Below are 55534 nucleotides of genomic sequence, written 5' to 3'. Positions count from 1 at the left end.
TCCGGCCCAATCACGCCCGGCACCTTCACCGGCACCTACGGCACCCTGGTGCTCAACGCCGACGGTTCCTACACCTACACCCTCAACACCGCCGATGCCGATTTCAAAGGCTTGAATGGCGGCGGCAACGGCAGTGAAACCTTTACCTACACGCTCACCGACGCCGATGGCGACACCAGCACCGCGAACCTGGTGCTGCAAGTGCACAACAATGACGACCCGGTGGTGTTGGTGGGCCTGGATGCTGAAGGTGGCGAACTATCGTTGCAGGAAAAAAACCTCAGCGACGGCAGCAGCCCGGACGCATCGGCCCTGACTCAAAGCGGCACGTTCACCGTGACCGCGCTGGACGGTGTGCAGACCCTGAGCGTGGGCGGTATCAATGTCGTTACTGGCGGCGTGGCAGCCGGTTTCCCGCAATCGATTACCACTGCGCTGGGCAACACGCTGACCATCACTGGCTACAACGCCAGCACCGGTGTGGTGAGCTACAGCTACACCTTGCTGGACAATGAAGCCCATCCAAACGCCAACGGCGCCAACAGCGTTAGCGAGCAATTCGCCGTAGTCGCCACCGACGATAACGGCACTACCGCCAACGGCACCCTGGACGTAAACATCGTCGATGATTTGCCGACCGCTCATGCTGATTCCGCCTCGGTGGATGAGGGCGGGACGGTCAGCGGCAACGTCCTGGACAACGACGAAGGCGGCGCCGACGGGCCGGCCGCGAGTGGTGCCGTGATTGGCGTGCGCGCTGGCAACGACACCTCGACCCCGGTGATCGGCGGCTTGAACACCCAGATCAATGGCACCTACGGCTACCTGACCCTGGACGCCAACGGCAACGCCGTCTACCACAGCAACCCGAACACCGTCAGCGCCCCAGGCGCGACCGATGTGTTCACCTACACCGTGCGTGACGCCGACGGTGATGAGAGCACTACCACCATCACCATCGATGTCCACGATATCTGCCTTGTCGCCACACCCGACCACGAAGTCAGCGTCTACGAAAAAGCCCTCGACCTGAATCAGGACGGCCAGGACCTGGCCCCCGGGACCGTCACCGGCAGCGCCCCGAATGCCACCAGCGAGACTGCCAGCGGCAGCCTTGTCGGCTCGATCAGCGGTGCCGTGGGCGCAGTGACCTTCGCGCTGGTGGGCAACGCCACCGGTGCCTACGGTCAACTGTCGCTCCAGCCCGACGGCTCCTACACCTACACTCTGACTTCGCCAGCCACCACCACGCCCCACGCCAACGATGGCCCGAACGTGTTGAGCGAAAGCTTCACCTACCAGGCCACGGATTCCCTGGGCAACACGGTCACCAGCACCATCGTCATCGATATTGTCGACGACGTGCCCAAGGCCCATGCCGATTTCGCCTCGGTGATGGAGGGCGGGACGGTCAACGGCAATGTGCTGGACAACGACGTGCTGGGCGCGGACGGTGGCATGGTGGTTGGCGTACGCGCCGGCAGCGATACCTCGAACCCTGCCGTCGGCGGCTTGAACACCCAGATCAATGGCACCTACGGCTACCTGACCCTGGACGCCAACGGCAACGCCGTCTACCACAGCAACCCGAACACTGTCGGCGCGCCGGGGGCGACCGATGTATTCACCTACACCGTACGCGATGCCGACGGCGATGAAAGCACGACAACCATCACCATCGACGTGCACAACAGCTGCCTGGTCGCCGCACCGGACCACGAAATCAGCGTCTACGAAAAAGCCCTCGACCTGAATCAGGACGGCCAGGACCTGGCCCCCGGCACCGTCACCGGCAGCGCCCCGAATGCCACCAGCGAAACCGCCAGCGGCAGCCTTGTCGGCTCGATCAGCGGTGCCGTGGGCGCAGTGACCTTCGTGCTGGTGAGCAACGCCACCGGTGCCTACGGTCAACTGTCGCTCCAGCCCGACGGCTCCTACACCTACACTCTGACCTCGCCGGCCACGACGACGCCCGCCGCCAACGATGGCCCGAACGTGCTGAGCGAAAGCTTCACCTACCAGGCCACGGATTCCCTGGGCAACACGGTCACCAGCACCATCGTCATCGATATTGTCGACGACGTGCCCAAGGCTCACGGCGATTTCGCCTCGGTGGTGGAGGGTGGGACGGTCAATGGCAATGTGCTGGATAACGACGTGCTCGGTGCGGACGGCGGCGCAATCATCGGCGTGCGTGCCGGCAACGACACCACCAACCCGGCCATCGGTGGCTTGAATACCCAGATCAACGGCGCCTACGGCTACCTGACCCTGGACGCCAACGGCAACGCCGTCTACCACAGTAACCCGAACACCGTCGGCGCCCCAGGCGCGACCGATGTGTTCACCTACACCGTGCGCGATGCCGATGGCGATGAAAGCACGACGACCATCACCATCGACGTACACAACAGCTGCCTGGTCGCAGCAACCGACCATGACGTGACCGTCTACGAAAAAGCCCTCGACCTGAACCAGGACGGCCAGGACCTGGCCCCCGGGACCGTCACCGGCAGTGACCCGAGCGCCACCGGTGAAACCGCCACGGGCACCTTGGTGGGGTCTGTCACCGGGGCAACGGGCGCCGTGTCTTTCGCCTTGGTGGGTAATGGCGTCGGTGCCCATGGCCAACTGTTGCTCAATCCGGATGGTTCCTACACCTACACCTTGACCTCGCCGGCCACGACGACGCCCGCCGCCAACGACGGCCCGAACGTGCTGAGTGAAAGTTTCACCTACCAGGCCAAAGACTCCCTGGGCAACACCGTCACGGGCAATCTGGTGGTGAGCATCGTCGATGACGTGCCTACCGCCATCGCGTCCGAGCGTTCGGTGACGGCGGTGGAGATCGATTCGAACTTGCTGATCGTGCTTGATGTGTCCGGCAGCATGAAAGACGATTCCGGCGTGCCGGGGCTCTCGCGTATGGATCTGGCCAAACAGGCGATCAGCGCCTTGCTCGACAAATACGACGACATGGGCGACGTCAAAGTCCAACTGGTGACCTTCAGCGGCAGTGCCACCGACCAGAGTGCCGTGTGGGTGGACGTGGCCACCGCCAAGACGCTGATCGCCGCGCTGAACGCGCACGGTGACACCAATTACGATGCGGCCGTGGCGATGGCCAAGACGGCGTTCGCCACCCCCGGACAACTGACCGGCGCCCAGAACATTGGTTATTTTTTCTCCGATGGCAAGCCGACCTTGGGCGAAATCGGCTCGGCGGACGAGGTCGCGTGGAAAGCCTTTCTCGATGCCAACGGCATCAAGAATTACGCCGTCGGCCTGGGCAGCGGCGCCAGAAACATCAATCTCGACCCGCTGGCCTATGACGGCAGCACCCACACCGACACCAATGCGGTGGTGGTCACCGACTTGAACCAGCTCAACTCGGTGCTTTCCGGTACCGTGCAAGGCGCGCCGGTCACTGGCAACCTGCTGGGCGAAGGGGGCTCGTTCGGCGCCGATGGCGGCTTCATCAAGAGCCTGGTGGTCGATGGCACCACGTACAGTTATGACCCGGCGGCCAACGGTGGCCAAGGTGCGCTGACCGCCAGTGGCGGGGCCAACCACGGCACGTTCAACACTGTTGGCAACACGCTGAGCATCGCCACCGCCCACGACGGTACCCTGGTGGTCAACCTCGACACGGGTGCATTCAGCTATACGTCGCAGACGGCCACCAGCACCCTGATCACCGAGCACATCGGCTACACCGTCAGCGACCATGACGGTGACCTGGCGAGCTCCAACCTGGTGATCAACGTCGTGCCCAACAGTCCACCGATCGCTGTTGACGACAACGTCATCACCAACGTGCTGTCGGGCAACATCGTGATCCCGGGCGAGTTGCTGCTGGGTAACGACAGCGACGCCAACGGCGATCCGCTCACCGCGTCACCCACCAGTTTCAATACCGGTTGGGTCGCCAAAGGCGCGGACTTCACCGGCAGCACCGGCACGGCCAGCTTCACCGGCAACAACGTGCAGTCGATCAACCTCAGCCGCAGCGCTTTCGTCGCCAATACCGCGAGCATGACGGCGATATTGGTGGTCAGCGGTGCATTGGGGATGGTGTCCAATAACAACACCAACGATGAAGACCGGCTCAACATCAGCCTCAAACAGGGCGAAACCCTCACCCTGGACCACAACCTGTCGGCCGGTCACATTGCGCTGGAGTATTCACTCAACGGCGGGCCATTCATTGCCATCAACGACGGGGCTTCTTTCACCGCGGCAGCGGATGGCAATTACCAGATCCACGTCACCAACATCGCCAATCCCGGCGGCGGTAATTCCAACGCTGCGGAGAACTATCAACTGACCCTCACCGTCGACTATGCCGGGGCGCAAGACAAAACGCCGGATTATCACGGCAGCTACACCGCCAGCGACAACCACGGCGGCAGTGACAGCGCTGCGGTAGGCATCAGCTATCAGGCGGGCCATACCCTGACGGGCACCAGTGGCGACGATGTGCTGTTGGCTGGCAACGGCGACAACATCCTCAACGGGGGCGACGGCAACGATGTACTCAGCGCCGGTTCGGGCAACAACACCCTGAACGGTGGGGCAGGCAATGATCTGCTCTACAGCGGCACGGGCAACGACCTGCTCGATGGCGGTACGGGCAACGACACCGTCAGCTACGCCCACGCCACGTCGGCAGTCACGGTGAACCTGGGTCTGTTGGCGGCGCAGAACACCCTGGGTGCGGGCACCGATACATTGAGCCACATCGAAAACCTCGTGGGCTCGAACTTCAACGACACCCTCACCGGCGACGGGGCCAGCAACCGCCTCGACGGTGGTCTGGGCCATGACGTGCTCAATGGCGGTGGCGGCGACGACCTGCTGATCGGTGGCCTGGGCAACAACACCCTCACCGGCGGCAGCGGTGCCGACACCTTCCAATGGCTGGCGGGCAACAATGGCCACGACGTGATCACCGACTTCACGCCCGGCATCGACAAGCTCGACCTGTCCCAGCTGTTGCAAGGGGAGAATGGCAGCGCGGCGTCACTGGATGATTACCTGCATTTCAGCGTGAGCGGCAGCGGGGCGTCGGTCATCACCAGCATCGACGTCAGCGCCATCGCTGGCGCCACGCCGAACCAGACCATCGACCTGGCCGGCGTCAACCTCGCCAGTCACTACGGCGTCGCGCCAGGCGCGGGGGGAATCATCGGCGGGGCGGATACCGCGACCATCATCAACGGCATGTTGAATGATCATTCGTTGAAGGTGGACACGGTGTGAGGTGAGCTGAAATAACAAAACCCGCGATTTCCGGTCTGGAAATGGCGGGTTTTGTTATTCTTGGCTTGAAGAAAGGTCTGCTGGACACACAACCCCTGTGGCGAGGGGATTTATCCCCGCTCGACTGCGCAGCAGTCGCAAACCGGCGGGCGAGGTGTACCTGGTGTACCGCATGGGCTGGTTTTGGAAGCTGCTTCGCACCCCAACGGGGATAAATCTCCTCGCCACAGGGCGGCTGGCATCCCGGGCAGGTTCGGTTTCAAGGCTTGCGCAGGGTTTTTTGCTTGAGAATGTAGACCGTCACCAGCACTGCGCTGGTGAGCATGAATCCTCGCGCCCACGGCAGGGGCACCAGGTAGCAGGAGAAGAGAATGCTCGCCCACATCAATCCGATGGCATAGACCTTGCCCTTGAGCGGGATGCCGTTGCCGCTGAGGTAGTCGCTGATCCACGGGCCGAGGCGGGGATGCTCGACCAGCCATCGGTAGAAGCGCGGCGAGCTGCGGGCGAAGCAGGCTGCGGCCAGCAGCAGGAAGGGAGTGGTGGGCAGTACGGGGACGAAAATGCCGATGACCCCCAGCACCACGCTCAGCCAGCCGATGGCCAGTAGAGCGTAACGCAGGATCAGCGGGCGGTTGCCGACTGGCGAGGGCACCCGGTCACTCAGTGGTGGCGAGGCTTGAGGATCGCCGGTTTCTCGTCCGGGGCGTTGCACAGCAGGTACAGGGCGGTGAGGGCTTCGGGGATCTGGACGATCATGTCGTCCATCAGGTTCGCGTCGGCGGCGATGTCGGAAAATTCCGGTTGCTCGTCGAACAGGCCGGAACCCACCATGATCGGCAGCAGCATTTCGCTGACTTCCTCTTCGGCGGTTTCGAACCAGGCGGCTTCGCGCAGGAACACGCCTTCCATGAAGCCGATGCACCAGCCACGCAGCTCCGAATCGTCCGGGTCATCGCCCAGGTCCAGTTCGCACGGCAGTTCGAATTCTTCGTCGGAAGCCAGTTGACGGGCGATGTGGGCCTTGAGGCCGACCAGGGTGGCTTCGATTTCGGCGCGCTGGGCTTCGTCGCTGTAATGCGGCTCCTCGGCGAACAGGGCGTCGATCCACTCACGATCCGGCACCGTTTCGGCGCAGATCGACAGGGCGGTCAGATAGCCGTGAGCGGCCACGTAGTCCAGCGCTTCCTCGTGCAGCTCATCGGCGTCGAGGAAGACTTGCAGGCGGGTCAGTTGCTCAGCGAAGGACATTACGGGCTACCTTGGGGAATAAACAATGCGGGAATTCTAGGCCTTCTTGAGCGTACAGGCCAGCCGCGTGGCGTATTTGCCTCTTGGCGGCCTGGGGGGAGGATACAAATGCGGGGGGCACCGCAAAGCAAATGTGGGAGCGAGCTTGCTCGCGATGAGGGCGTTACATTCCACATCTTCTCAAAATGACCCACCGCTATCGCGGGCAAGCTCGCTCCCACAGGGGCTTGTGATAACAGGAGCCATGTGTTGGCCATCCCAGCCGCACGCACCTCTTGTCAGCAGCGCCCTTCGCAGCGAAGGCCTCGGGTATACTGCCGCGTTTTGTGATGCCCTGCGGCGTCCCGCCGGTTCGAAACGCGCACTTACGATTTGCCGGTGCGGCGTTTGCGATTCTGAACCAGCCTTGCAGGGATGTTTCGGTGATTTTTGGAGTTTCTATGCTCGAACAGGCTCAACGCGTCCTCAAGGACATCTTCGGCTACGACAGTTTCCGTGGCCGCCAGGGTGCCATTATTGAGCGCGTGGCCAGCGGTGGCGACGCCTTGGTGCTCATGCCCACCGGCGGCGGCAAGTCCTTGTGCTTCCAGGTGCCGGCGCTGCTGCGCAACGGCCTGGCGGTGGTGGTTTCGCCGCTGATCGCGCTGATGGACGACCAGGTCGCGACCCTCGAGGAACTGGGGGTTGCCGCCGCTTCGCTGAACTCCACCCTCAGTGCCGAGCAGCAGCGGGACCTGGCGACGCGGATCAAGCGCGGCGAAGTGAAAATGTTGTACCTGGCCCCGGAACGCCTGGTGCAGCCGCGCATGCTGGCGTTCCTGCAGAGCCTGGAAATCGCCCTGTTCGCCATCGACGAAGCCCACTGCGTATCTCAATGGGGCCACGATTTCCGACGTGAATACCTGCAGCTGGGGCAATTGGCGGAACTGTTCCCCGACGTGCCGCGCATCGCCCTGACCGCCACCGCCGACAAACGCACCCGCGAGGAAATCGTCGAGCGCCTGCACTTGCAGAATGCCGAGCGGTTCCTGTCCAGTTTCGACCGTCCCAACATTTTCTACCGCATCGTGCCCAAGGAGCAGCCACGCAAGCAACTGTTGGCGTTCCTCGCCGAGCGCCGCAGCGATGCCGGTATCGTCTATTGCCTGTCGCGCAAAAAAGTCGATGAAGTGGCGGCGTTCCTGTGTGAACAGGGGTTCCCGGCGTTGCCGTATCACGCCGGCCTGCCTAACGACCTGCGGGCCTACCACCAGAAGCGCTTCCTCAACGAGGAAGGCCTGATCATGGTGGCCACCGTGGCGTTCGGCATGGGCATCGACAAGCCCAACGTGCGGTTTGTCGCACACCTGGACTTGCCCAAGTCCCTCGAGGCGTACTACCAGGAGACCGGGCGTGCCGGCCGTGATGGCTTGCCGGCCGACGCCTGGATGGCCTACGGCCTGCAAGACGTGGTGATGCTCAAGCAGATGCTGCAGAACTCCGAAGGCGATGAGCGCCACAAGCGCCTGGAGCAGCACAAGCTCGACGCCATGCTCTCGCTGTGCGAAGAAACTCGCTGCCGTCGCCAGACCCTGCTGGCCTATTTCGACGAAGACATGCCCCAGCCTTGCGGTCACTGTGACAACTGCGTCGACGGCGTGGAAACCTGGGACGCCACCGAACCGGCCCGCCAGGCTTTGTCGGCGATTTTCCGCACCGGCCAGCGTTATGGCGTCGGGCACCTGGTGGACGTGTTGCTGGGCAAGGACAACGAGAAGGTCCGCAATTTCGGCCACCAGCACCTCTCGGTGTTCGGCGTGGGCAAGGCGCGCACCGAGAGTGAGTGGCGCTCATTGTTCCGACAACTGGTGGCCCGCGGCCTGGCAGACATCGACCTGGAAGGCTACGGTGGCCTGCGCTTGTCCGAAACCTGCCGCCCCTTGCTCAAGGGCGAGGTGAGCCTCGAACTGCGCCGCGACCTCAAGCCGGCCACGGCGATCAAGAGCAGCAAGAGCCAGGCCAGCCAATTGGTCCGTGGCGAAGAGCGCGATCAATGGGAAGCCTTGCGCGCTTTGCGTCGCAAGCTCGCCGAGGAACACGGCGTTCCGCCGTACGTCATTTTCCCCGATTCGACGCTGCTGGAAATGCTCCGCAGCCAGCCTACCTCCCTGGCGGAAATGGCCCGGGTCAGCGGCGTGGGGGCGCGCAAGCTGGAGCGTTATGGCGAAGCCTTCCTCCAGGTCCTGGGGGGCGAGGTCGAAGCGCCGAAAGCGGTGGCCGATGTGCGCCACGAGCTCATCACGCTGGCCCGGGCCGGCATGACCCCGTTGCAGATCGCCGGGCAATTGCAGTGCTCGGAGAAAAACGTCTACACGATGCTGGCCGAGGCCATCGGCAAACAGCAGTTGTCCCTGGAACAGGCACTGGATTTGCCCGAGGAACTGATGGGCGAGGTACAGGACGCATTCCTGGACGGCGAAGGCGAGTTACCGCCGGTGTCCGAAGTCGCCGCGCTGTTTGTCGGACGGGTGCCCGAAGGTGTGCTGTATTGCGTCAGGGCTGCGTTGCAGTCGGAATTTGAAGTCTGATCAGTGAGTTGCGCTCCTTTAACGATTCAGTACAAGGCGAACCTTGCTTGAATCCAAAGCTCATGCTTAGCTGACTAATAATTAGTTTTTCTCTATTTCAGATCTGATGAGTTTTTTATGCCGTTAACCGATCAACACCGTTTTGGCATGCAGTTGGCGCAAATGTCTCGAGGCTGGCGCGCCGAACTGGACCGCCGCCTGGCCGGGCTGGGCCTGTCCCAGGCGCGCTGGCTGGTGCTGCTGCACCTGGCCCGTTTCGAACAGGCGCCGACCCAGCGTGAACTGGCCCAGAGTGTCGCCGTCGAAGGCCCGACCCTGGCCCGGTTGCTCGACAGCCTGGAAACCCAGGGGCTGGTGCAGCGCCAGGCGGTGGCCGAAGACCGTCGGGCCAAGAAAATCGTGCTCTGCGCACCGGCCCTACCGTTGATCGAACAGATCGAAACCATTGCCACGCAATTGCGGCGGGAGCTGTTCGAAGGTGTCGACGAGGCGGACATGCGTGTGTGCATGCGGGTTCACGGCACGATCCTGGCTAACCTGGAAAAATCCTGAGGCAGATCCCTGGCGTCGGACTTTTGAGATTCGCCGGTTAGCGAACTATAACCAGTAGTAAGCGTTCCTAAGGGAAGCGTTTACGCTGCGGTTGGTTCTGGTAATCGAAAGGGATGCCCATGCTTGAAAGTTTGCAGTCCACGTTGCGCAGTTGGGTCAACGTGTCGATCGTCGTGGGTACCCTGGGGGTTCCGGCCTTGGCGTCAGCGCTGGGCCTTGGCGAGATCACGCTCCATTCCGCCCTGAACCAGCCGTTGCGTGCCGATATCGCCCTGGTCGATGTGGCCGGGATCAGTGAAGGGGATCTGTCGGCCAGCCTGGCGAGCCCGGACGACTTCAGTCGTGCGGGTGTGGAGCGGGTGTTCTTTCTCAGCAACCTGCGCTTTACGCCAGTATGGCGTGGTGAGCGCAGCTTCATTCGGGTGACGTCCAGCAAGCCGGTCGAAGAGCCCTTTCTCAATTTCCTGGTGCAACTCAATCAGCCCAATGGGCGCGTGCTGCGCGAATACACTGTGCTGATCGACCCACCGGGCTCACCGGGTATCGTGCCGGCCCGTGACGAACCGGCCTCGGAGCCTGCGACCCCGAGCCAGGCCACCCCGGCCATCAAGCCGCCCCCGGCGGCGCAGGGCAAGCGTTACACGGTCGTGCAGGGAGACAACCCCTGGGTGATTGCCCAGCGCCTGCATGACGCCGGCAGCAACGCCTCGGTCAACGAGTTGATGCAAGGGATCCAGGCCCTGAATCCCGGCAGCGACCGGCTCTCCATCGGCCAGCGCCTGTTGTTGCCCGACTCGGCCGTGCTGCCGACAGCGGCTGCATCCACCGCGGGTCAGGCCTCCGCCGTGGCCGATGAGCAGTTGGCCGCCAGCGTGCTGCAGAACCAGGAGCTACAGAAGACCATCGAGGCTCTGCAGGCGCGGCTCCAGGCCCAGGACGAGGAAATCGCCGGCCAGCGCAAGCAGATCAGCGAATTGCAGACCCGGCTGGCCGAGACCCCAGCCCCCGTTGCGTCGGCGCAACCGCAACCGGCGCAGCCTTCGTCGGAGCCGGCTCCGGACATCTCCCCCGTGACCGAACCGGTTGCAGAGCCCGAGGGTATCGATTGGACATGGGTGGCGGGGCTGGTGGCCTTGTTGGCATTGCTCGCATTGTTACTGTTCATTCGGCGACGCCAGCAGCATGACGAGTTGGAGCCGATGACCGAGCGCCCCGAGCCGATGCTGGAGGAGGGTGACGAAACCTTTGCGTCAATCCCCGACACGGAGCCATCCGAGGCTGCGAACTCGTTCAACAACGGTGATGCGCCCCAGGGGGATGTGCTGGAGGGCGTCGGGATCTACCTGACCTACGGCCGTTTCACCGAGGCCGCCGGGCTGTTGCGCGCGGCATTGCTGGCCGAGCCGGAACGTACCGACCTGGGCCTCAAGTTATTGGAGGTATTGGGCAAGCAGGGCGATGTCATCGGTTTCCAGGCCCAGGAACATCATCTGCTGGCACAAGGTGTCGATGCCGGGACACTGGCGGATATCCGTGGGCGCTATCCCAAGGTCGCCTTGATCACCGCACCGGTAGTGGAACAGGCGCAACCCCAGGTACCGGTTCTTGCGCCTGAACGTGAACAGGCACCCAGTGACGAGTTCGAGCTGGACCTGGACGCACTGTCCATGGACACCAGTTGGGACCTGGCGGATGACCAGGCCACCCTCGCCGGAGAAAAACGTGCAACGCCCCTGGCCGACAACAGTGTCGAGGGTTTGTCGCTTTCAGGTTTCGACGAATCGGAGTTGCAATGGGAAGCGCCCCTGGAAACCGAGTCGCTGGACGATGATTTCCTCGATGGCTTTGCCGATGAAGAACAGGCACTGGAATTTGAGCCGCTGGCCCTTGAACCTGTTTCCCTGGACACCCTGTCCCTCGAACCCCAGGTCCCGGAACATTCGGTCAAGCTGGAACAGGCACAGAACTGCATCGACGATGGCGACCTGAAGACCGCCGTCACCCTGCTTGAAGAATTGCTCGAAGAAGGTGACGAACCCCTCAAGCAGACCGCCCGGGTGCTGCTGGCGGGGATTCGCTAAGCGCCATCGAGGTTGTAGCGACTGGCCTCATCGTGAGCAAGCTCGCTCCCACAGGAATCTTCGCCCCCATGTGGGAGCGAGCTTGCTCGCGATGACGGCCTGTCAGGTTATCAAGCCAGCCTGGGCAAACACCCAGCCCCTCAAAACGTCTGTCCCAGGTTCAGGTACACCGCCTGTTCATCGTCGTCGTTGAAGCCATAGCTGAAGTTCAATGGCCCCAGCGGTGTATCGAAACCGAGGAAAATGCTGGCGGCGTTGATGTAGCCACTGTCGAATTCGTTATCGTTGTTCCAGGCCCGGCCGCGTTCCAACGAGCCGCCGATGTACAACGGGAAATCCAATGGCAGGTAGGCCCGCGGGGTGAGGCGGCGGTAATACACGGCACGCATCAGGCTCATGTTCTGTCCGGACACCCCATCTTCGCGAAAGCCCGACAATTGCCGCGCGCCACCGAGCACAAAGCTGGAGGTCACGATCTGCGCGGTGTCCAGGGTGCGACCGTAGCGTGCGCCCAGGATGAAAGTGTCCGGGCCGCTGCTCAGCGCCTTGTCCAGTTTGAATTCCCACTGGCGGTAGCGCTGGTCGGAGCCCAGCCCCGGTTCGTATTGGCGCCAGCTCAGGCCGATGTCTTCCCCTTCATGGGGGAAATACACGCTGTCGAGGGAGTCGAACGAATACTTGAGCTCGTAGAAACCTTCGTTGAAATTCTCGCTGGGCTGGTCGTGGTCGCCGATGCGCACATCGGCCTTGCCCCAGGCCTGGCCGACACCGAAGCGGATTTCGCCGCTGTTGCCGATCTGGCGGCCCACGTTGAGCCCGAAGCCATAACGTTCGACGCGATACTGGGCCACCGGATCGTTGTCCAGGATGGACTCCACATTGCGCGATTCGAATTGCCCATAGGGAGCAATGAAGTAGCGCGAACCGACGTCCAATGGCTGGTAGAACTCGCTGTACAACTCCTGCCTGTCGCCGATCTGCGCCCGGGTCAGCCACTCGGCGCCCAGGCGATTGATGCCGTTGACCCGATAGCTGGCTCCCAGGTTGAAAGCGCTGTCGCCGCGCATGTCGTCCGACAGGCTCAGCCCCAGCCGCAGGTAGTCGGTGCCGGTGCGTCGGCCCCGGGCGCTGATCACCAAGGTGTGGTCCGGGCCCTTGTGGACCACGCGGTATTGCACCTGTTCGAAGTAGTCCAGGCCGTACAGCGTGCCCATGTCGGTCTGCAGGCGGCCCAGGTCCAGCGGCTCGCCGACCTGCTGGCGAATGTAGTAGCGAATCACGTCATCGCCGACTTTCGAGTCGTTCTCTACGCGAATGGCGGTGATGACCGGCGTGCGTTCGCTGGGCGCGCGCGCGGCCATGAGTTCGGCGTCGGGCGCTTCGGAAGGGCGTAGCGGGGCCAGGCGTGCCTCGAGTATCCGGGTGGCGCGATAGCCGGCGTCGATCACGTCCCGGGCCCGGCCGAAGTCGGTGGAGCCGAAGCTTGCCAGGGCCGGTTGGATCAATACGTCGCTTTTTTTCAGGGTAGCCAGTTGTTCTTCAGAGTTGCGCCGGGTCATCAGGGTGGTCGACTGGTTCAGCACGTCGACCACCGTGACCAGTTGCTTGCGGGTGCGCAGCGGCGTGCCGATGTCGACCACGATGGCCACGTCCACGCCCATGTCCCGGGCCACATCCAGCGGGATATTGTCGGCCATGCCGCCGTCCACCAGCAGCCGGCCGTCCAGCTCCACCGGGGCGAACACCGCTGGGATCGACATGCTGGCGCGAATGACCTTGGGCAGGTGGCCTTTGCGGAACACGACTTTTTCGCCTGTGGCGATGTCGGTGGCGACGGCGCGAAACGGGATCGGCAGTTTGTCGAAGTCCCGCGTGTCGCTGGCGTGGGCCAGCAGGCTTTCGAGCAGCAGGGCCAGGTTCTGGCCCTGGATGACCCCCAAGGGCAGGCCGAGGCTGCCGTCGTCACGAAAGCTCAGTTTCTGTTTCACCAGGAAGTCGCGGTCATCCTGCTTGCGCCGGAACGGCACGTCCTTGCGTGGCGGCGCATCGGACAAGGCCTGTTGCCAATCGATGCCCAGGGCGAGCTTTTCCAGTTCGTCGATCTTGTAGCCCGAGGCATACAGCCCGCCGATCACCGCGCCCATGCTGGTGCCGGCGATGGCATCGATCTTGATGCCTTGCTCCTCCAGGGCCTTGAGCACGCCGATGTGGGCCAGGCCCCGCGCCGCGCCGCCGGACAGCACCAGGCCGATTTTCGGGCGTGGCGTTTCGACGGCGGGCTGGTTGGCATGGCCGGACAGGGGCAACAGCAGCAGAAGCAGGAGGGGGAGCAGGCGGCGCATCGTCTATCTCGGGGCGGGCGATCAAAGGCAGGTATTATAACGACGCCTTCGAACCCAGGAGTTCACCCGCAATGACCGAACACAAGCCCGAAGTTGTCATCACCTATTGCACCCAGTGCCAATGGCTGCTGCGCGCCGCCTGGCTGGCCCAGGAACTGCTCAGTACCTTCGGCGACGACTTGGGCAAAGTGTCCCTGGTGCCGGGTACCGGCGGTGTGTTCCACATCAGTTGCGACGGTGCGCAAATCTGGGAGCGCAAGGCCGATGGCGGTTTTCCCGAGGCCAAGGTCCTCAAGCAGCGGGTCCGCGACCGGATCGACCCGGAGCGGGACCTGGGCCACAACGACCGGGTTCAGTGAGACGCGGCTTGGGCACCGACACCCGGTTTCTTCGAGCCGCCCAGCTGGCTCGAGATCACGATGGCCGCGATGATCACCACGCCGCCCAGCAGCATGCGCAGCGTCGGGCGTTCGTCGAACAGCCACCAGGCCATGGCGATGCCGTAGACCGGTTCCATGGCGAAGACCACCGCCGCCGTGCGGGCCTTGATCACCGCCAGGCTGGCGACGAACAGGCTGTGGGCCAGGCCGGTGCAGAACACGCCGAGCAAGCCGATCCACAACCAGTCGAGGGGGCGAACGTCGCTCAGTTGTGGCGCGGCCATCGGCAACAGGCACAGCCCGACCACGACGTTCTGGCACAGCGCGGCCTGCACGGGCGGTACATGCGCGGAGCCGGCACGGTTGGTCAATGACAACAGGGCAAACAACAGCCCCGAAGCCACGGCCCAGAGCAGGCCGGTGGTGGCACCGCTGGCCAGGTCGAAGTTCGGCGTGACCAACACCAGGCCGACGCTCACCAGCACCACCAGCCAGATTTCATTGGCGCGAATCCGCTCGCGGAAGATCAGCCCCTCGAGCAATACCGTGAAGGCCGGGAAACTGGCGAACCCCAACGTGGCGATCGCCACGCCGGCCACCTTCACGGCGATGAAGAAACTCACCCAGTGCCCGGCCAGCAACAGGCCGCCCAGCAGCAATCGCCGGCCATCCTGTGCCCGCAGTTTCTGCCAGCGACTGCTGCTGGCGAACCGGGCGAACGCTGCCAGGGCCAGCACGGCGAAGACAGCGCGCCCGAACACGATGACCGCAGGCGAAGCCGCGGCGAGTTTGCCGAAGACACCGGTCAGGCCAAACATGAGTGCACCAATGTGCAGGGCGCCGAGGGCGGTACGGGGTGTCATTTCAATCCTTTCAACAGATAAGACAAAACCGACGGATAAACACCAATCCTGTAGGAGCTGCCGAGTGCAGCGAGGCTGCGATCTTTCCCCAGACAATTGAATCTCAAGCGAAAGGTCAAAAGATCGCAGCCTCGTTGCACTCGTCAGCTCCTACGGGACATTTAAGCGTTTGGTAGGAGGCTGTGTCTGTCGCGATCCTAGCGATTTTTAGCGCGCATCTAGCGCTGACGCCGCAGCTTGCCCGGCGAGGCGCCGAACTCCCGCAGCACCGCGGCGGCGAAAGCACTCTGGGAGTTGTAGCCGACCCGGTGGGCGATCTCGCCGATGGGCAGGTCCGACTCGCGCAACAACGCCACGGCTTGGTGCAAGCGGCGGCTGCGGATGTACTCCATCGGGGTTTGCCCGCACTCGGCGATGAAGCGCGCATGCAGGCGGGCGCTGGAAAGGCCGGCGACCCGTGCCAGGTCCGCCACTTGCAGCGGGTAGGCGGCGTTCTGGTCGATGTGGGCGTTGAGCGCGGCGTAGGGCAGGCGCCGGCCACCGAGGGGGCGCTGGCGAACGCCATTGAGACTCGCCAGTAGCAGCACCGCGCCTTGCTGGGCGATCACCGGGTCGTCCACCGGGCTGCCCGCCAGCCAACTGACCAACTGGCTTTGTCCCGCGTCCAGGGGCAGGCGAGCGGTGTCGTCGAGCAAGCGTCGGCTGGCGTCGGCGTGATCGCCCAGGCATTGCCCGACCCAATCGTCACTGGGCACGTCCAGCACCAGGCAGCGACTGCCCTGGGGGCTGCCGCAGGCGTGATGGGCACCAGCGGGTACTACCACGAAACTCTGTTGCACCACTTGGCTGCCGCGCCCTTCGACCTCGAAATCCAGCGCGCCGGACAATCCGAACACCAGTTGCGCGTGGTCGTGGCTGTGGACAATCAAGTCGTGGCTGTAGTGGCGTAGCGTGAGGATCGGTCTCATCGCGGTCTCCCGTGTCAGGCCGCCAGCATACACCGAGGGCACACCGCCCCGCGCTGTCATGTAATGGACTTGTGTTTGTCACGGGCCATTAACCGCTGGCGTGCACAGTGGCGAAAACGATCAGAGGGTTGCCCAATGACCAGCGCCGAGCTCGCCAAACCCAGCCGCAAGCAGCGTGTTCGCACCCTGTGGATTTCCGATGTGCACTTGGGCACCCGGGATTGCCAGGCCGAGCACTTGTCGCAGTTTCTCAAGGGCTACCACGCCGACAAGATCTACCTGGTGGGTGACATCATCGATGGTTGGAAACTGCGCGGTGGCATGTATTGGCCCCAGGCCCACACCAACGTCATTCGTCGCTTGCTGACCATGAGCAAGCGCGGCACCGAAGTGATCTACGTCACCGGCAACCATGACGAATTCCTGCGGCGCTATTCGAAGCTGATCCTGGGCAATATCCAGTTGGTGGACGAAGCGGTCCACGTCACCGCCGATGGTCGGCACTTGTTGGTGATCCATGGCGACCAGTTCGATGTCATCACCCGTTACCACCGTTGGCTGGCATTCCTTGGGGATTCGGCCTACGAGTTCACCCTCACGCTGAACCGCTGGCTCAACCATTGGCGGGCCCGTTATGGCTACGGCTACTGGTCGTTGTCGGCGTACCTCAAGCACAAGGTCAAGACTGCCGTCAGCTTCATCAGCGATTTCGAAGAAGCCATCGCCCACGAGTGTGTGAAGCGCGAACTGCATGGCGTGGTCTGTGGGCATATCCACCACGCCGAGATGCGCATGGTGGGCGAGGTGGAATACCTCAATTGCGGTGATTGGGTCGAATCCTGCACGGCACTGATCGAGCATTGGGACGGGTCGATCGAGCTGTATCGACTGGCGGAAGCCCAGGCGCGCGAAGCGCAGTTAAAGGCACTGAAAGTCGCCGAACCTGCCTGAATCCGTAGGAGCTGACGAGTGCAACGAGGCTGCGATCTTTCCCCTGGCGCTTGAGTCTCAAGCGAAAGATCAAGATCAGAAGATCGCAGCCTTCGGCAGCTCCTACGGGGGACATTTTGTGTTCGTCAGGCCGGTGTCTCAGCCATCGCCGCCTTGTAGATCGATTGCTTCGGCGTGGCAAAGACCCTTTCCAGCATCGGCTCGAAGAAACTCAACGGCAGGGTGTCGTATTCGGCATCGAATGCCGCCGCGTCGTACTTCGCACAGAACTCAATGGTCGCCTGGTACTGCGGATGGCCACTGAATTGCTCGCGCAGGTGCCGATCCATGCCCAGGTGATGGAAGAAGTAATAGCCCTGGAAAATCCCGTGCTTCTCCACTATCCACAGGTTTTCGGCGCTGACGAAGGGCTTGAGAATCGCCGCGGCGATGTCCGGGTGGTTGTATGAACCCAAGGTGTCGCCGATATCGTGGAGCAGGGCGCAGACCACGTATTCCTCGTCCCGCCCGTCACGGTAGGCGCGGGTGGCGGTTTGCAGGGAATGAGTCAGGCGATCCACCGGGAACCCGCCGAAATCGCCGTCCAGCAGTTTCAAGTGGGCCAGGATCCGGCCCGGCAATTGTCGCGCGTAGGCGCTGAAGTCGGCCGCGATGATCGCCCAGTCTTGTTGGGTGCCTTCTTTCATGTGGGTAAAGCGCGCGTGGTTGCTCATCGGCAGTCCTCATTAGAACGCGACCTTGCCCAGCAGCATGTCGCGGTACATGACGAAATCGCCGAGCAGGCTGTAGAGCGGATGCTGGAAGGTGGCGGGACGGTTCTTTTCGAAGAAGAAGTGCCCGACCCAGGCGAAGCCGTAACCGGCCACGGGCAGGGCGAGCCACAGCCACCCGTTACCCATGACCAGAGCGAGGGCGAGCACCAGGATGACCAGGGAGGTGCCGATGAAATGCAGTCGCCGGCAGGTGCTGTTGCTGTGTTCGCTGAGGTAATGCGGGTAGAACTCGGCGAAACTATTGAATCGTTTAGCGTTTTCCACGACGGCTGGCTCTGTGGTTATTGTTCTGATACTTGAAGTCTAGAGCCATCAATCGCTACGGCCAGTGACAATCAGCGCCACTTTAGTATCCTTCGCAAATCCAGCCGTACCCTGCGGCTCGTCATGCAAGTAAAACGTCATGAGCGAACGAACCACTTCTTCAAGCTGGGCGATGGGGATTGTCAAGGCGTTGGAAATGGACGGCCTGAATTGTCGGGTGCTGTTCAAGCAACTGGGGTTGGACTTCGATGCGCTGGACGATCCGGATGCGCGTTTCCCCCAGGACTCGATGACCCGGCTCTGGCAACGGGCCGTGGAGTTGTCGGGTAACCCAGCCATTGGCTTGAACATGGGCAAGGTGGTGCGCCCGGCCTCGTTCCATGTGGTTGGCTACGCCTTGATGTCCAGTCGCACCCTGGTGGAGGGTTTCCAGCGGCTGGTGCGTTACCAGCGGATCATTGCCGAAAGCGCCGATTTGAGTTTTCGCCAGTTGGAGGAAGGCTACGGGCTGATCCTCACGGTGCATGGCGACCATCTGCCCCCGACCCGTCAAAGTGCCGAAGCGTCCCTGGCGTGTGCGCTGGCCCTGTGCAGTTGGTTGACCGGGCGCACCCTGCACCCGGTGAAGGTGTTGCTCCAGGGCGCGGAACCGTTGGACCTGGCGCCTTATCACCGAGCCTTCCCCGCGCCACTGGTGTTTGGCGCGCCTTATGACGCGCTGATCTTTGAGCGGGCCGACATGGAGGCGCCGCTGCCGACGGCCAACGAAGCCATGGCACAGCTTCACGACCGGTTTGCCGGGGAGTACCTCGCGCGTTTTTCGGAAAGCCGCGTGACCCACAAGGCGCGACAAGTATTGTGTCGGCTGTTGCCCCAGGGAGAACCCAAGCGAGACGTGGTGGCGCAGGCGTTGCACCTGTCGCAGCGCACCTTGCAGCGCCGCTTGCAGGAAGAGGGCACCAGTTTCCAGAGCCTGCTCGAAGACACCCGTCGTGAACTGGCCGAGCAGTACCTGGCGCAGCCAGGCATGACGCTGCTGGAAATCGCCTATCTGCTGGGGTTCGCCGACCCGAGCAATTTTTTCCGGGCCTTTCGCCGCTGGTTCGACACCACGCCCGGCGAATACCGGGCGCGCTTGACGAGCCAGCCTGAACCGGTCAGTGGCGCCAGAACGCCGGGATACACAGCACGAATACCGTGATGATCTCCAACCGGCCCAGCAGCATGCCGCCGGACAGAATCCACTTGGCCGCGTCCGGCAGCGGTGCGAAGTTGCCGGCCGGCCCGATGGTTTCCCCCAGCCCCGGGCCGACACCGGACACGGTACTGGCCGCGCCGGTCAGGGCCGTCATCCACTCCACGCCCAGCAGCGACAGCAGCAGGGCGATCACGCAAATGGTGATGGCGAAGAAGAACGAGAACGTGAGGATCGAGCGGACGATTTCTTCATCGAGGCGATGACCGTTGTACTTCTGCTTGATCACCGCACGGGGGTGGATCAGTTGGTTGAGGTTGGCCCGAAGCAGGATGTAGGCGACCTGGAAGCGGAAAATCTTGATCCCGCCAGCCGTCGAGCCCGAACAGCCGCCGACGAACCCCAGGTAGAAGAACAGCATCAATGAGAAGTTGCCCCACAGGCTGTAGTCGCCCAGGGCGAAGCCGGTGGTCGTGACGATGGACGTCACGTTCAGCGCCACGTGCCGCAGCGCGTCCAGCCAATGCAGGTCGGTGGTCGCCCAATACCAGGTGCCGAGTACCAGCCAGGTCACCAGCAGCACGCCGATGAGCCCTTGGACCTGCTGGTCCTTGATCAGCGCCCGGCGATTGCCTCGCAGCGTCGAGACATACAGGGCAAACGGCAGGCTGCCGAGGATCATGATGACGATGGCGACCCAGTGCACCGCCGGCTGGGTCCATTTGGCCAGGGACAGGTCCGAGGTGGAGAAACCGCCGGTGGAGATCGCCGACATCGAATGGTTGATGGCATCGAACAGGCTCATCCCGGCCCACCAGAGCGCCAGGGTGCCGAGGATGGTGATGCCCACGTAGGACGCCACGATCAGCCGCGCCACCATGTGGGAGCGGGGCATGACTTTTTCCGAGCGGTCCGACGACTCGGTCTGGAACAGCCGCATGCCCCCGATGCGCAGCAGCGGCAGGATCGCCACCGCCATGCCGATGAAGCCGATACCGCCGAGCCAGTGCAGCAGCGAGCGCCACATCAGGATGCCCGGGGACATGGTGTCCAGGCCGCTCAGGACGGTGGCGCCGGTGGCGGTGATGCCCGACATGCTTTCGAAGAACGAATCCGTATAGCTGATGTGCTGGGTCAGCAGGAAGGGCAGGGCGGCGAAGATACACACCACCAGCCAGCTGCTGACGGTCAGCAGGTACATGTCCCGCGGACGCAGGTGGATGTGTTCCGGGCGCCCGGGAAGCACCAGTGCCAGGCCGGCGACGAAGGTAATCATGCTCGACCAGAGGAACGACGGCAGGTCGCGGGTGCGCTCGAAGACCAACAGGGTGGCCATGGGCACGACCATGAAGATCGCCAGGGTGATCAGGAAGATGCCGATGATGAAACCAATGATCCGCAGGGTCGGCAACGCCATGAAGTCCGCTCAGGCTGTAAAGGGAAGGGCGCCATTCTACCCGCGACAAGCGGCATGTAAACCGGCAGCCGGCGGCGCTTCCCGCTAGAATAGCCAAACATTTTTTCAGGAGGTGGCCGATGCAGGCTCTCGACGCTTTGCTCAACCGTGTTTCCGTCCCGCGCCTGGTGGAGCCGGCACCCACGCCGGAACAGCGCGAGGTCATGTTCGCCGCAGCCATGCGGGCGCCGGATCACGGCCAGTTGCGGCCATGGCGCTTTCTGACGGTCGAGGGGCAGGCGCGGTATCGCATGGGCGAACTGCTGGCCGAGGCGGCGAAGTTCAATGACCCGCTCGTCCCCGAAGCCGTCGTGGAAAAAGCCCTCAACGGCCCATTGCGCGCACCGCTGGTCGTGGTGGTGATTGCCCGTCTGCAGGACCATTTCAAAGTCCCGAAATCCGAGCAGCTGCTGGCGGCCGGCTGCGCGGCCCATGGCATCTTGCTGGCTGCATATGCCCAAGGGGTGGGTGGGGTGTGGCGTACCGGTGAGCTGGCGTATTCGCCGCATGTGGCCAGGGGGCTTGGCCTTGAAGAGGGAGAAGAGGTGATCGGTTTCCTCTACCTGGGCACACCGCAGAAAGAAGCGCGCACCGCGCCGCAGGAAGATCTCGGGCAGTTTGTCCGGGAGTGGACGGGCTCGTAGGAGCTGCCGAGCGAAGCGAGGCTGCGATCCTTTTTCGGACACTTGAGTCTCAAGCGGAAGGTCAAAAGATCGCAGGCTTCGCCAGCTCCTACAGGGACCGGGAGCAAGCTCCCTCGCCACAGGTGTTATCTGCACGCATCGGCAATCGCTTCAGCCAGCAGGTCCAGGCGCGTGGCGTCGATGCCGGCCACGTTGGCCCGGCCGGTGCCGACCATGTAGACACTGTGGCGCTCGCGCAGGTGCTTGACCTGTACCGGCGTCAGGCCAGTGTAGGAAAACATCCCGCGTTGCACGCCGATATGGGCGAAGCGCTCGCGCAAGCCATGGGGTTCGAGGGCTTCCAGCAAACCGCTGCGCAATTGCGCGATGCGCAGGCGCATGGCCTGGACTTCATCGGCCCACAGGCTTTTGAGTTCCGGGTCGCCGAGGATGGTCGCCACGACGGCCGCGCCGTGGTCCGGCGGTGTCGACCAGAGGTTGCGGGCGATGTTTGCCAGTTGGCTGCGGACGTCCACCAGCTTCTCGCCATCCCGGGCGCAGACGATCAACGCCCCGGTACGGTCGCGGTACAGGCCGAAGTTCTTCGAACAGGAACTGGTGACCAGCACTTCCGGCAGGGCCTGGGCAAACAACCGGACCGCCCAGGCGTCCTGCTCCAAGCCATCGCCAAAGCCCTGGTAGGCGAAGTCGATCAGCGGCAGCAGGTCGCGGCTGCGCACCACCTCCAGCACCTGGCGCCATTGCTCATGGGACAGGTCGAACCCGGTGGGGTTGTGGCAGCAGGCATGCAGCAGCACCACATCGCCTTTGGGCGCCTGGTTCAAGGTCGCCAGCATCGCCTCGAAATCCAGGCGATTATCGGCGCCCACGTACGGGTAATGACTGGCCTTGACCCCGGCCGCGGCGAAAATGGTTTCGTGGATCGGCCAGGTCGGGTTGCTCAGCCATACGCCACGGCCCGGCAGGCACTGGGCGATGAAGTCGGCGCTCAGGCGCAGGGCACCGGTGCCGCCCGGGGTCTGGGTGGCGCCAGCACGTTTTTCGCTGATCAGCGGCGAATCGGCCCCCAGCACCAGCTCATTGATCAGTTGGCCGAACGCGGCGTCGCCATGACCGCCGATGTAGGTCTTGGTGGTCTGGCGTTCCACCAGTCGCTGCTCGGCCCGCTTCACCGACTCAAGAATCGGTGTCAGGCCCTGGGCGTCCTTGTAGACACCCACGCCCAAGTCGAACTTGCTCGGGTTGCTGTCCGCCCCGTAGGCCTCCATCAGGCCGAGGATCGGGTCGCCGGGGACCCGGCCGATGGCATCGAAATGCATTACTTGCGGCCCTCGGCGGTCTTGGCCACGTCATCGGTGCGGGCGGCCATGATGAAATCGTTGCGGTGCAGGCCCTTGATGGAGTGGCTCCACCAGGTCACGGTGACTTTGCCCCATTCGGTGAGCAGGCCTGGGTGGTGGCCTTCAGCCTCGGAGATCTCGCCGACGGCGTTGGTGAACGCCACGGCGTGCTTGAAGTTCTTGAACAGGAAAACTTTTTCCAGCTGCATGACGCCGTCGCGCACTTCGATGTTCCAGTCGGGGATCTGCTTGATCAGCACTGGCAGTTCTTCGTCGCTCACTTGCGGGGCATCGGCGCGGCAGGCTTCGCAATGGGCTTGGTTCAGAGTATTCATGGTGTGTTCCTGGATCGAATATTTGGAAAACGTCGATGCACCCACGCTAAAGCAAAGCGGCGTCGTGCAACAGACTCAATTGGGATTAAAAGAGGCGGTTCACGCCGCTTTTGGTGGGAATTTCGGGGCATGCAAGCCCAGCTCCCGGCCGCGCTTGACCATGCCCATGATGTCTTCGTGAGCCAGGTCGAACAGGCGCTTGAGTTCGGGCAGCACGAAATACACCGGTTGCAGGATGTCGATGCGATACGGGGTGCGCATGGCTTCCAGCGGATCGAAGGCCTGGTGTTCCGGCTCGTCCGACAGGCAGTACACGGTCTCCTTGGGCGAAGACAGGATGCCGCCGCCGTAGATGCGCCGGCCTTGCGGGGTCTGCACCAAGCCGAACTCGATGGTCATCCAATACAGGCGCGCCAGGTAAACCCGTTCTTCCTTGGACGCCTGTAGGCCGAGTTTGCCGTAGGTGTGGGTAAATTCCGCAAACCAAGGGTTGGTCAGCAGCGGGCAGTGGCCGAAGATCTCGTGGAAAATGTCCGGCTCCTGCAGGTAATCCAACTCTTCCCGGGTGCGAATAAAGGTCGCTACAGGAAACTGTTTGCTGGCGAGCAATTCGAAGAAGGTCTGGAAGGGAATCAGCGCAGGCACCCGGGCGACTTGCCAGCCCGTGGTCTGGCCCAGCACCTTGTTGATTTCGTCCAGTTGCGGGATACGGTCGTGGGGCAGGCCCAGCTTGTCGATGCCATCCAGGTATTCCTGGCACGCGCGGCCTTCGATGACTTTCAGCTGGCGGGTGATCAGCGTGTTCCACACCGCGTGTTCTTCAGCGCTGTAGTGGATAAAACCTTGCGCATCGGGCTCGCGAGCCACGTACTGCGTCTGCTTCATGCTGCTCTCCTGCTGATTTCCCTCAGGGGGATGATGTGTTTGTTGTTATGTCCAGCGATGCAATAGAGATAGCGCGAAGCGGCGGTGTGCGCATCGGCTTGGCGAGGATGGATTGGGCGAACGACGGGTTGATTCGTAAAATTTTCGTTACGAGTTGGCTGGCGATACGATCTTTCCGGCATTTTCAGGTGGGAAACTGCCTACATCTGTCACATAATCTTGACGATTATTTACCTTGCCACGCCGAAAACCTCTGTGGCGAGGGGGCTTGCTCCCGCTGGGGCGCGTTGTAGGAGCTGCCGAAGGCTGCGATCTTTTAATCTTTCACTTGAGATTCAAGCGGCAGGTGAAAGATCGCAGCCTCGCTTCGCTCGGCAGCTCCTACATGGCGCGCTTTTTCTATCTCATACGCACCCGGGCCTTTCCATGCGCATCAAAGTCCATTGCCAGAACCGCATCGGCATCTTGCGAGACATCCTCAACTTGTTGGTGGAATACGGCATCAACGTCGCCCGAGGGGAGGTCGGTGGTGAGCATGGCAACGCGATCTACCTGCACTGCCCAAACCTGATCAACATCCAGTTCCAAGCGCTGCGTCCGAAATTCGAGGGCATCGCCGGGGTGTTTGGTGTCAAGCGCGTAGGACTGATGCCCAGCGAGCGTCGGCACATGGAACTCAACGCCTTGCTCGGCGCCTTGGAATTTCCGGTGCTGTCCATCGATATGGGGGGCTCCATCGTCGCGGCCAACCGGGCGGCGGCGCAGTTGCTCGGGGTGCGTGTCGACGAGGTGCCGGGCATTCCGCTGTCCCGCTACGCCGAGGATTTCGACTTGCCGGAACTGGTACGCGCCAACCAGTCGCGCATCAATGGCCTGCGGGTCAAGGTCAAGGGCGATGTGTTTCTGGCGGACATTGCGCCACTGCAATCGGAACACGACGACAGCGAGGCCATGGCCGGTGCGGTGCTGACGCTGCACCGGGCCGACCGGGTGGGCGAGCGGATCTATAACGTGCGCAAGCAGGAGTTGCGCGGCTTCGACAGTATTTTCCAGAGTTCGAAAGTGATGGCGGCGGTGGTCCGCGAGGCCCGGCGCATGGCCCCGCTGGACGCGCCGCTATTGATAGAAGGCGAAACCGGCACTGGCAAGGAACTGCTGGCTCGCGCCTGTCACCTGGCGAGCCCGCGCGGGCAATCGCCATTGATGGCCCTCAACTGCGCCGGGCTGCCCGAGTCCATGGCCGAGACCGAACTGTTCGGCTACGGGCCGGGCGCTTTCGAAGGTGCCCGGGCCGAAGGCAAGCTCGGCCTGCTGGAGCTGACTGCGGGGGGAACGCTGTTCCTCGACGGGGTCGGGGAGATGAGCCCGCGCCTGCAAGTGAAATTGCTGCGCTTCCTGCAGGACGGTTGCTTCCGCCGTGTCGGCAGCGACGAAGAGGTGTACCTGGACGTGAGGGTGATCTGCGCGACACAGGTGGATTTGTCCGAACTCTGTGCCCGGGGCGAATTCCGTCAGGATTTGTACCACCGCTTGAACGTGCTTTCCTTGCACATCCCCCCCCTGCGCGAATGCCTCGATGGCCTGGCGCCGTTGGTGGAGCATTTCCTCGACCAGGCCAGCCGCCAGATCGGTTGTGCACTGCCCAAACTGGCCTCGGCGGCGATGGACCGACTGAGTCACTACCACTGGCCGGGCAATGTCCGACAGTTGGAAAACGTGCTGTTCCAGGCCGTTTCCCTGTGCGACGGCGGAACGGTGAAGGCCGAGCATATCCGTCTGCCGGACTACGGCGTGCGTCAGCCCCTTGGCGATTTTTCCCTTGAAGGTGGGTTGGACGACATCGTCGGACGCTTCGAGAAGGCCGTGCTGGAGCGGTTGTACTCCGAGCACCCGAGCAGCCGGCAATTGGGCAAGCGGCTGGGGGTTTCCCATACCACCATCGCCAATAAATTGCGGGAGTACGAGGTAGGCAAGACCGAGCCGTAGCGGGCTTTGTTTCGCTGGTATGGGATTTGCTACATCCAGACCTGTCCACGCATATTCATATTTGGTGGCGATTTTTTGACAGGGCAGAGCCCCGATTCCCGCTGCGTATGTGAGGTTCAGGATGCAAAAGAAGATAGCGGTGGTGCAGTCGAATTACATTCCCTGGAAGGGCTATTTCGATCTGATCCGCAGCGTCGACGCGTTCATCCTGTATGACGATGTCCAGTACACCCGGAGTGACTGGCGCAACCGCAACAAGATCAAGACTGCCCAGGGTGAGCATTGGCTGAGTATTGCGGTCAAGAAGAAGGGGCGTCTTGGCCAGTTGATCAATGAAGTCCAGGTCAGCAGTCCGGATTGGGCCGCCGCGCACTGGAAGACGATTGAGCAGAGCTACCGGCGCGCACCCTGTTTCGCCCAGATGGAAACGCCGATTCGCACGCTCTACGAGCAAGCCGCCGACCTCACCCACCTAAGCGCGATCAACCACCTGTTCATTGCCGGCTTGTGCCCGCTGCTGGATATCCACACGCCGCTTTACCGTTCCGAGGACCTGGGAGGAGTAGAGGGCAAGAATGAACGCTTGATCCATCTATGCCAGGCCCTCGGGGCCAACGAATACCTCTCTGGACCCGCGGCCAGTCACTACCTCGATGAAGCGGCATTCGCCGCCAACGGGATCGCGGTGTCGTACATGAGTTATGCCGGCTATCCCGAGTATCGGCAGGTGTACGGCGACTTCCAGCATGCGGTCAGTGTGATCGACCTGCTGTTCAATACCGGCGCGGATGCATCGGCTTTTCTGAAGAAAAGGGCTGCCTGAGCGGGCCTTGCCAGTGACACCCTTTTGATTTGATTTGGAGATTGCACCCGATGTCGAACCTTGCGCAGTTGGACGCTTACTCGCTCGAACAAGCGTTGGCGCGTCTGCGGTTGATGTATGCCAAACCCGAACACCCCTACTATTTCCTGGCGCCCGCATACCGTGAGTCGTCGTCGGGCGTCGTCTCGCTGCACTATCTCTGCCATATGCTCAATCTCAGTGGTCGTGAGGCCTACATCTGCGGCACCGAAGTGGTCAATCCGGAACTCAAGACGCCGCTGCTCAATTCGACGATCAGGCAGCGCCATGCTGCAGCGGGCAAGGTGCCGATCGCGGTTTATCCCGAGGTGTTCCCTGGTAATCCACTCAACTGTTCGGTCGTGGCGCGTTTCCTACTGAATTTCGAGGGGTTTCTCACGGGAAATGGCATGGACGCCGCGCCCACCGACTTGCTTTTCTATTACGCAGCCAGGCTCGCCGAGCACCGTGGTGACCCTGACGGTGACCTGTTGTGCCTGCCGGCCATCGATGTCGAAATGTTCTCGACGGTGGGCGCTGGAGCCGTGCGCAAGGGGAGCTATCTCTACCAGAACCGCCACCCCTTGGATCAGATCGACTACTCGCTGCTACCCGCGGATATCCGCCTGCTAAGCATGGCTAATCCGCTGGCCCTGCCTGAGCTGGCCGAGCTGCTGCGCAATGCAGAGGTGATGTACAGCTATGAGTGGTCGATGACCTGCGTCATGGCAGTGCTGTGTGGATGCCCGGTGATTTTCATTCCGGGACATGGCGTCGACCAGCCGCTGCTCGACACCAGTTTCTTCGGCAGTGTCGGCTTTGCCATGCTCGATCAGCCGGACCCGTTGGAACATGCGCGGGCAAGCCTTGGCGATGCCCTGCCGCGTTACGTTGAGCGTACTGCGTCTTTCTGGCAGCAGTTGGACGTATTTATTGCCAAAACCCAGGCGACTGCCGTGCGCGAGGCGGTCGGCAACCGTCTGGGTGTGCTCGACTGGTTGCGCCAGCGCTACCCCTTGGCGCAACAACTGCGTCTGATCGATGAGCGGTTGGCGAACTCGGCGGCGCCTGCCTTCACTGTCCTGGTCCGTGATGCCGGCAATCCCTTGGCGCTGGCCCACACCCTCGACAGCCTGGATCGACAGTTGTACCAGCGCATTCATGTGTGCGTGATGGGGGACACTGACCCGGGACGTGCCAACGTTCAGTGGCTGGCATGTGATTCGAAGCAACCGGTCGCAGCGATCAATGGTTTGCTCGAGGGCGTGCGGAGCGATTGGTTCATGTTGGTGGAGGCTGGGGAGGAATTCACTGCCGCAGGGCTGCTGGTGACGGCACTGAATCTGCTCGAAGCGCCTGACAGTTGCCTGGCGGTGTACGCCGACGAGGCGCTGCGCATTGGGGGGGTGATCGACCTCTCCTTGCGGCCCGACCTGAATCTGGATTTGCTGTTGGCGTTTCCGGCCAGCCTTTCCTGCCACTGGATGTACCGTCGCGAGGCGCTGGTGCGCCTGTGCGGGTTTGACGATGCCTGTGGTGGGGCCTTCGAATTGGCCTACCAACTGCGCCTGATCAGCGAGCTGGGCGTGGCGAGTGTGGGTCATGTCAGCGAACCCCTGTTGATCGCCAACGAGGTGCGGCAGTCGGAATGCGCCGATGAGCGTGCGGTCATTGATGCGCACCTGCAAGCGCGTGGCTACGGTCAGGCGCGAGCGATTGCAGTGGAGCCGGGCCGCTATCGTATCGACTATGGCCATGAGCGGCAGGCCTCGGTCAGTATTCTGATTTACCTGGAAGGACAGCTGGCGAATTTCCAGCGTTGCCTGGAAAGCCTGCTGACGCAAACTGACGCGGTGGACTTCGAGGTCTTGCTGATAGAACCGGGCAACGACGAGCCCGCATTGCTGGAGTGGCTGGGGCTGGTGGAGGAAATGGGCGAGGGCCGTTTCCAGGTGTTGCGTTTCATGCCGGGACAGTCTCGTGCGGCCATGTGCAATGCGGCAGCGCAGGAGGCGCGGGGCGAGTATCTGCTCTGGCTCGATGCGCAAAGCGCTGTGCTTGAGCCGGGGTGGATACACGCGTTGCTCAATCACGCCCAGCGCCCGGAAGTCGGCGCGGTGGGAGGCAAGTTGCAGGATAGCCAGGGTCGCATACGCCAGGCGGGCCTTGTGTTGGGATTGGGCGCCACCGTCGGTCGGGCTTTTGAGGGTTTGCCATCTCAGGCAGCGGGTTACATGGGGCGACTGGGGCTCGAGCAGAACTGCTCCGCAGTGGGCGCTGAATGCCTGATGCTGCGGCGAGGGCTTTTCCTTGAGGCCGATGGCTTCGACACCGATCCGCTGCTGGCGCCCTGGACCCATGTCGACCTGTGTCTGAAGCTGCAGCAGGCCGGTTACCTGAACGTCTGGACGCCTTACGCTCGACTATTGATGAACCCGGTGGCAGACACCCGTGCGAGTCGCGAGCAGGAGGATGCCTTGCTCGCGCGCTGGTTGCCACAGTTGGCCCGTGACCCTGCCTACAATGCCAACTTTTCGCTGCGCGCCGGCGAGGGTTTTGCCCGGGAAAACACCGACCTGTGCTGGTATCCGCTGCAAGGCAGCGTGCCAAGGGTGCTGGTTTGTGTCACCGACCAGCAGGCGGGGGCTTATTCGCGGCTGGTTCAGCCGTTCAGCACATTGCTTGAGGCGGGGCAAATCGAAGGCGCGGCTGTTTCGAGTTTGCTGTCGCCGGTGGAGTTCGAGCGCCTGGCGCCGACCACCGTGGTGTTGCAGCGCCCGCTGGACGACGCCGGGCTACTGGCTCTGAACCGCCTGAGGACGTTTTCCAAGGCGTTCACCGTCTACGAGCTGGACGGTTATTTGCCGCAGATGGAGCTGAAGGGGGATTACGCTGCCGATGAGCTGCTGGAGCGCCTGCGGTTCGGGATGATGCAGGCTGATCGGGTACTGGTCCCCACGCCGGCGCTGGCCGAACTGTTGCAGGGCCAGCACCCCGACATCCGTGTGCTGGAAACCTTGCTGCCGGCCGCCTGGGGGCGTGTGCAGAGCAAGCGACGCATGGGGACCAAACCGCGCCTGGGCTGGCTGGGCGGCAAGGATACTCAACTGCTGGCCGACGTGCTGCCCGCATTCGCGGGCGAAGTAGACTGGGTGGTGCTGGGCGACTGCCCCGCGTCACTGCAGCCTTTTCTGAAGGAGCTGCACCCAGGTATCGCGCAGCAGCAGTTGGCAGCGGCCCTGGCCGCATTGAATCTGGATCTTGCGCTGGTACCCATGGCGGAAAACCTGGGTAATGCCTGTTCTGGCGACCTGCGCGTCCTGCAGCATGCCGCTTGCGGCCATCCGGTCATCTGCAGCCGGGTGCCGGGTTTTGTCGGCGGCGAGGCATTGCCGCTGTCACGGGTGAGCAATGAGGCGCAAGACTGGATCCGGGCGATTCGCTTGCACCTGGAAGACCGTGAGGCCTCCGCGGCGCTGGGGGACGCCTTGCAGTCGACCGTGCGGGCGCAATGGCTGCTCGAGGGTGAGCGCCTGGACGCCTGGCGACGGGCCTGGTTGGCCGATTGATGCGTATTAATTATTACTTTGGCCGCCCAGCGGAGTGCATGTGACATGAGTAGCGATCTGGATACTTTCATCGCAGCCTACAGCGACAGCTTTGGCTATGCGTATGACAACAACATCATTCTCAATTGGTATCCCCAGCGCATCATGGCGCTATGCACCCAAGCGCAAAGCCTGCTGGAGCTGGGTGTGGGCCATGGTTTCAGCACCCACCGCTTCTCGCAGTTCTTCAGTGAGCACACGGTCATCGATGGCTCTGCCTCGGTGATCGCCCAGTTCAAGGCCCAGTACCCGGACAACACGGCCGAGATCGTCGAAAGTTACTTCGAGACATTCGACACCGACAAGCGCTTCGATCTCATCGTGATGGGGTTTGTCCTGGAGCATGTCGAAGATCCACAGACCGTACTGCAAAGGTTCAAGCGCTTTCTAGCGCCGGGTGGACGTTGCTTCGTGCTGGTTCCCAATGGCGAGTCTCTGCATCGGCGGTTCGGTCATGCTGCCGGACTGCTTGACGACATGATGGCGCTGGGGCGTGGTGATCTGGAACTGGGTCACGTGCGCAGCTACTCGGTCCAGACCCTGAGCGCCGAGCTGGAAGCCGCCGGACTCGAGGTGGTGCGTAAGGAAGGCGTGTTCCTCAAGCCATTCACCACCGGACAATTGAAGGCATTGAACTTGGGTGCAGACATCGTCCAGGCCATGTGCACCGTAGGTATCGATTACCCAGAGCTCAGTTGCGCGCTGATGCTTGAAGCGACAGTCCCCCAGTCATGAAAAGCCTGGTAATCGGCAGTACTTCGGTCATTGGCAAAGCTGTCGCCCAGGCGTTGTCGCGCTATGGCCAGGTCAAGTTGGCGGGGCGCAGGGAGGCCAATATTACCTTTGACTTGAGCGGCCCGGAGCCCGTTGCTCTCGATGAGCGCTTCGACATCGTGGTGCTGGCCGCTGCCGATTTTGGCGGGCGTGAGCCGGATGACCTGGTCCGCGCCGAACGGGTCAACAGTGTCGGTACGTTGGTTGCCTGCCGCCTGGCCGAACAATGCGGGGCGCGTCATTTCATTTTGTTGTCGTCGCGTTCGGCCTGCGACCAGGCGACAGATCCCTACTTCGGCATCTACTCGCTGTCCAAGCGCCATGCAGAGGAAGTGGCGAGCCTGTATTGCCAAGAGCGCGGCATGGCACTGAGCGTGCTGCGCATCAGTCAGGTCTACGACGACGGCGAGCAGTGCAGGCCTCACCAACCGCTGTTGTACGCCATCGCCGACAAGGCGCAGGCGGGGCGAACCGTCGAGCTGTATGGCAGCAACGACGCCAGGCGCAACTACTTGCATCTGAGTGACCTTGCCGAGGTCTGCGCACGGCTGGCAGAGCAGGGGGTTACTGGTCTGTACAACTGCGGTCATCCCGAAAGCCCTCGTCTTTCCGAGATTGCCCAGGCTGCGTTCGAGGCATTTGGCAAGCCGCTGGATGTCCGCTTCCTGCCAGAAAAAAACGATATTCCCGATCTGCCCCCCTTCGACTGCGGCCATGAGTTGTACGAGCGAATAGGTTTCGTCCCGCGAATAGACGTCCGCCGGGGCTTTGGGCTGATGAGAGCGCACCGGGAGCGTCTGTCATGAAGACTGTCATGGTGACGGGTGTAGGGGCCATCATGGGCTACGGCCTGCTCAAGTCGCTGCGTGCGGCGGACCCTTCTGTTCGGCTCGTCGGCACCGATATCTACGACGATGCTGTCGGTCGCGGCTGGAGCGATGTATTCGTGCAGGCCCCTTTGACCGCTGACCCGGGGTACGGCCAGTGGCTGGGCGACACGCTGTCCAGGCACGAGGTCGATCTGTTGATTCCCGGGATCGAACAGGACGTCCATTGGCTGTCGGACAACCGAGCGTTGTTGGCGACATTCGATTGTCAGGTCGTGCTCAACAACCAGCACTTGATCGACCTTTCCAAGGACAAATGGGCAATGGACCAGGCGCTGGTGGCGCTGGGGGATGCCAGCCGTATTCCCAGCCTGCTGTCGGGGGACTTTCACTCGCTCAAGGCGGCCTTGGGCCTGCCTTTTCTGCTCAAGCCGCGCCGAAGCTACGCTTCCAAAGGGCTGGTCTGGGTTCGCGAGGAGCGCGACTTTACGCCGCACGCGGCCCTGCTCGGTGATCACCTCATGGCGCAGCCCATCATTGGCAGCGCGGCCGACGAATTCACTGTGGCGGCGTTCGGCGATAGCGGTGGCGACACCGGTCCGATCATCGCCTTCCAGCGCAAGTTGGCCTCGGACGGGTCTACCGCCAAGGCCTGGGTGTATCAGGATGATTCGCTGGACGAGACGGTCACCAGGTTGTGCCGCGCTTTCAAACCGGTCGGGCCGACCAACTTGCAGTTCCGGCGGGGCTCCGATGGCGAATGGAGCCTGCTTGAGATCAATCCGCGAATCTCCTCGACCAGTTCGATACGTCGCGCATTTGGCTACAACGAGGCGGCGATGTGCCTGGCCTATTATCTCGACGGCAAGACACCGGCCCCGCCGACCCTTCGCAGTGGTTTCGCTGTTCGTTTTATAGAGGATTTCATTGTCTATGATCGGGATCATTTCTGACGTCCATGGCAATTACAGCGCCCTTCGAACAGTGCTTGCCAAACTCGATGGGCTGGGTGTGTCGCGGATTATCTGCCTGGGTGACACGGCCGGTTACTACAGCCAAGTCAACGAGTGTTGCGAGGCCCTGCGCGAGCGAAACATCTTCTCCGTGATGGGCAACCATGATTGGTACCTGGCCAGGAATGAACGCTGCCCTCGTTCCAATAGCGCCAATGCCTGCCTGGACTATCAACAGGGCGTCATCACTTCGCAGAACCTGGCCTGGCTGGGATCGCTCCCGGAGCGCTCGACCCAGGATGAATTGAGCATTGTCCATGGGGGCTGGAACGATCCGTTGGATGAATACGTACGACCCTCGCAGGCGTATTTCGCCCCGTTGCCTGGCCGGTATTTCGCGTCAGGCCATACCCATGTCCAGTACCTGTGGAGCGGTGAAGGCAAGACCTATTGCAACCCCGGTTCAGTCGGCCAGCCACGTGATGGTGATCCCCGGGCGGGTTTCGCGACCTGGGACGGCGAGGTCTTCAACCTGCATCGGGTTGAATACGATAGAAGTGAGACCCAACAGGCAATGAAGGAGGCCGGGTTCACCCCGTACTTCTATGAAAATCTTGATATCGGCAGTCAGATAGGCGGGCGGATCAGTGCGGTTTGAAGTGTTGTGCTGTGCGTCGCCCATGACCATGCCCACCCTGGGAAGTTTGCAATGAGCCAAGAAACGATACTCTTCAACCGCCCGTACATGACTGGCAAGGAACTGGATTACATTGCCCAGGCCAAGTTCGGCAACATGCTCGCCGGTGATGGTCCGTTCACCAAGCAGTGTCACCGCTGGCTGGAATCCCACACGGGTTGCAATAAGGCATTGCTCACCCACTCCTGTACCGCCGCGCTGGAAATGGCGGCCTTGCTGCTGGATATCCAGCCCGGCGACGAAGTCATCCTGCCTTCCTATACCTTCGTGTCCACGGCCAACGCCTTTGTGCTGCGTGGCGCGGTGCCGGTTTTCGTCGATATACGTCCCGACACCTTGAACCTGGACGAGCGCCTGATCGAGGCGGCGATCACGTCACGGACCAAGGCCATCGTGCCCGTCCATTACGCCGGTGTGGCCTGCGAGATGGACACTATCGTGGCCATTGCACGTCAGCATGGGCTGGCGGTGGTCGAAGACGCCGCGCAAGGGGTGATGTCTACCTATAAGGGCCGGGCCTTGGGCAGCATCGGAGACCTTGGAGCCTTCAGTTTTCACGAAACCAAGAACGTGATTTCGGGGGAGGGCGGCGCTTTGCTGGCCAATGACCCGGCAATGGCGCTGCGAGCCGAGATCATTCGGGAAAAAGGTACCGATCGCAGTCGATTCTTCAGGGGCGAGGTGGACAAATACACCTGGCAAGAAGTGGGCTCCTCGTTTTTGCCCGGGGAAATGACTGCGGCCTTTCTTTGGGCCCAGTTGGAAGAGGCGCAAGCCATCACCCAGCGCCGCCTGGCGATCTGGGAGCATTACCATGCCGCTTTGGCGGGGCTTGAGCGGCAAGGGTTGCTGCGTCGTCCGATCGTTCCTGAAAATTGCCAGCACAATGCGCACATGTACTACGTGCTCCTGGCCCCTGGTATGGAGCGCCAGGTTGTTCTCGAGGCGCTCAAGAGCCATGCCATCTATGCGGTCTTCCATTACGTGCCGCTGCATTCATCCCCCGGTGGCGCGCGTTATGGGCGTGTGCATGGCTCAATGGAAATCACCGATGGTTATTCCGAGCGGCTGTTGCGTTTACCGATGTGGCTCGGTCTCTCCAAGGATCAACAAGACCGGGTGGTCGATGTGCTCGGCGGCGCTTTGGCAGCCCTTGCCACTTAGCGGCATAACACCGCCGGTTTTTCGACTTCGACTCAGCTGAACGATGTCATCTGAACCCCCAGAGCCCTTTGTTTCCAGGGCCTGGGCCCGCCAGAAAAAAGTTGGTCTGCAAATTGCTTCAGGCTGTGCAACACAGCAGTGGACGGCAAACGTCCGGCATGCAGAGGAACGACAGTGGACAAGTACCTTTATGTGGCAATGACCGGCGCCAGCCAGAACGCACTGGCGCAACGGGCCCATGCCAACAACCTGGCGAACATCTCCACCAATGGTTTTCAGAAAGACCTGGAGCAGGCGCGCTCGATGCCTGTATTCGGTGACAGCTTTCCGGCGCGGGCCTTTGCCCTGTCCGAGCGTCCCGCTACTGACTTCACCCCGGGCGCGCTGGTGGAAACCGGTCGTGACCTCGACGTCGCGGTGAGCGGGCCGGGCTGGATGGCTGTGCAGAACCCCGACGGCGGTGAAAGCTACGTGCGCACCGGTAGCCTCAATGTCGATGCCCTGGGCGTACTGCGGGCCGGCAACGGCATGCCGGTGATGGGCAATGGCGGTCCGATCGCCGTGCCGCCGGAACAGAAAATCGAAATCGGCCAGGACGGCACCATCAGCATTCGCGCCATGGGTGAAGGCCCGCGGGTGATGGCTGAAGTGGACCGCATCAAGCTGGTCAACCCGGACCTCAAGAACATGACCAAGGGCCTGGACGGCTCGATCCGGACCAAGGACGGCCAGCCGGCGCCCATCGATGCCAACGTGCAGTTGGTGTCGGGTTTCCAGGAGGCGAGCAACGTCAACGCCGTGGATGAAATGACTTCGGTGCTGGCCCTGGCCAAGCAGTTCGAGCTCCACGTCAAGATGATGAACACCGCCAAAGAAGGCGATGAAGCCATGGCTCGGGTCTTGCAGATCTAATCATTAATTACAGCGCTGCGCCGAAAAACAGGCGTACGAGGAGAATCGAATGCTTCCGGCTCTATGGGTTGCCAAAACAGGTCTGTCCGCCCAGGACACCAACCTGACGACCATTTCCAACAACCTGGCGAACGTTTCGACCACGGGTTTCAAACGTGATCGCGCCGAGTTCCAGGACCTGCTGTATCAGGTAAAACGCCAGCCTGGCGCCCAGTCGACCCAAGACAGCGAATTGCCGTCGGGCCTGCAAGTGGGTACGGGTGTACGCATTGTCGGCACCCAGAAAAACTTCAACGCCGGCAGCCTGCAGACCACCGAGCAGCCGCTGGACATGGCCATCGACGGTCGCGGTTTCTTCCAGATCCTGCAGCCGGACGGCACCACGTCCTACACCCGTGACGGTACGTTCCACCTCGACTCCAACGGTCAGATTGTCAACGCCAGCGGCTTCGCCCTGGAGCCGGCGGTCATCATTCCGAACGATGCCCAGACCTTTACCGTGGGCCGTGACGGCACTGTGTCCATCACCGTGGCGGGCAACCCGGCCGCCCAGGTGATCGGCAACCTGCAGACCGCCGACTTCATCAACCCGGCCGGCCTGCAAGCGGTGGGCAACAACCTGTTCCTGGAAACCGCCGCCAGTGGCGCGCCACAAATCGGCACCCCGGGCCTGAACGGTTTCGGCACCACGCTGCAGAACACCCTGGAAACGTCCAACGTGAGCACCGTCGAGGAAATGGTCAACATGATCACCACCCAGCGTGCCTACGAGATGAACTCCAAGGTGATCTCCACCGCCGACCAGATGCTCTCCTTCGTGACGCAGAACCTGTAATCACGTCGCACATCGGTAATTACGCAGACAGGGCGGCCTGAGGTCGCCTGCAACACCAAGAGGTAGGGTCATGAAACGCTTCGTATCTGTTCTGGCACTGAGTGGGGTCACCGCGCTGGCGGGCTGTGTCGCGCCGACGCCCAGGCCCAATGACCCGTACTACGCTCCGGTGTTGCCGCGCACGCCGTTGCCTGCCGCCGCCAACAATGGCTCGATCTACCAGGCCGGCTTCGAGCAGAACCTGTACGGCGACCGCAAGGCCTTCCGGGTCGGTGACATCATCACCATTACCCTGAACGAGCGGACGCAGGCCAGCAAGAACGCCAACTCGCAAATGGACAAGACCAGTAATACCAGCGTCGGCCTGACGTCGTTGTTCGGCTCCAGCCTGACCACCAACAACCCGATTGGCAGCAACGACCTGAGCCTCAACGCCGGTTACAACGCCGACCGGGCCACCAAGGGCGACAGCAAGTCCGGCCAGAGCAACAGCCTGACCGGCTCGATTACCGTGACCGTCGCCGATGTGCTGCCCAACGGCATCATTGTCGTACGCGGCGAGAAGTGGCTGACCCTCAACACCGGTGACGAACTGGTGCGCATCGCCGGCATGGTTCGCGCCGACGACATCGCCACCGACAACACCGTTTCGTCCACCCGTGTGGCCGATGCGCGCATCACCTATTCGGGCACCGGTGCCTTTGCCGATGCGAGCCAGCCAGGCTGGTTCGACCGTTTCTTCCTCAGCCCGAAGTTCCCTTTCTAGGTGGCCCAGTTGAATCTTAAGCAGCTGTTGATCGGTGCCCTGGTGATGTCCGCAGCCTTTAGCGCTCAGGCCGAGCGTTTGAAGGACATCGCCAGCATTTCCGGCGTGCGTTCCAACCAGTTGATCGGCTACGGCCTGGTCGTGGGCCTGAACGGCACCGGTGACCAGACCACCCAGACCCCGTTCACCCTGCAGACCTTCAACAACATGTTGTCGCAGTTCGGCATCAAGGTGCCGGCCGGTTCCGGCAACGTACAGTTGAAAAACGTCGCGGCGGTGTCGGTCAGTGCCGACTTGCCGGCGTTCGCCAAGCCCGGCCAGCAAGTGGATATCACCGTTTCGTCCATCGGTAACTCCAAGAGCCTGCGTGGCGGTACGTTGTTGCTGACGCCGCTCAAGGGTATCGACGGCAACGTCTACGCCATCGCCCAGGGCAACCTGGTGGTGGGCGGTTTCGATGCCGAGGGGCGCGACGGTTCGAAGATCACCGTCAACGTTCCGTCGGCCGGTCGCATCCCCGGCGGTGCGTCGGTGGAACGTGCGGTGCCGAGCGGTTTCAACCAGGGCAACAGCCTGACGCTGAACCTCAACCGCTCCGACTTCACCACCGCCAAGCGCATCGTCGACAAGATCAACGACATGCTTGGCCCAGGCGTGGCCCAGGCCATCGACGGCGGCTCGATCCGTGTCACCGCGCCGCTGGATCCGAGCCAGCGTGTCGACTATCTGTCGATCCTGGAGAACCTCGAGGTCGATCCGGGCCAGGCGGTGGCGAAAGTCATCATCAATTCGCGCACCGGCACGATCGTCATCGGCCAGAACGTCAAGGTTTCCCCGGCCGCCGTGACCCACGGCAGCCTGACCGTGACCATCACCGAAGATCCGATTGTCAGCCAGCCAGGGCCATTGTCCAACGGCCAGACCGCTGTGGTCCCGCGTTCGCGGGTCAATGCCGAGCAGGAAGCCAAGCCGATGTTCAAGTTCGGCCCGGGCACGACCCTGGATGAAATCGTCCGGGCGGTGAACCAGGTCGGCGCGGCGCCGGGCGACTTGATGGCCATTCTCGAAGCCTTGAAGCAGGCCGGCGCGTTGCAAGCCGACCTGATCGTGATTTGAGGGGCGAGTCATGGATATGCGCAAGGGCGCTTTGATCAGCGGGGATTCGGGTTCCTACTCGGACTTGAATCGCCTGAACCAGCTCAAGGTCGGCGACAAGAACAGCGACGGCAACCTGCGTAAAGTGGCGCAGGAATTCGAATCGCTGTTCCTCGGCGAAATGCTCAAGTCCATGCGTTCGGCCACCGAGGCCTTGGGCAAGGACAACCCGTTGAACACGCCGGAAGCCAAGCAATACCAGGAAATGTACGACCAGCAATTGGCCGTTTCCATGTCCCGCGAAGGCGGCGGGATCGGCCTGGCCGATGTGCTGCTGCGCCAGATGTCGAAGAACAAGCCACTGGCGCCCGGTGAGGCGGCGACCTTGTCGGCGGCCAAGCAGCAAGAGGCCTTGGACAAGGTCGCCAAGGCGCCGGTCCCGACGCCGGTGGCGGCCGGGACCTTGCCCGCCGACGGTCCGTTGTCGCGCACCAATGGCCAGCGTCCGTTATGGGCTTCGCGGGCCGTGAGTGCGCCGCAAGGCGCCGAGGGCGTCCACCGCAACGACATGGAACTGCTCAACCAGCGTCGCCTGGCCCTGCCGCCGAAACTGGCTGACCGCCTGCTCGCCGGGCTGGTGCCGTCGGCCTCGGCCAATGCCGATGTCCCTGCGCAGAACCTGCTGCCGGATCGCGCCGTCGCCGCCGTCAAGCCGACCACCGGCGAACTGGCCAATGGCGACTGGCTGGCCGCGCTCAAGGCTGCCGAGCCGAAAGGGGACATGCAGGTCTATGGTCGCGCCGTGGCCCAGCCACCGCTGGCACCGGCGCGCAAGGCCTTCCGCGATGCCGATGAATTCGTCAACGCCATGCTGCCAATGGCCAAGGAAGCCGCCGACCGCATCGGTGTCGATCCACGCTACCTGGTGGCCCAGGCCGCCCTGGAAACCGGTTGGGGCAAATCGGTGATGCGCCAGCCCGATGGCAGCAGTAGCCACAACCTGTTCGGCATCAAGGCCAGCGCCAACTGGAAGGGCGATTCGGCACGGGCGATCACCAGCGAATTCCGCAATGGCGCGATGGTCAAGGAGACGGCCGAGTTCCGTTCCTACGCCTCGTATCGCGACAGTTTCCATGACTTGGTCAACCTGCTGCAAAGCAACAGTCGCTATCAAGATGTGCTGAAGTCGGCCGATAACCCCGAACAGTTTGTACGCGAGTTGCAGAAGGCCGGTTACGCCACCGACCCGCACTACGCCAGCAAGATTTCGAACATAGCCCGGCAGATGACGAGTTACCAAAACTACGCTTCTGCAGGCGCCACCACGACTTTATAAGGTCTGAACCATGAGTTTGCTCAATATAGGGATGTCGGGTCTGTCAGCAAGCCAGACTGCCTTGGTGACCACGGGTAACAACATTGCCAACGTCGATACCGCAGGGTATTCGCGTCAGCAGACCGTGCAGACCACCAAGGCCTCGAACCAGTACGGCAACGTGTTCATTGGTTCCGGCACGACCCTGGCCGATGTGCGCCGGGTGTACAACGCCTTCCTTGAAGCACAACTGAAAACCACCACGTCGCTCAACAGCGACGCGGCGGCCTACCAAGGGCAGATCACTCCGCTCGACTCCCTGCTGTCGGACAGCGGCACCGGCCTCAACGGCGCCCTGACCAAGTTTTTCGCCTCGGTGCAGAACGTCAACGCCAAGCCGGGTGACGATGCATCCCGGCAGTTGCTGCTCAGCGATGCCCAGGCCTTGAGCAACCGTTTCAATTCGATTTCCAACCAGTTGACGGAGCAGAGCCAGAACATCAACGGCAACCTGTCGAACATGGTCGACCAGGTCAATAACCTGGCGGCCACCGTTGCGCAGTTGAACAAGAAAATCGCCGAAGTCTCCAATGCCGGCGGCGCCCCCAACGACCTGCTCGATGCACGCAGCGAAACCATTCGCCAACTGTCGACCTTCACCGGCACACAGGTTGTCGAGAACGGCAGCAGCCTGGACATCTACCTGGGCTCCGGTCAGCCGTTGGTAATGGGCAACATCGTCAATACCCTGGAAGCGGTGCCGGACAAGAACGATCCGGGGCGCATGGGCATCCAGCTCAACAGCGGTTCCAGCTCCATGGACCTGACGTCGGTGCTCACCGGCGGCGAGATCGGTGGCCTGATGCGCTACCGCAGTACCGTGCTCGACCCGGCCATGAACGAGCTGGGGCGCGTGGCCCTGGTGGTTGCCGACCAGATGAACAGCGTCCAGGCCTCGGGCATCGACATGAACGGGGCCTTCGGCTCCAACCTGTTCACTAACATCAACAGCGCCACGCAGGTCAGCCAGCGCAGCGTTGCGTCGTTGAACAACAGCGCCGGTTCCGGCAACTTCAACATCGCCATCAAAGACTCCGGCAAGCTGACCACCAACGACTACAAGGTGACGTTCACCAGCGGCACGGACTACACCGTCCAGCGCCTGCCCGACGGCACCTCGATGGGCGCGTTCAACACCGCGACCACGCCACCGCCGGTGATCGACGGTTTTTCGATGACGTTCGCCAACGGCACCGCAGCCGCCGGCGACTCGTTCAAGCTCACCCCGACCCGCGACGCGGCGGCCAACATCAAGACCGAGATGACCGACTCCAAGCGGCTGGCGATTGCCGCGCCGTTGGGCGCCGCCATCGTGCCAGGGGGCAGCGGCACGCTGACCATCCCGGCCAGCGGCCAGCCGAGCATGACCACCAAGCTGGACATCTACGACGCAGCCACCACGACCATCATCCAGAACGGCATCAAGAACTCCATGCCGGTCAAGGTGGTGTTCGGCGCGACGTCCGCCGATGGCACCAGCCAGGCTTATCAATTGCTCGATGCCAAAGGTGTCCAGATCAGCAATGGCACGATCAAGCCCGGCGAAAGCAACACCTTGAGCCTGAGTGTTCCGCTCAAGGACGCCAGTGGCAATCCGATCATGGATTCGTCCGTGCCGCCGGTACAACGCACCGTCACGTTCGACATGTCCATTGCCGGTGCCCCATCCAACGGCGCCTCGATCAATGTCAGCCTCAGCCAGGCCGGCAGCCTGGATAACCGCAACGGTACTGTCCTGGCCGGTCTGCAGACCGCCAAGACCGTCGACACCGGCTCCAGTAGCAAGGGTATTTCCCTGAACGATGCCTACGGCAAGCTGGTGGAAGGCGTCGGCGCCAAGGCCGCCCAGGGCAAGCTCGACAGCGCCGCCACTGGGGCGATCCTGGACAACGCCAAGACCGCTCGCGATTCGCTGTCGGGCGTGGACCTGGATGAAGAAACCGGCAACCTGGTCAAGTTCCAGCAGTACTACACCGCGTCCTCGCAGATCATCAAGGCTGCGCAACAAATCTTCAGCACATTGATCAACAGTCTTTAAGGAGCCGTAGCCCATGCGCATTTCCACCTCTCAGTTCTACGAAAGCACGGCTGCGAACTACCAGAAAAACTTCGCCAAGGTGGTCAAGACCAGCGAGGAAGCCAGCAGCCTGGTGCGCGTGAACACCGCCGCGGATGATCCAGTGGGCGCTTCGCGCCTGCTGCAGTTGGGCAACCAGGCTTCGATGCTTTCCCAATACGAAGCCAACGTCACCACCATCAAGGCGACCCTGGGCACCACCGAAGCGGTCATGACCAGCATTGGCAACGTGCTGCAGCGCGCCAAGGAATTGGCCGTCAGTGCCGGTAACGCCGCCTACACCGACGCGGACCGTAAAGCGGTTGCCTCGGAACTGGGGTCGATCGAAGATCAGTTGCTGAGCCTGATGAACACCAAGGATGAAAACGGTAAGTACATCTTTGCCGGATCGAAGGGCGATGTCGTACCGTTCACTCGTAACGATGACGGCACCTACACCTACAACGGCGACCAGGTGACCCTGGACCTGCCGATCGGCGATACCATGTCGATGGCCACCAACAGCACCGGCTGGGAAGTATTCCAGCAGGCCGTCAACACCAGTCGCACCCAGGTCACCATGACTGCGCCAGCGGTGGATGATGGTCGCGTGGTGCTGACCAACGGCCAAGTCTCCTCCAGCGTGAGCTACAACAGCCAGTTCCGCAGTGGCGAGCCGTACACAGTGGAGTTCGTCAGCGGCACCCAATTGAAAATCACCGACTCGGGTGGCAACGATGTGACCGCCGAAGCCAGCAAGGGCGGGGTCATCGAGCCTAGTAACCAGCTCGGGCAGACGGTGAGCTTTCGCGGCGTCGACCTGACCTTGAACGTCAACCTTCATGCCGGTGACGTTGCGGGCACGATCTTGCCCGGTCATACCTTCACCCTGGCTGCCAAACCCGACTCGTTCACGCCGGCCCGCAGTCCGGGCAACGCCACCGCGACCCAGATCACCAGCAGCGCAATCACCGATCCGACGGCTTACCACGCCAGCTTCCCGACGGGAGCGGCGGTGCTGAAGTTCACCAGCGCCACGGACTTCGACCTGTACGCCGCGCCACTGACCGCCGACAGCAAGCCGGTGTCCAGCGGCACCCTGGCAGGCAACGTCGCCACCGCATCCGGCGTGAGTTTCACCCTCAATGGTGCCCCGGCCGCCAACGATCAGTTCAGCATCGCGGTCAATACCCACGAGACGCAGAACGTCCTGGACACCGTGAACCAGTTGCGGACTGCTTTGAACACGCCGGCCGATGGCGACAACATCGCCATCCAGAAACTGAATGCGTCACTGGCTTCGGCTATCGGTAACCTGGCCAGCGGCACTGACCAGTTGACCAGTGCATTGAGTTCGGTCGGTGGTCGTGGCCAGTCGCTCGATACCCAGAGCGATACCAATCAGAGCTTCGTCCTCGCCAACTCGCAGACCCAGTCGGCGATTCGTGATTCCGACCCGGCCGAAGTGATGACGCGCCTGACCTTGCAGCAGACGATGCTGCAGGCATCGCAGTTGGCGTTCAGCAAAATCACGCAATTGGGATTGTTCAACAAAATCTGATCCAGGGCAGGGACCGTGACGCTATAAGCGGTCCCCGACCGTTCCTTTATACGATTCAGGACGTCCTGCTCTCGCCTGAGTTGACGCCCACCGGTTGAGAGCCAAGCGTGTGAAATCAGCTCCTCTTGTCAGCATTGCCATCCCCGCGTACCACCCACGCTTTTTCCGCCTCGCCTTGCAAAGCGCGCTCGAGCAGACCTACGAGAACCTGGAGATAGTCATCTGCGACGACTGCCGCAGCGATGGAATCGAGCAGATTGTCCAGGAAGTTGGCATGGGTTCCACTGTTGCGGTGCGTTACCTGCGCAACCCGACCCGACTGGGGTTCCAGCAGAATCTGTTGCGTTGCCTTGAAGAGTCCCGGGGCGAGTTCATCAAGTTCCTGTGCGATGACGACCAGTTGCTGGCGTTCTGCGTCAGCCAACAGGCGGCCATCTTGCAGGAGCATCCTAAAGTATCGCTGGTGATCAACAAGCATCATTTAATCGATGCCGACAACTATGCCTTGCCGATCCGCGTTGAAAATACGGGCATCACGCAGTTCGATGCGTTGTTCAACGGCAACGACATGCTGGCGTATTTTGAAAAGACCACCCGGAATATTCTCGGTGGCTTGAGTGGCGCATTGATGCGCCGCACAGATGTCGAGGCCTTGCTGCCAGCGTTGGCGCGGCCCGGTGAAGGCTTCGAGGCTGTCCTCGATTTTGCCTTGTTCATCTGCCTGTTGCGCCGGGGCGATCTGGTCCAGCTTTATGCCGAGGGAAGCGGCCAGCGGTTGCATCCGGAGCGCCTGGCGCGTCAGGCCAAGATGCTTGAAGCGGCCACGGTGGAGCTGACCTGGCTCAAGGAAATGCTCGCCCAGCGCAGTGGCGAGCCGGCGCCAGCCAGTGGCTGGGTGCGTTACCAGTCGCTGGGGCAGCCCAAGGAGCCAGGCGCGCCCGAGTGGGAAGAAATCAACGTCTATTCAGTCATTGCGACTCGCCAGGGCGTCATCGGCTCGCAAGTCGGCACGGACATCGAAAGCTACGCAGACCTCTATGCGCAGTGGCTGACATGTCGACGTTTCAGTCCATTGCGCAAGCAAGTCTTGTCCCGGCAGATTGCCCGCTGGGCCTATCGGCCGATGATCGTTCCCGTCATCATCGATGAGCAGGACGATCCTTATGCGCTGGGTATTACCCTGCAGAGTATCGCTGCCCAAGCCTATGCCTGCGAATCGGTGCTGCTGCTGTCCAATGGGCGCCAGGCTGTGGACAACCATGTCCTGCGCCTTGGCCTGCAAGCGGACTGGGCGCAGCAGCTCAATGGGCTGTTGCCTCAACTGGACGGCGCCGACTGGTTCTATCTGCTGCGTGCCGGCGATCGCTTGACTGAATCGGCACTGCTGATCATGGCCGATCGGATTGTCAGCTCGCCGGCTGCTGCCTGTCTCTACAGCGATGAAGGTGCGCTGGTGGATGACAAGTCGGTGGAGCCGATCTTCAAACCTGACTTCAATCTCGACCTGATGCGCGGTTATCCCTATGTCGGTCGGACACTGGCTTTCGAGCGTGCCCGATTCCTGGCCTCGGGTGGATTCGATTCGAGCCTGGGCGAGCTGGCACCCCATGACTTGATCTGGCAGTTGGTGGAAACGGACGGGCCACAGGTCATTGGCCACATTCCCGAAGTCCAGGTCGAGTCAACGTTTTCGTTTGCCCAATGGCTGTCGTTGCCGCAAGTCATCGAGCAAAACGCCCGGCTGATCGAAGCTCATCTACAGCGTATCGGCGTGCCTTACCGGCTTCACCCAGGACCGCTCCTGGCGCTGGTCCCGCGCATCGAATACCTGTTCGACGAGCGACCCCTGGTGTCGATCGTCATCAGCGTCAAGGATGACCTGGGCGCACTGGAGCGTTGCGTCAACAGCCTGATCAGCACGACCGCGTATCCGCACTACGAGATCATCATCGTCGATAACGCCAGTGAAAACGCCGAGCTGCAGCATTGGCTGCGGGCCATGGCCGAGCTGGGCAGTGAAAAGTTGCGAATACTCCTGCACCCGGGAAGCGACAGCGAAGCGGTGATCCGCAATTTCGCCGTACAGCATGCCCGCGGCGAATACCTGTTGTTGCTCAACCCCAATTGCATCGTGCTGGAAGCCGCCTGGCTGGATGAGTTGCTCAATCATGGGCAACGTCCCGAGGTCGGTATCGTGGGGCCTCGCACACTCAACCAGCAAGGCCGGGTCATCGACTCCGGCATGATCATGGGGCTGGGTGGGTTGGCGGGCAGGGCCTTCGTCAACGAGTCGGTCACGTCTGGCGGCTATATGCAGCGCTTGCAGACGGTGCAGAACTGGAGCGCTGTCGGCGATCACTGCCTGTTGGTGCGCAGGCAGGTTCTGGAGGAAGCCGGTGGGTTCGATGAGTCGATCACGACGCAGCGCATCAACGCTCTGGAGCTATGCCTGCAGGTCGGAAAAAACGGCTACCTGATCGTCACCACGCCTTACAGTGATGTTGTGCTGGTGTCCGGCGTGGAAGCCAGTCGCGATCCTTCGTGGAAGCAGCGGCTGGAGCTCGAACAAGAGGCGTTCTATCAGCGCTGGCTGCCCAGGATCGCCAACGATCCTGCCTACAACCGTAACCTGACCCTGACCGGGAAAAGCTTCAGTCTCGAGCCCGGGCCACGCACCGGCTGGAATCCGCTGATCACCCGCAACGTCCCTTCGATCCTGGGGCTGGCGGTCAATACCTCGGCGGTGGGGCACTACCGGGTCAGCCAGCCGTTATTCGAACTGGAAGCGGCTGGGCGAGTCGTGGGACGTGTTGCCTACGATACGCCTTCGATCATCGACATCGAGCGCCAGTCACCGGATGTGATCATCCTTCAGGGTCGCTATAACGTGGGTAAGTTCAAGGACATCGCTCAAGTCAAGACTTACTCCAACGCCATGCGCATCTACGAATTGGATGACTACATCGCCAGGGTCCCGGAAAAAAACGAACACCGCCGTAATATGCCGGACAACCTCGAGGACTTGCTGCGTCAAGGGATCGGCCTGTGTGATCGGGTCGTGGTCTCGACCCATCCGCTGGCGGACGTCTTGTCCAGCATGCACCACGACATCCGCGTCGTACCGAACATGCTGGCTGCAGGCTTGTGGAACCGGCTCAGAAGCCAGCGTGCAACCTCCGGCAAGCCGCGTATCGGTTGGGGAGGCGGCACTAGCCACCGTGGCGACCTGGAGCTGATCGCCGATGTCGTGCGGGAGTTGGCCGACGAAGTCGAATGGGTGTTCTTTGGCATGTGCCCCGATTTGCTCAAGCCTTATGTCCATGAGTTTCATCCGGGCGTGAGCCTGGCGGCTTATCCGGCGAAGCTTGCCAGCCTGAACCTCGACCTGGCCTTGGCGCCGTTGGAGTTCCATATTTTCAACGACTGCAAGAGCAACCTTCGCCTGCTGGAATACGGTGCGTGCGGCTATCCGGTCATTTGTTCGGATACCGAGGCTTACCGGGGGCACCTGCCTTGTACCCGGGTCCTCACCAACAGCACCGAAGAATGGCTGGAGGCAATCCGTATGCACCTGGCGGATCCGATTGCCAGCTACCGGATGGGCGACGAATTACGTGAAGTGGTGTTGCGCGACTTTATCTTGCGCGGCGATAACCTGCAGTACTGGGCCAATGGTTGGCTACCGGATTGAGAGTTTCAACCTACGAAACTCCCGGTGTCGCTGATGCGGTCACCCCACTTGTTAAGGAATGAATATGCAAAGCAATGTCCCAACAGGATCGACTGCGCCGTTGAGTGAACGGTTTACCCTGGTGCTGCTCGCTCACGACCAGTCGACTGCCCTGCGGCGGGCGTTGCGCCACTACCGCGACAGTTCGTTCGCCGTACTGGTGATCGACTCATCGAACCTGATCGACGCTGATATCACGGTAGCGTTCCCTGGTGTGCAATACCTGCACGCGCCCACGGCCATTGGCTTCGGCGACAAGGTTCGCCAGGCCGTCGAGCGCGTCGCCACGCCTTACCTGGCGATTGCCGAGGTTGAGAGTTTCCTGCTGCCGCCGGCGCTGGAGCAGGCGTTGGGTTTCCTGGAGGCGCACGCTCAGTACAGTGCCTGCCAAGGCTACAGCCTGGCGTTCGAGGCCCATGCCGATCGTGTCGACTATTACTTGCTTGATCGCAAGGGCTGTGAGGATTATTCCGGCCCATCGGCCGAAGCCCGGCTGGCCGTGTTTGCCGAGGATTGCCCGTCCCTGGTGAATGCCCTCACGCGCACTGAAACCCTGCGGCGCAGTTACGCTGCGTTGCCTGCCGGTTTTGATTCGCGGTTGCAGGAGGCCGGCCATTGCTATGGGGTGATGGCGGATGCCAGGGTTCGCTTGCTGGACATCCCTTATGGCCTGCATGAACGTAGCCGCGTGGCGAAGCCACAGAATCTGGTTGCCACGGCGCCAGGTTCCGTGGACTTGCGTGCGGTCGCTGAACAGGAGCGTTTTGCCACGGCCCTGGCCGGTGCCTTCGGTACGGATACCTCGGTGCGGGACTATGCCAAGGCCATCGTCAAGAAACTGGACGAGCGTTCAGTGCCACAGACCAGGAAGCTGTTCGAGTCGATCTGGGATTCGCGGCGTGGCGAGCCGGTGCGTCGTTTCGAACCGACGCAATACGTTGAGATGCCGTTCTATAACCAGGCTTTTTTCGACGTGCTCACTTCGCTGGAGTTCCTGCTGCATGCAGCGCCAAGCGGGCAGGTGCAGTTGAAGGAGCTGGAAGCCGTCATGCTCAGGCAGAAGGAGCTCTCCCGCCCCCAGCGCAACACCAGCGCCGAGCCGCTTGATGAACAGCTGGCGAGGGCTTTCCTGAGCTATGCCTTCAACCAGGATCTGGTGGAGCAACTGCTCGAGGTCATGCAGGCCAAGGGTGACAAGCGCTACGTGCAAATGCTCCAGGCCTGGGAGCAACGGCTCAAGGCGGCGGCGTTTGAAAATACCGCCAGGTTGTTCGACACCACGCACTCCGGTCAATTGCTGCGCTGGCTCGAAGCGCGTGAACCGAGTGCCAGGGAAGCCCAGAAAGTGTCCGAGTACCTGGCTGCTCGCAACGGTGGTCCTACGTTCGGCATTTTGGTCCTGGATTTGGACGCCGACATCTTCAAGATGCAAACCACCTTCGATAGCGTGCTCAATGGCTATTGCCGGGCGTTCAAGATTGTTGTTTTCACCACCGGCGACCTGCCGGCCGAGACGACGCCAAAGCAAGTCCTGCATTTCGTCAAAGTCAACGAAAGCAATTACATCGACAAAATCAATCAGGTGGTCAGCCAGAGCGATTGCGATTGGATGGTCATGGTCGAGGCCGGCGATGAATTGACCCCCGGCGGGCTGTTCCGCGCGGGTGTGGAATTGCTGGCCGCGCCGCAATGCCAGGCCGTGGCAATGGACGAGTTCCAGCGCCAGCCTGACGGGACCCTGGCCGATGTCTTCCGGCCAGGGTTCAACCTTGACTTGCTGCAAAGTGCCCCGGCGTTGATGGCCCGTCATTGGTTGGTACGCCGCGAGACGTTGGTAAGGCTCGGCGGCTATTCACGCGAGTTCAAGAACGCAATGGAGTTCGACCTGTTGTTGCGTCTGATCGAGCAGGACGGCCTGGAGGGCCTTGCGCACCTGGATGAGCCTCTGCTGACTTGCCAGGCGCTGCCGGTGGAAGACAACGCCGATGAGCGCAAGACGCTGCTGCGTCATCTGGCGGTTCGTGGCTATCAGGCCGATGTGGGCGCGGTCGTGCCGGGCACGCATAAAATCGACTACCGCTTTGCCGAGCGCCCCATGGTGTCGATCATCGTCCACGGTGCCTGCGACCTGACGATCCGACAACGCGGCCTGCTCAGCGTCCTGCAGCGCACGCGATATCAGCGCTATGAGGTATTGCTCTGCGCCGCCGCGGCAGACAACGCTGTGCTGCGTACCTGGCTCCAGGGGCAGGGGCACCAGGCAAGTCGTGTTCGCTTGTTGGATATCGAACCAGGCACGGCGACGGGCACATTGATCAACGCGGCCAGCCAGGAGGCCAAGGGCGACTATCTGGTGACGCTGGCGGCAGACAGTGAAGTGGTCAACGTCAACTGGATCGAATCGCTGCTCAACCAGGCCTTGCGTCCGGAAGTCGGCGTGGTCGGTGCCAAGCTGGTCGAGCGCGATGGACGTATCACCCAGGCGGGCCTGATTCTGGGCTTGAACGACGAAGTCGGCTCGGCATTCGTCGGCGAGCCGAAGACTGCCAGAGGCTACATGAACAGGTTGGTCGTCGAGCAGAACTGTTCGGCGGTGTCGTTTGCCTGCCTGATGATTTCCAAGCAACTGTTCGAAGCGGCTGACGGCATAGACAGCGATTTGTTCGACGATGCCTTGGGTGATGTGGACCTGTGCCTCAGGGTTGGCCAGGCCGGTTACCTGACGGTATGGACGCCACATGTGCAGGTTATCCAGTCCGGTGTGCTGGCGAGTACGCCACAGACGCGTGCGGCGCTGCGTGAGAAGTGGTCCGGGGCGTTCGCTCAGGATCGGTTCTATAACGCTAACCTGGCGTTGCAAGGCGCTGGTTTCACCCTGGGTCCGGTGCGCAACGTACCCTGGACCGACTTGTTGGCATAACTCCGCCTTCCGAGGCGAGCCATCGACGCCGGCAGGTAGAACCTGCCGGCGCTCTCGCCCAATTGCACCGCCATCCTCAAGGTTCCTGTCCAGCATCCAATACCGTCGTGGGAAATGACACGGCTTCGTTTGTCATGAAAAAATGCTCCTCCAGGACAAAACGGCGTGACGCATAGGTCATAAAGTGCATCTTCACTGTATTGTATTCCCCGGAGTGGAGGCCTGTTCGTTCGCCTGATAAGGCCTGCGCCCTTGGAAATCAACCATTTTTGACGCGCCCCTGAGCTTTTGGGGGTGAACCTAGTCGCAGTTCATGATCGGGAAGCCATGATGATTGGCATAAAAAGCATAGCGAGTTATGTGCCGACCGCTGGTGTGGATAACTACGCTCAGGGTGCCAAATTCGAGAAGGATGAAGAATTCATCCTTGGCAAGATTGGTTCGGCGTTCCTGCCGCGCAAAGACGCTGACCAGGAAACCTCGGACCTGTGTGTCGAAGCGGTGAATGCATTGTTCGCCAACAACCCGCAGCTTTCGCGCGAATCCATCGACGCGTTGATCGTTGTCACCCAGAACGGTGATGAAGAAGGGCTGCCGCACACGGCCGCCATCGTGCAGGACAAGCTCGGGTTGCCGACCCATGTGGCGGCGTTCGATATATCGCTGGGCTGCTCGGGCTACGTATATGGCATTTATGCCCTGAAAGGCTTCATGGAGGCCGCAGGGTTGAAGAACGGGTTGCTGGTGACCGCCGACCCGTATTCGAAAATCGTCGACCCTGAAGACCGCAACACCACCATGTTGTTTGGCGACGCCGCCACCGCCACGTGGATGGCCGAGGGCGCCAGCTGGCAGTTGGGCAAGGCCAAGTTCGGCACCGATGGTTCCGGCGCGCCACACCTGAAGGTCAGCGACGGGGTGTTTTTCATGAACGGTCGCCAGGTGTTCAACTTCGCCTTGCTGAAAGTACCGGCTCATTTGCACGAACTGCTGGACGAATCCTCATTGCAAGCCAGCGACATCGACGCATTCTGCATCCACCAGGGCAGCGCGGCGATTGTCGATGCCGTGGCGCGACGCTTCGAGGGTGAACCTGAGAAATTCATCAAGGACATGGTCGAGACCGGCAATACCGTGTCGTCGAGCATTCCGCTGCTGCTGGAAAAGCACGTCCTGGATGCTGACTGGAAGCGCGTGGCAATCAGTGGTTTTGGTGTGGGCCTGTCGTGGGGCTCGGCGATTCTCTATCGCGATTGACCCGGTTACGTTCTTCTCAATAGCGCTTCAGGCTGGCCTGTGGCGCTATTTTTTTGCCCGCGACTTAATCCTGCGGTTTCTTGGCGCCATTTTTCAGACCTTGACCCTCCGCTAAACCCTTGTTTTGCAAGGGGTGGCAGTCTGCTAGCAAATTTTTTGAAAAAAGCCCTCAAGCAAGTTCCCAATCCGACGATAACTATTACGAAGGTTCTCTAGGCCACACCCCGGCGGTTGCCAAGGGCCGGAAGCCGCAGTACCCAACCAACGAGGAATTCGTCATGGCTTTAACAGTAAACACCAACACCACATCGCTGAACGTTCAGAAGAACCTGAACCGGGCTTCCGACGCTCTCTCCACTTCGATGACTCGCCTGTCTTCCGGCCTGAAAATCAACAGCGCCAAAGACGACGCCGCCGGCCTGCAGATCGCTACCCGTATGACCTCGCAAATCCGCGGTCAGACCATGGCGATCAAAAACGCCAACGACGGTATCTCCATGGCGCAGACCGCTGAAGGCGCGATGCAAGAGCAGACCAACATCCTGCAACGTATGCGTGAACTGGCCATCCAGTCCCGTAACGATAGCAACAGCGCAACCGACCGTGTCGCTCTGAACAAAGAGTTCTCGCAGATGAGCGACGAACTGACCCGTATCGCCAACAGCACCAACCTGAACGGCAAGAACCTGCTCGACGGTACTGCTAGCACCATGACCTTCCAGGTCGGTTCGAACACCGGTTCTGACAACCAGATCTCCCTGACCTTGAGCGCCAGTTTCGACGCTGCAAGCCTGGGTGTCGACTCGGCGATCACCATCATCGGTTCCGACAGCACCACTGCTGAAACCAACTTCTCGGCCGCCATGGATGCAATCACCAGCGCGATCGACACCATCAACAGTGCTCGTGCTGACCTCGGTGCTGCACAAAACCGTTTCGCCAGCACCATCTCCAACCTGCAGAACATCAACGAAAACGCCAGTGCTGCACTGGGTCGTGTACAAGATACCGACTTCGCTGCTGAAACTGCACAACTGACCAAGCAGCAGACTCTGCAGCAAGCGTCTACCTCGGTTCTGGCCCAGGCCAACCAACTGCCATCCGCTGTACTGAAGCTGCTTCAGTAATAGCTGGATGAGTTTTAGCGGGGGAGTGCGCTTGCGTGCTCTCTCGCTTTTTCCGTTCAAGAGGTGATGGACATGGATATGAGCGTGAAGCTGAACTTGTCTTATCCAGCGGCGAAGCCGGCACCTACAGTGGTCGACAAGCCAGTGGAGAAGCCTCAAGCCGAAGTTGCTACCGTGACCCCGGTGAAGGAAGCTCCTAAGGACGCTGCCGCCGAGCAGGACAAACTCAAGAAGGCCGTTCAGGAAATCGAGAAGTTCGTCCAGTCGGTCAAACGCAACCTGGAGTTCTCTATTGATGAGCCTTCAGGCAAAGTAGTGGTCAAAGTGATTGCCAGTGGTTCCGGTGAAGTGATTCGCCAGATCCCGAACGAAGAAGTTCTGAAACTGGCCAACAGTTTGAATGATGCAAACAGCTTGTTGTTCAGCGCTGAAGCCTGACAACCGGCACGAATTTTGTTGTTATGTTCTTTTGGGCGTTGTAAAGGTCAAAAGGCCGGCGACACACTGAAGGGAGTCCCACATGGCAAGTCCAATTCTACCTGGCTTGGGTCTAGGCTCTGGCCTCGATACCACTGCGATCGTCAAGGCGCTGGTCGATTCCGACAAAGCCGCCAAGCAAGGTCAGATCACCCGAGCGACGACGACGACTGCCAACAGTATCTCCGGGGTGGGAACCCTGAAGTCTTTGTTGGCAGCGTTCAATACCGCCATGAAGGACTTGTCCAGCACCACGACCCCGCAATTCTCGGGTTATGCTGCGACATCCTCCGCCCCAGGTGTTGTCACGGCTACCGCCGGCAACTCGGCGGTGAATGGCACTTACGCAATCAAGGTCACAAACCTCGCCACGGCATCCAAGGTCACTTCGGCGGCCTTTGCCGGGGGGACGGCCAGTGCCATCCCGAGCGGCACGCTGACCATCGCGCAGAAGGGGGTCAACTATAACCTCAATGTGCCGGATGGTTCGACCTTGCAGTCGGTTCGCGACGCGATCAATGCTGACACTTCGCTCAAGGCTGCTGGCGTCAGTGCCAACATCGTGACCGACTCCTTCGGTTCGCGCCTGGTACTGGGCTCCACCACTACCGGGGCGGGTTCCGATATCTCGGTGAGCGGCATCGCGGGGCTGGAGATCGATGGAACGAATGTCGTAGGTGCCAACAATGCTCCGCTGACGGCGACCTCGGCGGGTGCCATCGGTGCTTTGGCCCTGGATGCCAATTTCTCTGTCGATGGCATGGTGCTGACCAGCAAGAGCAATACGGTCAGCACGGCGATTTCCGGATTGACGTTGAATTTGGTCGGCGTAGCAGGCGACGGCACTTCAACCGTAACGGTGGCGCCGAACAACGACGGCCTGAAAGCCTCGATCCAGAAATTCGTCGATGCCTATAACGCGATCGCCAATAGCATCACCGCACTGACCAAGCCGTCGCTCGACGACGATGGGAAGCTGACGGTGCCGGCAAAATTGACCGGTGACGCGTTGCCTCGCTCACTGCTGGCGGCGATTCGAACGCCCTTGTCTGAAACCGGCGCTGGCGACAAGCTGACCTCGCTGGCCCAGTTGGGTATTACCACCGATCAGAAGACGGGCGCGTTGAACTTCAATACCGTCAAATTCACCGAAGCGATGAGCGATAAAAAGCTCAGCGGTGAAGTCCAGACGTTGTTCACGGGCACCAATGGACTGCTGGAGCGCATGGGTAAGGCGATCGAACCCTACACTCAGACCGGCGGCATCCTCGACCAGCGCACCAGTACGCTGACCAAGACCCAGACCCGCCTGAAGAACGATCAGGAGGCCCTGGATCGTCGGGTCGAAACCCTGACCGCTGTTCTGACCAAAAAGTACAACGACATGGATACCCTGGTTGGCAAGCTGAAGGCCACTGCCAGCAACATTACCTCGATGTTCGAGGCGTTGACGGCACAACAGAAAAACAGCTGATTTTCCAGAGATGCAAAAGGCCCGGCAACGTTTTGACCACGTTCCGGGCTTTTGGCTTTTCGACCTAAAGTTTTTTGACGCAGCGTCGATACGCTATTTATACGAACCGAAGTTTTTTGATGAGGTAGAACATGAATCCGATGTTGGCCCTTCGCCAATACCAGAAGATTGGCGCCCAGGCGCAAACCTCCGAAGCAAGTCCCCATCGTCTTGTGCAGATGCTCATGGAGGGCGGCCTGGATCGTATCGCCCAGGCCAAGGGCGCGATGGAGCGCAAGGATATTGCAAACAGAGGCATTCTGATCAGCAAGGCCATCGGCATCGTCGGTGGTCTGCGTGAAGGCCTGGACCTGGAAAACCAGGCCGAGTCGGTCGCCGAACTGGATGCTCTTTACGCTTACATGATGAAACGTCTGGCCGAAGCCAACGTCAAGGCCGATCCGAAGATCCTCGACGAAGTCGCCGATCTGCTTCGCACGGTCAAGGAAGGCTGGGATGCCATTGCCGCGCCTGGTCCGCAATTCTAAGGAGTGCCCTCATGAGTCTTGTCCTGCAGCGAATCGAACACACCCGTGATGCCCTGGTCGATGCCTTGGCTGAGCGCAACTGGGAAGCCATCGGACAATTGGACCTGGCCTGCCGTTCCTGCATGGAAGACGTCCTGAGCGAGTCCGAGGTGGATGAGGCGGCGTTGCGTAATAATCTTGAGGAGTTACTGGGGGTGTACCGGCAATTGCTGGAGGCGGCCACAGGAGCGCGTCAGGCGATCGTCGACGAGATGCAACAGATCCATCAAGCACAGAACGCCGCAAAGGTTTACCATCTGTTCGGTTAATGCTCAGTTAATCCGAGTCCGTTGCGCCATAAATTTGACTGTGCACGGTTTTTTGACTTAACTAGTAGCTGTTTACAGATTTAAGGCGTCTACAGGCATGACAAGTCTGCAAGCGTCTAGCTTGCCCCCTAATTTCGGGCATTGGGTTGACTAGG

The 55534-nt window shown here is 61.4% G+C and carries 42 protein-coding genes; 31 read left to right on the top strand and 11 right to left on the bottom strand.

Translation table 11 applies throughout. From position 1 onward, the window contains the following. A partial coding sequence (locus BLQ55_RS06740; protein WP_092253022.1) for an Ig-like domain-containing protein occupies window positions 1–5262 on the top strand: 5262 nt, incomplete at its 5' end. Between the two features lie 259 nt (window positions 5263–5521). Here the strand turns inward: BLQ55_RS06740 and BLQ55_RS06735 are convergent. Next, window positions 5522–5917, bottom strand: coding sequence for a YbaN family protein (locus tag BLQ55_RS06735; protein WP_092204511.1), 396 nt, complete (start codon window positions 5915–5917; stop codon window positions 5522–5524). A gap of 8 nt (window positions 5918–5925) precedes the next feature. Next, window positions 5926–6513 carry a UPF0149 family protein gene (locus BLQ55_RS06730; protein ID WP_060738682.1) on the bottom strand — a complete coding sequence of 196 codons (588 nt, stop codon included), beginning with the start codon at window positions 6511–6513 and terminating at the stop codon, window positions 5926–5928. A 440-nt stretch (window positions 6514–6953) separates the two neighbouring features. Here BLQ55_RS06730 and recQ point away from each other — a divergent pair, with 440 nt between their 5' ends. The 3 genes from recQ (at window position 6954) to BLQ55_RS06715 (ending at window position 11713) form a co-directional block, all read left to right on the top strand. Continuing rightward, window positions 6954–9080 (top strand): DNA helicase RecQ, encoded by a 2127-nt coding sequence (recQ, locus tag BLQ55_RS06725; protein WP_092253020.1) that lies wholly within the window; start codon window positions 6954–6956, stop codon window positions 9078–9080. A gap of 117 nt (window positions 9081–9197) precedes the next feature. Next, complete coding sequence (locus BLQ55_RS06720; protein WP_003199001.1) at window positions 9198–9632, top strand: MarR family transcriptional regulator; 435 nt, start codon at window positions 9198–9200, stop codon at window positions 9630–9632. Window positions 9633–9751: 119 nt separating this feature from the next. Then, window positions 9752–11713, top strand: coding sequence for a FimV/HubP family polar landmark protein (locus tag BLQ55_RS06715; RefSeq protein WP_092253018.1), 1962 nt, complete (start codon window positions 9752–9754; stop codon window positions 11711–11713). Window positions 11714–11853: 140 nt separating this feature from the next. Here BLQ55_RS06715 and BLQ55_RS06710 read toward each other — a convergent pair whose 3' ends face one another. Next, window positions 11854–14055: a patatin-like phospholipase family protein gene (locus BLQ55_RS06710; protein ID WP_092204514.1), complete on the bottom strand. Its 2202-nt coding sequence runs from the start codon at window positions 14053–14055 to the stop codon at window positions 11854–11856. Window positions 14056–14126: 71 nt separating this feature from the next. Here BLQ55_RS06710 and BLQ55_RS06705 point away from each other — a divergent pair, with 71 nt between their 5' ends. Next, the gene (locus BLQ55_RS06705) at window positions 14127–14414 is read left to right on the top strand and encodes an Rdx family protein (protein ID WP_060738678.1); all 288 of its coding nucleotides are present in this window, start codon (window positions 14127–14129) and stop codon (window positions 14412–14414) included. Here BLQ55_RS06705 and BLQ55_RS06700 read toward each other — a convergent pair. Beyond that, window positions 14408–15298 carry a DMT family transporter gene (locus tag BLQ55_RS06700; protein WP_092204515.1) on the bottom strand — a complete coding sequence of 297 codons (891 nt, stop codon included), beginning with the start codon at window positions 15296–15298 and terminating at the stop codon, window positions 14408–14410. The two genes, BLQ55_RS06705 and BLQ55_RS06700, sit on opposite strands and share 7 nt — an antisense overlap. A gap of 218 nt (window positions 15299–15516) precedes the next feature. Next, the gene (locus tag BLQ55_RS06695; RefSeq protein WP_092204516.1) at window positions 15517–16266 is read right to left on the bottom strand and encodes a helix-turn-helix transcriptional regulator; all 750 of its coding nucleotides are present in this window, start codon (window positions 16264–16266) and stop codon (window positions 15517–15519) included. 135 nt (window positions 16267–16401) lie between these two features. On the opposite strand from BLQ55_RS06695, the gene BLQ55_RS06690 reads away from it, so the two are divergent. Continuing rightward, window positions 16402–17217 carry a UDP-2,3-diacylglucosamine diphosphatase gene (locus tag BLQ55_RS06690; protein WP_018614430.1) on the top strand — a complete coding sequence of 272 codons (816 nt, stop codon included), beginning with the start codon at window positions 16402–16404 and terminating at the stop codon, window positions 17215–17217. A gap of 125 nt (window positions 17218–17342) precedes the next feature. On the opposite strand, the gene BLQ55_RS06685 is transcribed toward BLQ55_RS06690, so the two are convergent. Further along, a complete protein-coding gene (locus tag BLQ55_RS06685; RefSeq protein ID WP_092204517.1) occupies window positions 17343–17930 on the bottom strand; it encodes an HD domain-containing protein in 588 nt (195 codons plus the stop codon). Between the two features lie 12 nt (window positions 17931–17942). Further along, window positions 17943–18254, bottom strand: coding sequence for an Mpo1-like protein (locus BLQ55_RS06680; RefSeq protein ID WP_092204518.1), 312 nt, complete (start codon window positions 18252–18254; stop codon window positions 17943–17945). A gap of 139 nt (window positions 18255–18393) precedes the next feature. On the opposite strand from BLQ55_RS06680, the gene BLQ55_RS06675 reads away from it, so the two are divergent. Continuing rightward, the gene (locus BLQ55_RS06675; RefSeq protein WP_092204519.1) at window positions 18394–19455 is read left to right on the top strand and encodes an AraC family transcriptional regulator; all 1062 of its coding nucleotides are present in this window, start codon (window positions 18394–18396) and stop codon (window positions 19453–19455) included. Here BLQ55_RS06675 and BLQ55_RS06670 read toward each other — a convergent pair. Next, complete coding sequence (locus BLQ55_RS06670) at window positions 19412–20866, bottom strand: TrkH family potassium uptake protein (protein WP_060738671.1); 1455 nt, start codon at window positions 20864–20866, stop codon at window positions 19412–19414. The genes BLQ55_RS06675 and BLQ55_RS06670 overlap by 44 nt on opposite strands. A gap of 119 nt (window positions 20867–20985) precedes the next feature. On the opposite strand from BLQ55_RS06670, the gene BLQ55_RS06665 reads away from it, so the two are divergent. Further along, window positions 20986–21549, top strand: a complete 564-nt coding sequence (locus BLQ55_RS06665; RefSeq protein WP_092204520.1) for an NAD(P)H nitroreductase — start codon at window positions 20986–20988, stop codon at window positions 21547–21549. Window positions 21550–21674: 125 nt separating this feature from the next. On the opposite strand, the gene BLQ55_RS06660 is transcribed toward BLQ55_RS06665, so the two are convergent. The 3 genes from BLQ55_RS06660 to phhA all read right to left on the bottom strand — a co-directional run bounded on the left by BLQ55_RS06660 (window position 21675) and on the right by phhA (window position 24109). Continuing rightward, window positions 21675–22868, bottom strand: coding sequence for an amino acid aminotransferase (locus BLQ55_RS06660; protein ID WP_092204521.1), 1194 nt, complete (start codon window positions 22866–22868; stop codon window positions 21675–21677). Beyond that, on the bottom strand, window positions 22868–23224 hold the full coding sequence (locus BLQ55_RS06655; RefSeq protein ID WP_092253016.1) for a 4a-hydroxytetrahydrobiopterin dehydratase: 357 nt from the start codon (window positions 23222–23224) through the stop codon (window positions 22868–22870). Before BLQ55_RS06655 ends, BLQ55_RS06660 begins: the two co-directional genes overlap by 1 nt. Before the next feature lie 99 nt (window positions 23225–23323). Then, complete coding sequence (gene phhA, locus BLQ55_RS06650; protein WP_092253014.1) at window positions 23324–24109, bottom strand: phenylalanine 4-monooxygenase; 786 nt, start codon at window positions 24107–24109, stop codon at window positions 23324–23326. Window positions 24110–24535: 426 nt separating this feature from the next. Here phhA and BLQ55_RS06645 point away from each other — a divergent pair, with 426 nt between their 5' ends. From BLQ55_RS06645 to BLQ55_RS06535, 23 genes are all read left to right on the top strand, one after another. Further along, the gene (locus BLQ55_RS06645) at window positions 24536–26095 is read left to right on the top strand and encodes a sigma-54-dependent transcriptional regulator (protein ID WP_092253012.1); all 1560 of its coding nucleotides are present in this window, start codon (window positions 24536–24538) and stop codon (window positions 26093–26095) included. A gap of 121 nt (window positions 26096–26216) precedes the next feature. Continuing rightward, complete coding sequence (locus BLQ55_RS06640; protein WP_092204523.1) at window positions 26217–26918, top strand: WbqC family protein; 702 nt, start codon at window positions 26217–26219, stop codon at window positions 26916–26918. Window positions 26919–26968: 50 nt separating this feature from the next. Continuing rightward, window positions 26969–30505, top strand: coding sequence for a glycosyltransferase (locus BLQ55_RS06635; RefSeq protein WP_092253010.1), 3537 nt, complete (start codon window positions 26969–26971; stop codon window positions 30503–30505). Between the two features lie 45 nt (window positions 30506–30550). Further along, the gene (locus tag BLQ55_RS06630; protein ID WP_092253008.1) at window positions 30551–31279 is read left to right on the top strand and encodes a class I SAM-dependent methyltransferase; all 729 of its coding nucleotides are present in this window, start codon (window positions 30551–30553) and stop codon (window positions 31277–31279) included. Continuing rightward, a complete protein-coding gene (locus BLQ55_RS06625; RefSeq protein WP_092253006.1) occupies window positions 31276–32124 on the top strand; it encodes an NAD-dependent epimerase/dehydratase family protein in 849 nt (282 codons plus the stop codon). The genes BLQ55_RS06630 and BLQ55_RS06625 overlap by 4 nt, the downstream gene beginning before the upstream one ends. Then, window positions 32121–33098, top strand: coding sequence for an ATP-grasp domain-containing protein (locus tag BLQ55_RS06620; RefSeq protein WP_092204527.1), 978 nt, complete (start codon window positions 32121–32123; stop codon window positions 33096–33098). The genes BLQ55_RS06625 and BLQ55_RS06620 overlap by 4 nt, the downstream gene beginning before the upstream one ends. Then, window positions 33079–33756 carry a metallophosphoesterase family protein gene (locus BLQ55_RS06615; protein ID WP_092204528.1) on the top strand — a complete coding sequence of 226 codons (678 nt, stop codon included), beginning with the start codon at window positions 33079–33081 and terminating at the stop codon, window positions 33754–33756. The genes BLQ55_RS06620 and BLQ55_RS06615 overlap by 20 nt, the downstream gene beginning before the upstream one ends. A 51-nt stretch (window positions 33757–33807) precedes the next feature. Beyond that, entirely contained in the window at window positions 33808–34959 is a 1152-nt protein-coding gene (gene rffA / locus BLQ55_RS06610; protein ID WP_092204529.1) for a dTDP-4-amino-4,6-dideoxygalactose transaminase, read from the top strand. Window positions 34960–35133: 174 nt separating this feature from the next. After that, window positions 35134–35871 carry a flagellar basal body rod protein FlgF gene (locus BLQ55_RS06605; protein WP_060738660.1) on the top strand — a complete coding sequence of 246 codons (738 nt, stop codon included), beginning with the start codon at window positions 35134–35136 and terminating at the stop codon, window positions 35869–35871. A 49-nt stretch (window positions 35872–35920) separates the two neighbouring features. Beyond that, window positions 35921–36706 carry a flagellar basal-body rod protein FlgG gene (flgG, locus tag BLQ55_RS06600; protein WP_092204530.1) on the top strand — a complete coding sequence of 262 codons (786 nt, stop codon included), beginning with the start codon at window positions 35921–35923 and terminating at the stop codon, window positions 36704–36706. Window positions 36707–36776: 70 nt separating this feature from the next. Further along, window positions 36777–37472, top strand: a complete 696-nt coding sequence (flgH, locus tag BLQ55_RS06595) for a flagellar basal body L-ring protein FlgH (protein ID WP_092204531.1) — start codon at window positions 36777–36779, stop codon at window positions 37470–37472. 45 nt (window positions 37473–37517) lie between these two features. Continuing rightward, entirely contained in the window at window positions 37518–38588 is a 1071-nt protein-coding gene (locus tag BLQ55_RS06590) for a flagellar basal body P-ring protein FlgI (protein WP_170847652.1), read from the top strand. Between the two features lie 10 nt (window positions 38589–38598). Continuing rightward, entirely contained in the window at window positions 38599–39903 is a 1305-nt protein-coding gene (gene flgJ / locus BLQ55_RS06585) for a flagellar assembly peptidoglycan hydrolase FlgJ (RefSeq protein ID WP_092253004.1), read from the top strand. Between the two features lie 10 nt (window positions 39904–39913). Beyond that, window positions 39914–41980, top strand: coding sequence for a flagellar hook-associated protein FlgK (gene flgK, locus BLQ55_RS06580; RefSeq protein ID WP_092253002.1), 2067 nt, complete (start codon window positions 39914–39916; stop codon window positions 41978–41980). 13 nt (window positions 41981–41993) lie between these two features. Then, on the top strand, window positions 41994–43559 hold the full coding sequence (locus tag BLQ55_RS06575; RefSeq protein ID WP_092204534.1) for a flagellar hook-associated protein 3: 1566 nt from the start codon (window positions 41994–41996) through the stop codon (window positions 43557–43559). Between the two features lie 109 nt (window positions 43560–43668). After that, entirely contained in the window at window positions 43669–47250 is a 3582-nt protein-coding gene (locus BLQ55_RS06570) for a glycosyltransferase (protein ID WP_092253000.1), read from the top strand. Between the two features lie 64 nt (window positions 47251–47314). Further along, complete coding sequence (locus tag BLQ55_RS06565) at window positions 47315–50209, top strand: TIGR00180 family glycosyltransferase (protein WP_092252998.1); 2895 nt, start codon at window positions 47315–47317, stop codon at window positions 50207–50209. A 330-nt stretch (window positions 50210–50539) separates the two neighbouring features. Further along, window positions 50540–51466 (top strand): ketoacyl-ACP synthase III, encoded by a 927-nt coding sequence (locus tag BLQ55_RS06560; RefSeq protein ID WP_027912745.1) that lies wholly within the window; start codon window positions 50540–50542, stop codon window positions 51464–51466. Window positions 51467–51744: 278 nt separating this feature from the next. Then, a complete protein-coding gene (locus BLQ55_RS06555; RefSeq protein WP_092204537.1) occupies window positions 51745–52593 on the top strand; it encodes a flagellin domain-containing protein in 849 nt (282 codons plus the stop codon). A 72-nt stretch (window positions 52594–52665) separates the two neighbouring features. Next, a complete protein-coding gene (locus BLQ55_RS06550) occupies window positions 52666–53031 on the top strand; it encodes a flagellar protein FlaG (protein ID WP_003199070.1) in 366 nt (121 codons plus the stop codon). An 82-nt stretch (window positions 53032–53113) separates the two neighbouring features. Further along, window positions 53114–54544, top strand: a complete 1431-nt coding sequence (fliD, locus tag BLQ55_RS06545) for a flagellar filament capping protein FliD (protein WP_092252996.1) — start codon at window positions 53114–53116, stop codon at window positions 54542–54544. Between the two features lie 131 nt (window positions 54545–54675). Beyond that, a complete protein-coding gene (gene fliS / locus BLQ55_RS06540; protein WP_060738652.1) occupies window positions 54676–55071 on the top strand; it encodes a flagellar export chaperone FliS in 396 nt (131 codons plus the stop codon). A gap of 11 nt (window positions 55072–55082) precedes the next feature. Further along, window positions 55083–55379 (top strand): flagellar protein FliT, encoded by a 297-nt coding sequence (locus BLQ55_RS06535; protein WP_092204539.1) that lies wholly within the window; start codon window positions 55083–55085, stop codon window positions 55377–55379. The last annotated feature ends 155 nt before the right edge of the window (window positions 55380–55534 follow it).

The organism is Pseudomonas sp. NFACC13-1, assembly GCF_900104425.1.
In the GTDB taxonomy this organism is placed as follows: domain Bacteria; phylum Pseudomonadota; class Gammaproteobacteria; order Pseudomonadales; family Pseudomonadaceae; genus Aquipseudomonas; species Aquipseudomonas fluorescens_AA.
The sequence above is the reverse complement of the archived record's forward strand: the minus strand, read 5'-3'. Positions and strand labels throughout refer to the sequence as shown.

Coding starts and splice junctions, on each gene's coding strand:
- BLQ55_RS06730 (WP_060738682.1), bottom strand. CDS start 6,513: ATGTCCTTCGCTGAGCAACTGACCCGCCTGCAAGTCTTCCTCGACGCC.
- recQ (WP_092253020.1), top strand. CDS start 6,954: ATGCTCGAACAGGCTCAACGCGTCCTCAAGGACATCTTCGGCTACGAC.
- BLQ55_RS06720 (WP_003199001.1), top strand. CDS start 9,198: ATGCCGTTAACCGATCAACACCGTTTTGGCATGCAGTTGGCGCAAATG.
- BLQ55_RS06715 (WP_092253018.1), top strand. CDS start 9,752: ATGCTTGAAAGTTTGCAGTCCACGTTGCGCAGTTGGGTCAACGTGTCG.
- BLQ55_RS06710 (WP_092204514.1), bottom strand. CDS start 14,055: ATGCGCCGCCTGCTCCCCCTCCTGCTTCTGCTGCTGTTGCCCCTGTCC.
- BLQ55_RS06705 (WP_060738678.1), top strand. CDS start 14,127: ATGACCGAACACAAGCCCGAAGTTGTCATCACCTATTGCACCCAGTGC.
- BLQ55_RS06700 (WP_092204515.1), bottom strand. CDS start 15,298: ATGACACCCCGTACCGCCCTCGGCGCCCTGCACATTGGTGCACTCATG.
- BLQ55_RS06695 (WP_092204516.1), bottom strand. CDS start 16,266: ATGAGACCGATCCTCACGCTACGCCACTACAGCCACGACTTGATTGTC.
- BLQ55_RS06690 (WP_018614430.1), top strand. CDS start 16,402: ATGACCAGCGCCGAGCTCGCCAAACCCAGCCGCAAGCAGCGTGTTCGC.
- BLQ55_RS06685 (WP_092204517.1), bottom strand. CDS start 17,930: ATGAGCAACCACGCGCGCTTTACCCACATGAAAGAAGGCACCCAACAA.
- BLQ55_RS06675 (WP_092204519.1), top strand. CDS start 18,394: ATGAGCGAACGAACCACTTCTTCAAGCTGGGCGATGGGGATTGTCAAG.
- BLQ55_RS06670 (WP_060738671.1), bottom strand. CDS start 20,866: ATGGCGTTGCCGACCCTGCGGATCATTGGTTTCATCATCGGCATCTTC.
- BLQ55_RS06665 (WP_092204520.1), top strand. CDS start 20,986: ATGCAGGCTCTCGACGCTTTGCTCAACCGTGTTTCCGTCCCGCGCCTG.
- BLQ55_RS06660 (WP_092204521.1), bottom strand. CDS start 22,868: ATGCATTTCGATGCCATCGGCCGGGTCCCCGGCGACCCGATCCTCGGC.
- BLQ55_RS06655 (WP_092253016.1), bottom strand. CDS start 23,224: ATGAATACTCTGAACCAAGCCCATTGCGAAGCCTGCCGCGCCGATGCC.
- phhA (WP_092253014.1), bottom strand. CDS start 24,109: ATGAAGCAGACGCAGTACGTGGCTCGCGAGCCCGATGCGCAAGGTTTT.
- BLQ55_RS06645 (WP_092253012.1), top strand. CDS start 24,536: ATGCGCATCAAAGTCCATTGCCAGAACCGCATCGGCATCTTGCGAGAC.
- BLQ55_RS06640 (WP_092204523.1), top strand. CDS start 26,217: ATGCAAAAGAAGATAGCGGTGGTGCAGTCGAATTACATTCCCTGGAAG.
- BLQ55_RS06635 (WP_092253010.1), top strand. CDS start 26,969: ATGTCGAACCTTGCGCAGTTGGACGCTTACTCGCTCGAACAAGCGTTG.
- BLQ55_RS06630 (WP_092253008.1), top strand. CDS start 30,551: ATGAGTAGCGATCTGGATACTTTCATCGCAGCCTACAGCGACAGCTTT.
- BLQ55_RS06625 (WP_092253006.1), top strand. CDS start 31,276: ATGAAAAGCCTGGTAATCGGCAGTACTTCGGTCATTGGCAAAGCTGTC.
- BLQ55_RS06620 (WP_092204527.1), top strand. CDS start 32,121: ATGAAGACTGTCATGGTGACGGGTGTAGGGGCCATCATGGGCTACGGC.
- BLQ55_RS06615 (WP_092204528.1), top strand. CDS start 33,079: ATGATCGGGATCATTTCTGACGTCCATGGCAATTACAGCGCCCTTCGA.
- rffA (WP_092204529.1), top strand. CDS start 33,808: ATGAGCCAAGAAACGATACTCTTCAACCGCCCGTACATGACTGGCAAG.
- flgG (WP_092204530.1), top strand. CDS start 35,921: ATGCTTCCGGCTCTATGGGTTGCCAAAACAGGTCTGTCCGCCCAGGAC.
- flgH (WP_092204531.1), top strand. CDS start 36,777: ATGAAACGCTTCGTATCTGTTCTGGCACTGAGTGGGGTCACCGCGCTG.
- BLQ55_RS06590 (WP_170847652.1), top strand. CDS start 37,518: ATGTCCGCAGCCTTTAGCGCTCAGGCCGAGCGTTTGAAGGACATCGCC.
- flgJ (WP_092253004.1), top strand. CDS start 38,599: ATGGATATGCGCAAGGGCGCTTTGATCAGCGGGGATTCGGGTTCCTAC.
- flgK (WP_092253002.1), top strand. CDS start 39,914: ATGAGTTTGCTCAATATAGGGATGTCGGGTCTGTCAGCAAGCCAGACT.
- BLQ55_RS06575 (WP_092204534.1), top strand. CDS start 41,994: ATGCGCATTTCCACCTCTCAGTTCTACGAAAGCACGGCTGCGAACTAC.
- BLQ55_RS06565 (WP_092252998.1), top strand. CDS start 47,315: ATGCAAAGCAATGTCCCAACAGGATCGACTGCGCCGTTGAGTGAACGG.
- BLQ55_RS06560 (WP_027912745.1), top strand. CDS start 50,540: ATGATTGGCATAAAAAGCATAGCGAGTTATGTGCCGACCGCTGGTGTG.
- BLQ55_RS06555 (WP_092204537.1), top strand. CDS start 51,745: ATGGCTTTAACAGTAAACACCAACACCACATCGCTGAACGTTCAGAAG.
- BLQ55_RS06550 (WP_003199070.1), top strand. CDS start 52,666: ATGGATATGAGCGTGAAGCTGAACTTGTCTTATCCAGCGGCGAAGCCG.
- fliD (WP_092252996.1), top strand. CDS start 53,114: ATGGCAAGTCCAATTCTACCTGGCTTGGGTCTAGGCTCTGGCCTCGAT.
- fliS (WP_060738652.1), top strand. CDS start 54,676: ATGAATCCGATGTTGGCCCTTCGCCAATACCAGAAGATTGGCGCCCAG.
- BLQ55_RS06535 (WP_092204539.1), top strand. CDS start 55,083: ATGAGTCTTGTCCTGCAGCGAATCGAACACACCCGTGATGCCCTGGTC.